43 protein-coding genes and 5 pseudogenes are annotated in these 41,977 nt (G+C 67.7%); 22 read left to right on the forward strand and 26 right to left on the reverse strand.

All coding sequences use genetic code 11. The annotated features are described in order from the left end of the window. Positions 1-54 precede the first annotated feature (54 nt). The 4 genes from ACZ7MX_RS34950 to ACZ7MX_RS34965 all read right to left on the reverse strand — a co-directional run bounded on the left by ACZ7MX_RS34950 (position 55) and on the right by ACZ7MX_RS34965 (position 3,572). Complete coding sequence (locus tag ACZ7MX_RS34950) at positions 55-798, reverse strand: FadR/GntR family transcriptional regulator (RefSeq protein WP_472138117.1); 744 nt, start codon at positions 796-798, stop codon at positions 55-57. Between the two features lie 305 nt (positions 799-1,103). Continuing rightward, a complete protein-coding gene (locus ACZ7MX_RS34955; protein ID WP_472138118.1) occupies positions 1,104-2,024 on the reverse strand; it encodes an NADP-dependent oxidoreductase in 921 nt (306 codons plus the stop codon). A gap of 48 nt (positions 2,025-2,072) precedes the next feature. Continuing rightward, entirely contained in the window at positions 2,073-2,432 is a 360-nt protein-coding gene (locus tag ACZ7MX_RS34960) for a hypothetical protein (RefSeq protein ID WP_472138120.1), read from the reverse strand. 240 nt (positions 2,433-2,672) lie between these two features. Then, on the reverse strand, positions 2,673-3,572 hold the full coding sequence (locus ACZ7MX_RS34965) for an aminoglycoside phosphotransferase family protein (RefSeq protein WP_472138122.1): 900 nt from the start codon (positions 3,570-3,572) through the stop codon (positions 2,673-2,675). Between the two features lie 258 nt (positions 3,573-3,830). Between ACZ7MX_RS34965 and ACZ7MX_RS34970 the strand changes: the two genes are divergently transcribed. Together ACZ7MX_RS34970 and ACZ7MX_RS34975 are read left to right on the forward strand one after the other, a co-directional pair. Further along, on the forward strand, positions 3,831-3,992 hold the full coding sequence (locus ACZ7MX_RS34970) for a hypothetical protein (protein ID WP_472138124.1): 162 nt from the start codon (positions 3,831-3,833) through the stop codon (positions 3,990-3,992). A 5-nt stretch (positions 3,993-3,997) separates the two neighbouring features. Then, positions 3,998-4,144 (forward strand): hypothetical protein, encoded by a 147-nt coding sequence (locus ACZ7MX_RS34975; RefSeq protein WP_472138126.1) that lies wholly within the window; start codon positions 3,998-4,000, stop codon positions 4,142-4,144. Between the two features lie 143 nt (positions 4,145-4,287). Here ACZ7MX_RS34975 and ACZ7MX_RS34980 read toward each other — a convergent pair whose 3' ends face one another. From ACZ7MX_RS34980 to ACZ7MX_RS34995, 4 genes are all read right to left on the reverse strand, one after another. Beyond that, positions 4,288-4,620 carry a hypothetical protein gene (locus ACZ7MX_RS34980; protein ID WP_472138128.1) on the reverse strand — a complete coding sequence of 111 codons (333 nt, stop codon included), beginning with the start codon at positions 4,618-4,620 and terminating at the stop codon, positions 4,288-4,290. Between the two features lie 21 nt (positions 4,621-4,641). Continuing rightward, on the reverse strand, positions 4,642-4,851 hold the full coding sequence (locus ACZ7MX_RS34985; RefSeq protein WP_472138130.1) for a hypothetical protein: 210 nt from the start codon (positions 4,849-4,851) through the stop codon (positions 4,642-4,644). 432 nt (positions 4,852-5,283) lie between these two features. Then, the gene (locus ACZ7MX_RS34990; RefSeq protein ID WP_472138132.1) at positions 5,284-5,814 is read right to left on the reverse strand and encodes a DinB family protein; all 531 of its coding nucleotides are present in this window, start codon (positions 5,812-5,814) and stop codon (positions 5,284-5,286) included. Positions 5,815-6,209: 395 nt separating this feature from the next. Then, complete coding sequence (locus ACZ7MX_RS34995; RefSeq protein ID WP_472138134.1) at positions 6,210-7,826, reverse strand: IPT/TIG domain-containing protein; 1,617 nt, start codon at positions 7,824-7,826, stop codon at positions 6,210-6,212. Between the two features lie 842 nt (positions 7,827-8,668). On the opposite strand from ACZ7MX_RS34995, the gene ACZ7MX_RS35000 reads away from it, so the two are divergent. Continuing rightward, on the forward strand, positions 8,669-8,851 hold the full coding sequence (locus ACZ7MX_RS35000; protein ID WP_472138136.1) for a hypothetical protein: 183 nt from the start codon (positions 8,669-8,671) through the stop codon (positions 8,849-8,851). 353 nt (positions 8,852-9,204) lie between these two features. On the opposite strand, the gene ACZ7MX_RS35005 is transcribed toward ACZ7MX_RS35000, so the two are convergent. After that, on the reverse strand, positions 9,205-10,350 hold the full coding sequence (locus ACZ7MX_RS35005) for a hypothetical protein (protein ID WP_472138138.1): 1,146 nt from the start codon (positions 10,348-10,350) through the stop codon (positions 9,205-9,207). A gap of 59 nt (positions 10,351-10,409) precedes the next feature. Continuing rightward, the gene (locus tag ACZ7MX_RS35010) at positions 10,410-12,056 is read right to left on the reverse strand and encodes a hypothetical protein (RefSeq protein ID WP_472138140.1); all 1,647 of its coding nucleotides are present in this window, start codon (positions 12,054-12,056) and stop codon (positions 10,410-10,412) included. 202 nt (positions 12,057-12,258) lie between these two features. On the opposite strand from ACZ7MX_RS35010, the gene ACZ7MX_RS35015 reads away from it, so the two are divergent. Beyond that, positions 12,259-12,945 (forward strand): hypothetical protein, encoded by a 687-nt coding sequence (locus ACZ7MX_RS35015; protein ID WP_472138142.1) that lies wholly within the window; start codon positions 12,259-12,261, stop codon positions 12,943-12,945. Between the two features lie 97 nt (positions 12,946-13,042). Here ACZ7MX_RS35015 and ACZ7MX_RS35020 read toward each other — a convergent pair whose 3' ends face one another. From ACZ7MX_RS35020 to ACZ7MX_RS35030, 3 genes are all read right to left on the reverse strand, one after another. Continuing rightward, complete coding sequence (locus ACZ7MX_RS35020; RefSeq protein ID WP_472138144.1) at positions 13,043-13,642, reverse strand: hypothetical protein; 600 nt, start codon at positions 13,640-13,642, stop codon at positions 13,043-13,045. A gap of 82 nt (positions 13,643-13,724) precedes the next feature. Further along, positions 13,725-14,123 carry a hypothetical protein gene (locus tag ACZ7MX_RS35025; protein ID WP_472138146.1) on the reverse strand — a complete coding sequence of 133 codons (399 nt, stop codon included), beginning with the start codon at positions 14,121-14,123 and terminating at the stop codon, positions 13,725-13,727. A gap of 211 nt (positions 14,124-14,334) precedes the next feature. Then, the gene (locus ACZ7MX_RS35030; RefSeq protein ID WP_472138148.1) at positions 14,335-15,087 is read right to left on the reverse strand and encodes a hypothetical protein; all 753 of its coding nucleotides are present in this window, start codon (positions 15,085-15,087) and stop codon (positions 14,335-14,337) included. Between the two features lie 43 nt (positions 15,088-15,130). On the opposite strand from ACZ7MX_RS35030, the pseudogene ACZ7MX_RS35035 reads away from it, so the two are divergent. From ACZ7MX_RS35035 to ACZ7MX_RS35045, 3 genes and pseudogenes are all read left to right on the forward strand, one after another. Continuing rightward, positions 15,131-15,481, forward strand: a pseudogene (locus tag ACZ7MX_RS35035) (3'-5' exonuclease); the annotation flags it as partial. Between the two features lie 1,061 nt (positions 15,482-16,542). Beyond that, positions 16,543-17,343 (forward strand): NHL domain-containing protein, encoded by an 801-nt coding sequence (locus ACZ7MX_RS35040; protein WP_472138150.1) that lies wholly within the window; start codon positions 16,543-16,545, stop codon positions 17,341-17,343. A 14-nt stretch (positions 17,344-17,357) separates the two neighbouring features. After that, entirely contained in the window at positions 17,358-18,074 is a 717-nt protein-coding gene (locus tag ACZ7MX_RS35045; protein ID WP_472138152.1) for an RICIN domain-containing protein, read from the forward strand. 55 nt (positions 18,075-18,129) lie between these two features. On the opposite strand, the gene ACZ7MX_RS35050 is transcribed toward ACZ7MX_RS35045, so the two are convergent. Together ACZ7MX_RS35050 and ACZ7MX_RS35055 are read right to left on the reverse strand one after the other, a co-directional pair. Then, the gene (locus ACZ7MX_RS35050; RefSeq protein ID WP_472138154.1) at positions 18,130-18,642 is read right to left on the reverse strand and encodes a hypothetical protein; all 513 of its coding nucleotides are present in this window, start codon (positions 18,640-18,642) and stop codon (positions 18,130-18,132) included. A 43-nt stretch (positions 18,643-18,685) separates the two neighbouring features. Beyond that, positions 18,686-19,783, reverse strand: coding sequence for a hypothetical protein (locus tag ACZ7MX_RS35055; protein ID WP_472138156.1), 1,098 nt, complete (start codon positions 19,781-19,783; stop codon positions 18,686-18,688). A gap of 411 nt (positions 19,784-20,194) precedes the next feature. On the opposite strand from ACZ7MX_RS35055, the gene ACZ7MX_RS35060 reads away from it, so the two are divergent. The 4 genes from ACZ7MX_RS35060 to ACZ7MX_RS35075 all read left to right on the forward strand — a co-directional run bounded on the left by ACZ7MX_RS35060 (position 20,195) and on the right by ACZ7MX_RS35075 (position 24,934). Beyond that, the gene (locus tag ACZ7MX_RS35060) at positions 20,195-20,974 is read left to right on the forward strand and encodes a hypothetical protein (protein WP_472138158.1); all 780 of its coding nucleotides are present in this window, start codon (positions 20,195-20,197) and stop codon (positions 20,972-20,974) included. Between the two features lie 58 nt (positions 20,975-21,032). Beyond that, positions 21,033-22,871, forward strand: coding sequence for an RICIN domain-containing protein (locus ACZ7MX_RS35065; protein ID WP_472138159.1), 1,839 nt, complete (start codon positions 21,033-21,035; stop codon positions 22,869-22,871). Between the two features lie 26 nt (positions 22,872-22,897). Next, positions 22,898-24,415, forward strand: a complete 1,518-nt coding sequence (locus ACZ7MX_RS35070; RefSeq protein WP_472138192.1) for an NHL domain-containing protein — start codon at positions 22,898-22,900, stop codon at positions 24,413-24,415. 198 nt (positions 24,416-24,613) lie between these two features. Further along, the gene (locus tag ACZ7MX_RS35075) at positions 24,614-24,934 is read left to right on the forward strand and encodes a hypothetical protein (RefSeq protein ID WP_472138161.1); all 321 of its coding nucleotides are present in this window, start codon (positions 24,614-24,616) and stop codon (positions 24,932-24,934) included. A 508-nt stretch (positions 24,935-25,442) separates the two neighbouring features. Here the strand turns inward: ACZ7MX_RS35075 and ACZ7MX_RS35080 are convergent. Beyond that, on the reverse strand, positions 25,443-26,741 hold the full coding sequence (locus ACZ7MX_RS35080; protein ID WP_472138163.1) for a serine/threonine-protein kinase: 1,299 nt from the start codon (positions 26,739-26,741) through the stop codon (positions 25,443-25,445). A 340-nt stretch (positions 26,742-27,081) separates the two neighbouring features. On the opposite strand from ACZ7MX_RS35080, the gene ACZ7MX_RS35085 reads away from it, so the two are divergent. After that, positions 27,082-27,267: a hypothetical protein gene (locus ACZ7MX_RS35085; protein WP_472138164.1), complete on the forward strand. Its 186-nt coding sequence runs from the start codon at positions 27,082-27,084 to the stop codon at positions 27,265-27,267. A 164-nt stretch (positions 27,268-27,431) separates the two neighbouring features. Continuing rightward, complete coding sequence (locus ACZ7MX_RS35090; RefSeq protein ID WP_472138166.1) at positions 27,432-27,809, forward strand: hypothetical protein; 378 nt, start codon at positions 27,432-27,434, stop codon at positions 27,807-27,809. Between the two features lie 21 nt (positions 27,810-27,830). Here ACZ7MX_RS35090 and ACZ7MX_RS35095 read toward each other — a convergent pair whose 3' ends face one another. The 3 genes from ACZ7MX_RS35095 to ACZ7MX_RS35105 all read right to left on the reverse strand — a co-directional run bounded on the left by ACZ7MX_RS35095 (position 27,831) and on the right by ACZ7MX_RS35105 (position 29,788). After that, positions 27,831-28,472 (reverse strand): TetR/AcrR family transcriptional regulator, encoded by a 642-nt coding sequence (locus ACZ7MX_RS35095; protein WP_472138168.1) that lies wholly within the window; start codon positions 28,470-28,472, stop codon positions 27,831-27,833. Between the two features lie 424 nt (positions 28,473-28,896). Next, positions 28,897-29,094 carry a response regulator transcription factor gene (locus tag ACZ7MX_RS35100; protein ID WP_472138194.1) on the reverse strand — a complete coding sequence of 66 codons (198 nt, stop codon included), beginning with the start codon at positions 29,092-29,094 and terminating at the stop codon, positions 28,897-28,899. 181 nt (positions 29,095-29,275) lie between these two features. After that, positions 29,276-29,788 carry a hypothetical protein gene (locus ACZ7MX_RS35105; RefSeq protein WP_472138169.1) on the reverse strand — a complete coding sequence of 171 codons (513 nt, stop codon included), beginning with the start codon at positions 29,786-29,788 and terminating at the stop codon, positions 29,276-29,278. Positions 29,789-30,804: 1,016 nt separating this feature from the next. Between ACZ7MX_RS35105 and ACZ7MX_RS35110 the strand changes: the two genes are divergently transcribed. The 3 genes from ACZ7MX_RS35110 to ACZ7MX_RS35120 are packed head-to-tail and all read left to right on the forward strand — an operon-like array spanning position 30,805 to position 33,455. Next, positions 30,805-30,996, forward strand: coding sequence for a ferredoxin (locus ACZ7MX_RS35110; RefSeq protein WP_361121489.1), 192 nt, complete (start codon positions 30,805-30,807; stop codon positions 30,994-30,996). Positions 30,997-31,012: 16 nt separating this feature from the next. After that, entirely contained in the window at positions 31,013-32,218 is a 1,206-nt protein-coding gene (locus ACZ7MX_RS35115) for an NAD(P)/FAD-dependent oxidoreductase (RefSeq protein ID WP_472138171.1), read from the forward strand. A gap of 1 nt (position 32,219) precedes the next feature. Further along, positions 32,220-33,455 (forward strand): cytochrome P450, encoded by a 1,236-nt coding sequence (locus tag ACZ7MX_RS35120; RefSeq protein ID WP_472138172.1) that lies wholly within the window; start codon positions 32,220-32,222, stop codon positions 33,453-33,455. A 455-nt stretch (positions 33,456-33,910) separates the two neighbouring features. Here ACZ7MX_RS35120 and ACZ7MX_RS35125 read toward each other — a convergent pair whose 3' ends face one another. The 4 genes and pseudogenes from ACZ7MX_RS35125 to ACZ7MX_RS35140 all read right to left on the reverse strand — a co-directional run. Next, on the reverse strand, positions 33,911-34,717 hold the full coding sequence (locus ACZ7MX_RS35125) for a pyridoxamine 5'-phosphate oxidase family protein (protein ID WP_472138173.1): 807 nt from the start codon (positions 34,715-34,717) through the stop codon (positions 33,911-33,913). Positions 34,718-35,448: 731 nt separating this feature from the next. Then, complete coding sequence (locus tag ACZ7MX_RS35130; RefSeq protein ID WP_472138175.1) at positions 35,449-36,222, reverse strand: DUF5707 domain-containing protein; 774 nt, start codon at positions 36,220-36,222, stop codon at positions 35,449-35,451. Positions 36,223-36,485: 263 nt separating this feature from the next. Then, complete coding sequence (locus ACZ7MX_RS35135) at positions 36,486-36,821, reverse strand: hypothetical protein (RefSeq protein ID WP_472138177.1); 336 nt, start codon at positions 36,819-36,821, stop codon at positions 36,486-36,488. Between the two features lie 501 nt (positions 36,822-37,322). Further along, positions 37,323-37,436, reverse strand: a pseudogene (locus ACZ7MX_RS35140) (LCP family protein); the annotation flags it as partial. Between the two features lie 52 nt (positions 37,437-37,488). Between ACZ7MX_RS35140 and ACZ7MX_RS35145 the strand changes: the two are divergent. Further along, on the forward strand, positions 37,489-37,908 hold the full coding sequence (locus tag ACZ7MX_RS35145; protein ID WP_472138178.1) for a hypothetical protein: 420 nt from the start codon (positions 37,489-37,491) through the stop codon (positions 37,906-37,908). A 197-nt stretch (positions 37,909-38,105) separates the two neighbouring features. Here ACZ7MX_RS35145 and ACZ7MX_RS35150 read toward each other — a convergent pair whose 3' ends face one another. After that, positions 38,106-38,750: a DUF1963 domain-containing protein gene (locus ACZ7MX_RS35150; RefSeq protein WP_472138179.1), complete on the reverse strand. Its 645-nt coding sequence runs from the start codon at positions 38,748-38,750 to the stop codon at positions 38,106-38,108. Between the two features lie 51 nt (positions 38,751-38,801). Beyond that, positions 38,802-39,050: a hypothetical protein gene (locus ACZ7MX_RS35155; protein WP_472138196.1), complete on the reverse strand. Its 249-nt coding sequence runs from the start codon at positions 39,048-39,050 to the stop codon at positions 38,802-38,804. Here ACZ7MX_RS35155 and ACZ7MX_RS35160 point away from each other — a divergent pair. Further along, positions 38,987-39,433 (forward strand): LysR substrate-binding domain-containing protein, encoded by a 447-nt coding sequence (locus ACZ7MX_RS35160; protein WP_472138181.1) that lies wholly within the window; start codon positions 38,987-38,989, stop codon positions 39,431-39,433. The genes ACZ7MX_RS35155 and ACZ7MX_RS35160 overlap by 64 nt on opposite strands. A gap of 159 nt (positions 39,434-39,592) precedes the next feature. After that, positions 39,593-39,831: pseudogene (locus tag ACZ7MX_RS35165) on the forward strand (transposase); the annotation flags it as partial. 312 nt (positions 39,832-40,143) lie between these two features. On the opposite strand, the pseudogene ACZ7MX_RS35170 reads toward ACZ7MX_RS35165, so the two are convergent. Then, positions 40,144-40,268 (reverse strand): annotated as a pseudogene (locus ACZ7MX_RS35170) (IS5/IS1182 family transposase); the annotation flags it as partial. Positions 40,269-40,532: 264 nt separating this feature from the next. Between ACZ7MX_RS35170 and ACZ7MX_RS35175 the strand changes: the two are divergent. The 3 genes and pseudogenes from ACZ7MX_RS35175 to ACZ7MX_RS35185 all read left to right on the forward strand — a co-directional run. Then, the gene (locus ACZ7MX_RS35175; RefSeq protein ID WP_472138183.1) at positions 40,533-40,964 is read left to right on the forward strand and encodes an ASCH domain-containing protein; all 432 of its coding nucleotides are present in this window, start codon (positions 40,533-40,535) and stop codon (positions 40,962-40,964) included. Between the two features lie 249 nt (positions 40,965-41,213). Further along, positions 41,214-41,474, forward strand: a complete 261-nt coding sequence (locus ACZ7MX_RS35180) for a MarR family transcriptional regulator (protein WP_472138184.1) — start codon at positions 41,214-41,216, stop codon at positions 41,472-41,474. Between the two features lie 225 nt (positions 41,475-41,699). Further along, positions 41,700-41,977 (forward strand): annotated as a pseudogene (locus ACZ7MX_RS35185) (RNA polymerase sigma factor SigF); the annotation flags it as partial.

The raw sequence follows: 41,977 nt of genomic DNA on the forward strand, positions 1-41,977 counted from the left end.
ACGCGCCGCTACCCTGCGTGTCCCTTCTGCGCGGCGGCAGTGCCTCCCACCGCGCTATTCCCCCTCGTGCTCCGGCTGGGTGTCGTCCACCAGCGTGCCGTGGAACCCGCGGATGTGCTCCTCCACCAGATCGGCAGCCTGCGCACCCTCGCCGACCCGGAGCAGCCGCAGCAGCTCCGCGTGCTGGTCATTCAGGGTGGCCGCTGCGGCCGGCCAGTCCTCGACCGTCTCCAGGGCCCGCAGGATCAGCGGACGCACGGACTCGCGCACGGCCGAGGTGAGGGTGGAGGTCAGCCGGTTGCCGGAGCTCCGGGCGATCAGCACGTGGAACCGGGTGTCGAGATCGTTGAACTCCACGACCTCGACGCCGGGCGCCCGCATCCTCCGCACGAGGGCCTCCGCCTCCTCCAGGTCCTCCGCCGAGGCGTGGCCGGCGGCGGTCTGGAAGCTGGACCGCTCCAGCGTGACCCGTGCCTCCAACACGTCCTCAAGGCGGTAGCTGCCCAGTGCGAAGTGCAGGCGGAGCAGCCGGCCGAGTGCGTCGTCGGGGTGCCGCACGATCCGCGCCCCGGCGTCAGGTCCTCGACCGGGCTGGGCGACCAGCACGCCGATCGTCTCCAGCACGCGCAGCGCCTCGCGCAGCGCGGACCGGCTGACGCCGAGCACCGGCGCCAGCTCCCGCTCGGGCGGCAACCGGTCACCGGCCTTGAGCTCACCGGCCAGCACCCGCGCCTCGATGCTCTCCAGCACCAATTCGTGGGTGCGGGACTGCCGGACGGGCTCCCACTCGACGGCCATGACGCCACTTCCCTCCCGAAATCCTTTGGGGCACGACTATGTCACACATGGCATGTGGTCCGACCAAAAGGGGCGCGCTGGCCGTGCGGCGGTACAGCGCCCGCGACGCCGATCGCCCCAGCACCCGTGCTCGAAGTCCTTCGGCTGACGAGCAGGCTGGCCTGCCGCTAGAGGATCCTGCTGTCCGAAAGCGGCAATCCGTACCGGACTCGTGACTACCGTGTCGGCGCCGAGCAGGTCGCCCGACGTCGCTACGCTGCTGATTCTGATCTACGTACGGAAGGACCGATCGCTGTCCCGAGTCATTACGGACGAACGCGGATGATCGGCTTCCCCTTGCGTCGCTCAGTCGGGTTGAGGGCCGAGACGGCATCGTCGAGGGTCGCGACGACGTTGTCGATGTTCGTGCGCAGCCGTCCGTCTCGCACCCGCTGGACGATCTCACCCAGTTGGGCACGATCGGACTCGAAGACGAAGTCGATCGCCTGGCCGTGGGCAGGCCGCGCCTCGGGCGGCCCAACGACGGTCACCAGTGTTCCTCCGGCCCGGATCAGGCGCGCGGATCGCTTCTGGATGTCTCCGCCGATGACGTCGAAAACCAGGTCGACTTCGCCGACGTCGTCGAGGGTGTCGTGGTCGAGGTCGACGAACTCCATTGCACCGAAGTCGAGCGCCTTGTGACGGTCAGCGGCACGTCCGGTGCCGATGACGTAGGCGCCGGCCTCTCGTGCGAGCTGGGTCACCATCGTCCCGACCGCGCCGGCCGCGCCGTGCGCGAGGACGCTCCGCCCCGCCTGGAGGTGGCCGTGCTGGAACAGTCCCTGCCACGCGGTGAGGCCTGAGATCGGAAGGCTCGCGCCCACGGTGAAGTCGACGTCGCCCGGCAGCGGCGCGAGGTTGCGTGCCTCGACGGCCGCGTACTCGGCCAGGGTACCGTCGCGATGCCAGTCGGTGAGGCCGAACACTCGCTGTCCCACCGACAGCCCGGTCGTGCCGTAGCCGAGGGCGGTGACCACTCCGGCCAGCTCATGTCCGGGGATCGACGGTGTTCGGTCACGGTCGAGGCGATCGGTCCAGGTAGAGGGCCACGCCAGCTCAGTCGGGACGAATCCCGACGCATGAACCTGAACGACGACATCGTTGATCGCTGGCGCCGGCTCGGGCCGCTCGGTCAGCGTCATTCCGGCCGTTCCTGCTGCCTGGTCCGTCACCACGATCGCCTTCATGGGAATTGTCTCCTTGGGCATGTGTCTCTTTGGTGGTTGCAGGGATGGTCACGTGTCGCTCACGGACGAACGCGGATGATCGTCTGCCCGCTGATCCGCTCGGTTTGAAGGCCGTGACGGCATCGTCGAGGTCGCGACGTTGCCAATGTTTGTGCGCAGCCGTCCGTCTCGCGCACGCTGGACGAATTCACCCTGTTGGGCGCGATCGGGCAGGGCGACGAAGTCGATCGCCTGGCCGTGGGCAGGCCGCGCCTCGGGCGGCTCGGCGATGGTCACCGGTGTTCCTCCGGCCCGGATCTTGACGAGACCGACGAACGCCTTCGCGCCGAAGCCGAGTGCTTTGTGACGGTCGGCAGCGCCTCCAGTGCCGATGACGTAGGCGCCGAACTCACGGGTGAGCTGAGTCACCGTCGACCCGACTGAGCCGGCCGCACCGTGCACTAGGACACTCTGCCCCGCCTGGAGGTGGCCTTGCTGGAACAGCACCTGCCATCTGAGGTGGAACTCGTGACGTTGCTCTTGACCGGGTTGAGCGAGCCATTCGTAGAGTTGGCTGGCTCAGTGGTGTCGAGTGTGGCTTTATCGGATCTGAGCCCGAAATGGGCTCAGGGCGTTCTCCACGAACCCAAATGTCCTGGGTTCAGTTGCTCAGCCGATCAGAGCCTCGGTGATCTGGCGGGTGGTCTGTGCGGCGACCCGGGGATTGGCGGCGGCGTAGGAGGTGTAGGCGTTCAGGCCCGTGGCCAGGGCCCAGCCACGGCCCCGGGTCCAGATGGCGGCGTCGGCGCCGAGCGTGGCGCGGAAGGCAGCCCGGCTCCCGGCAGACATCAGGGTGAAGGCGATGGTCAGGTCACAGGCCGGGTCGCCGAGGCCGAGCCCGCCGAAGTCGATGACCGCGCTGAGGCGGCCATCGACGGTCAGCAGGTTGCCGGTGTGGAAGTCACCGTGGAACCAGACCGGAGGGCGATCCCACTCGGGGGCGTTCAGCGCCGCGTCCCACAACTCGGTCATGGCTGCGGCGTCGAACGCACCATCGACCTCAGCGATAGCGGCCCGCGTCGCGCGGTCCCGGTCGGCCAGCGACCGACCGGTGAGGTTCTCGCGCGCGTCCCCGGCTGGGGAGTCCTTGGGCAGGAATGTCTGAAGGGCGGTGAGGAACTCCGCCAGTTGGACGGCAGCCCGGGACGAGTCGGCCAGGGCCTCGGCAGTCGCCACCTCGCCGTCCAGCCAGCGGGACACCGCCCACGGCCACGGATAGTCGAAGTCGGGCTCACCCACCGCCACCGGCACTGGGATGGCTAATGGCAGGTGCGGGGCGAGCCTGGGAAGCCACTCAGACTCCTTCCTCGCCTGCCCGCTGGCTCCCGCATGGCGCGGCAGCCGGACGGACAGGTCCTCGCCCAGCCGGTAGATCACATGGTCCGAACCGGCCGGGTCGAGCAGCTTGAGAGGTAGCTCGGCCCACTGCGGGAACTGCGTATCGACCAGACGCCTGACCAGTGGGGCATCGATCGCGGGGCGGGGGTCCGCGGCTCTGCCTATTGCCAAGAGCAACTCCTGCGGTGGGCCCCCTCCATGCAGCGGGCAGTTGGAGCCATCACAGTGCCTCGTGGACTCGTCTGTCGATCGGTTTTCTCGACTGGCCGCCCTCCGCTGCGCGGACTCCACGCGCCCGCCCGTCGAAACCGACTCAGCGTCGTCCCCATGAACCCGGGGGTCTATCGCTGCAATTGGCGGCACCGACCTTCAGGTTCCCGATGAACTACCTTCATCTACCCGCGCTACGTCGAGCCCCCGGAGCTGTTCGTGCTTCTCAGCGCCGACAAGGCCGCCGTCGGCTTCGTCGTCCTGCCCAAGCGGGCCGTGGCGGACCCGCAGGTCCAGAACAACACCGCCCCGATATCGGCCGTCATGCTGGGGTTGGGGGTCTTGCGGTCGCCGGGGCTTGGTGGCTCGTACGGCGGATGACGGCCATGCGGACCGTGACCGCGGTGCTTGCCGCCCTTGTCCTGCTGGCCGGTGGCGCTGTCCTGTACCGCGTCGGGCCGATGCTCCACTGCTGGGGCTCGGACCGGATCGCCCGCGAGCCCGAGGGCGCCCACGTCTGCTACGACTTCTGAGCGGACCACGGTCTCCGAACGGGCCCGGCGATCATCTCTCGGCGGCGACCCCCAGCCGCGCGGCGCCAGGGGCGGCTGCTGTCCGGCGGGCCGCGGCGTCGACGTCGCGCAGGCGGTAGGTGCCCAGCGTCAGCGTTTCGCGGTCACCGCCGGCCCGCCCGCACCGTGGCGGCCTGCATGGCCACCAGTTCCTCGACGACCACCGCAGCGTCCGCAACCGACAGCTCCGCGAGCTTCGCCAGCTCCCCCAGGGGCACCCAGCCTCCGTCCAGCAGGCGCCGCAGCAGCGGCGCGACAGCCGGGGCGAAGTCCGCCTCCTGGCCCGCGGCGGTGAAACGGCTCACCATCCCACCCTCGCCGTCGCCGGCCACCGTGATCCGTGCGCGTCCCGTCGTCACCCGCACCCACAGACCGGGTCCGGGGGGCACCGGTGAGGTGGGGAAGGGCCGGACGCAGTCGGCCGAGATTTTCAGCATCCTGGGCGGCAGCGAACCGCTTCAGCAGACCCGGCTCCTCAAGCGCAGCACCACCAGCTCGCGCAACGATTCCAGATAAGCGACCTGGCCTGCAGGGCCGACGTGGAGCGGCACATCGGCCCGCATCTGCTCCCTATCGCGGAGGATCTCGGAGAGCCAGCCGATCACGTACTGGAGGCGGATGCGGTCGGCGAAGCGTTCGGAGGGTTCAGCCGCCCGTGAACCGGCCATCGGGCGCGCCCGTCTGTCGGCCGAGCCGCTGGAACTGGCTGTGTTGCGCGGGGGAAGGGGAGCGCGACCTTCCGCAGCCTCACCCTCAGAGCCAGCGTCGGCGGGCCCAACTACGTGGTAGGCGCGTGCACGCTGCACTGAGCCCTGGACGGTCGTCTGCCCATCCGGCGCACCGTCCTGGTCTTCGCCGGCGAAGCCGACGGGCATACGGCTGAGCGCCTGTGGGCGGCGGCCGCCGACGCCGTCGGCCGCCTGGCCCCCGGCGCCCTACATTACGGCTCCGTCGGCGTACTGGATCTCGACCTCCACAGCTGCGGTGCCAAGGATGCTCACGGACGCCAAGCCGAACCCATCTACCACGGCGATGAGGAGCAGTGGCTCGGCTCGCGTCGTTGACCGGGTAGTCGAGAGCCGGTGGGACGCGGGCTCCGGCTACTCGCCAGTGACGCCGTCGGCAAGCTCCCGGGCGATGTCGAGGTGCCCGACATGCCGCGCGTACTCCTGGAGCAGATGGAACAGAACCCAGATCAGCGTTGGCCGCTCCTCCTCGGGCGGGATTCGGCCCCCGAGAGTGGCCATCCGGTCCTCCAGCCGCGCGCCGGCGACGATGGCCCGGGATCGCTCGCACTGGGCACGGAAGAACCCCGTTACCTCCTCGACGGTCTCACCGGCCTTGACACGCCACCTGCCGCCACGGGCTTCCATGTCGCCCCACGGCTGTTCGACCTGCTGGCCGGCGAAGCCCCACTCCAGCCAGCGCAGCTCCACATAGGCCAGATGCTTCAACAGCTCCAGCGGCGCCCAACCGGACGGCAGCCGGCTACCCCGCAGCTCCGCGTCCGTCAGGCCGTCCAGTTTGCGCAGCACGGCGTCACGGTAGAAATCGAGATAGCCCGCCAACAACTCGGCCGGGCTGGTGAGCGTGACCTCGGGCTCCGCCGGGGGCTCGACTTCAGCAGTCATGGCAGGTGATGTTAGACAGAGCCCCACAGGCACGCCACCCGCTCACAGCAGAGCACCCAGCCCGCCGATTACCCAATCAACGATGCGAGCCGAGCCACTATCAACGATGCGAGCCGAGCCACTGGCTTGAAGCATTGCCGCCTCACGTTGAGGCGTTGACGGCCCGGTGATGTGCAGAGAGCTTCTCCCAGCAGTCTCGGGAGGGCACGCGGACGGTGCCGTCGGCGCAGCCCTTGTCGCGCTCAGCAACGGATCCCAGCCTCGGCCAGGGCGTGGATGGCGCCGTGCGTCTTGAAGACCAGACCTCATTTTGGCAATCCACTTACCCGTATCGAGACGCAACGCCGCACGGCCGGGCGGCGGCCGCGGAGGATGCTCGGGCCCGGTGGCAGTGGTCAGACGGCGGGTCCATCAAGGTAGGTGTAGGTGCTCTGGGAGCTGCCGCCGAGGGTGCTGACGGTGATGTTGATTCCTCCGGCGGGGTGGGGCGGGGCGGCTGCGGTGACCGTGTGGTCGGAGATGACGACGAAGGCTGTGGGGGTGTTGTCGAAGGTGACTCCCTGGGTGGTGGCGAGGTTGGCGCCGGTGATGGTGACGTCGGTGCCGCCGCCGGTTGGTCCGGTGTCGGGGCTGACGGCAGTCAGGGAGGGTGGGAAGAGATAGGTGAAGGTCAGGCCGTTGGCGTTGCCGGCGGGGGTGATGACGGTGACGGGCACCGGGCCGGGGGAGGGAGCGCCGGGGACGGCGACGGTGACGGCGGTGTCGGTGACGGACTGGATGGTGGCCACTCTGGAGCCGAAGCGCACCGAGGTGGTTCCCGCCAGGTTGGCGCCGGTGATGACTGCAGTGCCTCCGCCGGTGACGGGGCCCATGGCGGTGGTGATCCCGGTCAGGAGCGGGGTGGGGCGGTAGAAGAAGGTGCCGAAGGCGCCGGTGCCGCCGGGGGTGGTGACGGTCACGGGGACCGTGCCCTGTCCGGCGGGGGTGCGGACGGTGACCGAGGTCGCGGTGTTGGTCAGGATGGTGGCGAGTCTGTCGCCGAAGCGCACGGCGGTTGCACCGGCCAGGTCGTGACCCCGGATGGTCACGATGGTGCCGCCGGCGGTGGTGCCCTGGCTGGGCACGAGCGTCAGGGCGATCACGCTGACGGCGTTGTCGGCGTTGTCCGTCACGTACAGCCGGTTCCCGGCAGGGGTGACCGCGACGCAGACGGGGCCGTTGCCGACCGGGATGCTGCCGGTGGCGGTGTTGGTGGCGGTGTCGATCACGCTCACGGCGTTGTCGGTGAAGTCGGTGGTGTAGACGGCGGTCCCGTCCGGACTCACGGCCACGAAACGCGGCAGGGTGCCGACGCCGATGGTGGCGATGGCGGTGTTGGTGGCGGTGTCGATCACACTGACGCTGTTGCTCCCCGCATTGCAGACATAGGCGCGGGTGCCGTCCGGGCTGAAGGCGACGATCACCGGCACGTCGCCGGCGGTGAAGCTGCCCGTGACGGTGTTGGTCGCGGTGTCGATCACGCTGACGGAACTGTCGCCGACGCAGCAGACGTAGGCGTGGGCGCCGTCGGGGGTGACGGCGACGCCGACCGGCATGGGGCCGGTGGTCACGGTAGCGGTGACGGTGTTCGTCGCGGTGTCGACCACACTAAGGGTGTCGGTGCCCTGGCTGGTGACGTACGCGCGGGCGCCGTCCGGGGAGAGCGCCACCGCGACGGCTGCGGCACCGACCGCGACGGTGGCTGTGAGGGTGTTGGTGGCAGTGTCGATCACCCCGAGGGTGCCGTCGTCGAACAGGGTCACGTAGACGCGCGTGCCGTCCGGCGAGACCGCCGTGAGGAACGGGCCACCGCCGGTGGTGATGGTCGCGGTGACGGTGTTGGTGGCGGTGTCGATCACGCTGATGGTGTTCGACGCCCGGTTCGCGACGTAGCCACGTCCCCCGTCCGGGGTCAATGCCACCCCCAGTGGGGAGCTGCCGACGGGGATGGTGGTGTCAGCCGATGACAGCATCGTAGAGAGTTGCTGTGGCGCTGCGACGGCGGCGAGCAGCGGATCAGGTCTGGTCAAGACGTTCACGGCGCAGCCTTTCTGAGCACGTATCGGGGAACCGCAGTAACTGCCCGGACGGAGACGCGGTCCCGGGGCAGGGACGTTGGTTGATACCGCTGCCGGGCTTCCGCCTGCGGCAGTGCGGCCCGCGCCGCAGGCGGCCGATGGTCCTCATGGCCGAACGACCAGGCGAGAGAACCGCGGCAACCACCTACAGCACGTTCCCCGGCAAAGGATGGGCGCCTACCGGGTCCAATACTCAAAGTGACCCACAATGTCAAACGGGTGACAAGAGTTAGCTATGCGATATCACCCAAACGGCCCAGCGGTGATGCCTCGGGCTGCCCGATCTGCCGCATCACGAGCGCCATGGCATAACCGGACCAGGAACAAGTACCTACTTACCCGAGATCGGACGTCGGTGTGGTCCGGCAGGTCGAAAGAGGTGGCCGCGCCTCCCACCCGTCACAGATCACCGATTCTGACACAGCTTCTCAGCGCCGCTTGGTCCGTCCCGGCCTGGGCGGTGCGGGATGACGGACGGGCGGGGAACAGGGGCTGAGCGGCGAGCAGGGTCTGAACGGAACCGGGGAATCGCTTCCCTTTCGGCCCGACCGCGCGGCGGCCGCGGCCGGGATCAAGCCGGCCGCCACCACTGCACCGGTCGCCACCGCCGCATCGCATCCCCCGGCCACCGATTCGCCCTCGCCGCCGGCCAGCCTGCCGTGGGACCCGTAGTGCTCAGCACAGCAGAGAGCAGATCCGCCGGGGTCGGCCGTCACGGGCGTTCGCACAACGGTCGGATGCGGCGTTTCCCGACGGTCCGTCGCCGGTCGACCTCGACCTTCGACCTCGTCGACATCACCCAGACCCTCGACCTCGTCGTCGGCATCCCGCCCGTCGCCGAACGCCCCGGCACGGCCCCGACGGCGGCCCGGGTGCCTCCTGGGCGACAAGGCGTACGACTCGAAGGCTGTGCACGGTGAGCCGCAACGCCGCCACGTCCAGGCGGTTATCTCCCGCAAGGGCTCCCCGAACATCAAGGGCTCCAGGCAAGCTCCTTCCCCAAGCCCTCGGCTTCGCTCGAGCGGGGGAGCCCCCATCCGTCGTCGAGCAGACCTTCGCCCTGCTCCACCGGTTCCAACGCCTCACGGTCCGCTGGGAACGATGTATCGAACTCCACGATTCCTTCCTCCTGTTGGCTCGCAGCTCATCTGTCACGCCAGCTCAGGCTGAGGATGGAAAAGGCTCACTGCTTGGCAATGACGGCGGGTTGTTGATGACGCTCGCGTACCGGCGAAGCCCCGTTCTGTAGCAGCGTGTGCAGTGCTTACCCGGCTCAGCGGCGGCGGGTCCAGGAAGTAGCGAGTGGAGCGGCGCGGTAGCCGGGGACCGATGCCGCGCTGAGGTTTCGTGCGACCGCGGCCGGCTCGGCGGGCGCGGGGGCCTCCTGCACGCAGGCGTTCTTGGGCTGCGTGGTGCTCTGTCCGAAACGGCAGGCCACGCCAGTCAGTTTGATGGTGATGAAGTCGGCGATCTGCGCGCCGAACTGGATGGGCTTCCCGTTGATCTCGATGTCACCGACGGTGAAGCCCTTGTCCTGGGGTACCTCGTAGACGAATCGCACGGGGTGGGTCGTGTCGCCGCGCTGCCTGATCCAGTAGTCCTTGGGATCGGAGCCGTCCGGGGTGGCCCAGCCGTCCGTGGCCAGTTTGTCGAAGTAGAGTCCGACCGGGTCGGCGAGGGAGACGTCCGCCTTCTGTCGGGCGAGGTCGTTCACGGCTCCGCCGATGTGCGGGTCGCTGTTGCGCTCGGGCTCGCCGTACTTGCTGCAGTGGATGAGTTCTTGCTCGGTGGTCAGCTCGTGACCGTCGATGACCCGCACGACGGTGGCCGCGGCCGCGAGTTCGATCTCGGCCCCCAGGGTGTTGCTGGGCTGGATCAGATGCATGGCGCCGTCCGTCGTGGAGTCGTTCCACCGGTTACGAGGGTTGTAGGTGCCGGTGGCTCCGAAAAGGTCGTTGTGCTGGACGTTCGGGTTGATGTGCGTCCGATAGAGCTCGAGAACCTTGGCGGGGTCCGACTGGGCGAGCAGCTGCCAGTACTCGGGGCCCTCGCAGGTGAACATGACCTTGGTGATCTTCCCGGCGGCGGTGCGGGTGACGCTCCACTCGCAGTACTCGTCCTGGACGTCCCGGCTGGCGTCGGCCCGCCGCCACCGCTGGGCGTCGGCCAGGGACTGGATCTTGACCAGACGGGGGAAGGCCGTCCAAGTGACGGTGGCCTGCTGGGCGTCGGCGGCTGTGTCGGTCTTGGTCAGGTTGTAGAACTGGTTGCGAGGGCTGTCGTTGAGCACCTTGTGGGGATCGGGGCCCGTGATCGAGTTGTCGACCCGGTCGCTGATGAACATGTTCCAGGCCTTCAGGCCGGTCTCGTCGAGATCGTCGAGGTATCCGGGCGGGCCGTAGGAGGCGAGCGGGCTCATGGGACGCTCCTTCGCAGAGAGGTCGTCGGGGACGGATGAGCCGCGGACGGCGGCGGCTGTCAGGAGGTGGGCGCGACCGTGCCGTCGTCGTTCATCCTGAGCCGCGGGGCGTTCGCGGGGATGTTGGTGGTCGGCAGCGTCAGCTCGAACTCGTTGAGCCGCATCGCCTTGAAGTCGCGGCGGCGGGACTCTGCCAGCCGGACGTAGTCGTCGAAGCCGGCGGACTCTCGGATCCGCTGGCCGATGTGACCGAGATAGTCGTCGATCCGCTGGGCGAAGGCCTTGGGCCAGGTGTCGTCGGCGAGGATCCAGTCGGCGGCGAAACGGCGTTCAGGGCTGCTGGGCGGCAGACTCGTGGCGGCTTCCAGGATCGTGTGTGCGATATGGTCCTGCAGCTCGGTCACGGCGGTCGGCGTGGTGGGGACATGGGCCATCAACTGTTCCCGGACCGGGCTGAAGACCGGGTTGGTGAAATCGACCATGAGCGCGCAAGCGGCGAACTTGTCCGTGATCAGGCCCTGTTCCACCATCTGCCGTACCACCTCATTGTCCTCGCATGCCGGCTCTGGTACGACGAAAGCGAAGAAGGTGTCGCCCGGCTGGGAGAAGCTGCTGCTCTTCTCCTCCAGCGCGAAGTTGAAGGTGGCAAGGCTCTCCACGTAGTGGGCGGCCGGGGCCATGGGAGGAACGGCGGCTGTGACGGGCAGTCCGAGATCGCTCAGCAGCGCGTCGCTGTTCAGCCAGAAGCCCGGGGGCAGCACCAAGTCTCCGCTGGAGGGGGTGACCGTCGAACTCTGGGTCGCCGTACTGGCCAGGTTCACGGCGGTCGTGGTGAACAGATGGCGCATCAGCTGCTCGGGATGCTCCACGGTGCCGTCCTGTGTGACGGCTGCCAGGCGGGCGGCGGTCCAGCGGCTGATCAGCGCACGGACGGTCAGCTCGAGATTCTCGGCGCCGGTGACCTGCTGATACAGCGGGTCGAGACGGAGGGGGTCGTCCGGGGCCAGGCGAATCGTCGCTGCCTGGGACTGCCAGTTGCTCCAGGGCGCTTTCAGCTCCTTCATCACGACGCTGCCGTTGATGTGGCTGTCGAAGCAGCCGTGGCCGCGGGAGCCGGGCGCGAGAGCGGACCAGGAGTTGCCCGCCCAGACCCACACGGGGCTGATCCGCATGTAGTAGTTGAACACCTTCGCGGCCGGATCCCAGGCGGCAACCTGTAGAAACGTCGTGGCCGGGTCCTCGTTCGCCTCCGTGCTCACCAGCAGGTCCACGTCCCGGCCGGTGGCTGCGCGCGCGATGGCGAACCGCATGGCACGTGGCAGCTTGGGGGCGGAGCCGAGCGGAATCTGCCCGGCCTCGCCGATCAGATACACCGACTGGTTCGCTTTCGTCGCCGGCTCGGGCAGCCCAGCGAGGAGATCCTGCACCGTCAACGGGAAGGTGCCCTTGCGGAAGAACAACGCGGCCATCGGATCCCCCAGCTCCGCCAGCTCCTGGGCGTCCAGTGGACGGGCCTGCTGGTCGACTCCCACCACGAAGCGGTGCACTCTCCGTGCTACCCGGTCGTCGGAGTCCGCGTCGCCCAGGGCGGCCTGGACCGCGCGGCTGGTGGGGCGTGTGATTCCAGGAGGGGAGCCGCGGGTCTCCGCGGTGCGAGCCTGCTGCAACCAGGCAGTTGCCCGCCGATGCTCTCGTATGCCGTCCACCGACTCGACCTTTCGTCGCCCGCCATCCTGTCCAGCGAGGTGGGAGCGGTGCGTCAGGAGGGGCTTGAGTGCCTGGCACTCCATGAACAGTCTGCCTCGTCGGAGGACATGCCGCATCCGTAGCCGTGACCGACTACGTACGTGGTTAGTGGTGGCCCTCCGGCCCGCCCGTGCACATGGAGACGTTCGCTCCTGAAATACGGTGGCGATCGGATTGCCGACCGTGTTCGACCCAGCGCCGGCGAAGAGTAGCCACCTGGCCGTCCGCGCGCTGCAGACCCGGCGGCCCGAGCGGTACCTGTGGATCGATGACGCCGCAATGGCCGACGGAGTGGGTGCGGAGGTTGGGGGCCCGGGGGATCAGCGCGCCCACAACCTCTGGATCCCGCCGTCCAGCGGGTGGATCACCCTGGATCCCATTGCTCAGCAACTGCTGTCGGACGTACTGCCGTTGGTGGTGCTCGGCGAGCGGGCATACCGGCCGAAGGACTTGTTCCGCGTCGTGGAATCCTGTTCCCAGGAGCGGACGCAGGTCCCCTCATGCGTGATCAGGGACCGCAACCGTCTGGACCCCGTACGGGGCGTAGAGCGCACCTTGCAGCCGGGTTCCAACTGCACGGACGAGTGCAGGTTGAGGATGTGGCCCTACCCGGCGAAGGTGGAGGACCTGCGGCTGGAATTCAGCGAGGTCCTCTGCCTGCAACAGCACGATCTGCTGCGGTGGTGGCGGCCCCGGTCGTGGCTCGGCCTGCAGTTCTGGCGGAAGGCTCCATGGCAGCGCACGGTACCGGTTGCCGGCATGCGCCGGTTCTGGGACGAGATGGGCCAGCGGGCGCGGGACGTTGAGCCGGACGAAGTGGATACAGCCCGGCAGAGAGTCCGCAGCTGATGAGCCGGAAGAGCGCGGGTTCCGCAACGGCTACCTCGTACGCCTCCCTCAAAGCTCGTAACACGATCTTGTGGCCTCAGGGAGGGAGCACCGATGCTCACTTCTCGGATTCGGACCAAGCCGCCACAAGTGCTCGCCGATCTGGAAAGCGGAGACCGGAGACCATCTCCCGGGTGGGCTCACCATTGAGCCAGCACACCTGCTCGGGGCCACCGTCGCCAGTGTCGAACAGGCAGCACACTCCTCCGCTGTCGGCGGTGAGGTCGGTGAACACCTTCCTGATGTTGGCCGACCGCGCAAACAAGCGGCTCATCCCCGACGTCGCCGCCCAGCACTCCACCAACGCGTAGTCGGGGTGCAGAAGGGACTCGAACCAGACCTTCGCGTAGATGTATCCGATCTGGATGCGCCCGTCCGCCTCGGGTTCGCGGCCGCTCATCTGCGCGTACTCACGCAGTGCATCATCGACTTCGAACATGAGGGACGTGTCGAGCTCGAGCGTGCTGCTCGTTGAACAGTCGACCGGCTCGCTCTTGAAATGGGACGTGAACGGGAGGACGAGCCGGTCCCCGCCGGGCAGGGTGATCTCAAGCGGCGGCACGGCACGTGCCCGTGGCGCCAGATCGGCCAGATTGGCCAACACCCTGGCGACGTTCCAAGGACGCACAAAGATGTCGTAGCTGTAGACCAGCCCCACTTTTTCCCCCTGCCCCAGATCGAACCGCAGCCTCTCACGACCCGCCCCTTGGGCGCTTGTCAGTTTAGAGCTCGCGACACATTCATGAGTGGTTCCTCTTGATGCGCCGCCAGCAGATCAGACTGCAAGCCAACGAGAGGAAGGCGTCGTGGAGTTCGAGGCGTCGTTCCCATCGGATGGCGAGGCGTTTGAACTGGTGGAGCAGAGCGAAGGTCTGCTCGACGACGTAGCGGAGCTTGCCTAGCCCTTGGATGTTCGGGGCGCCCTTGCGGGAGATCACCGGCACGATCCTGCGTTTGCGTAGTTCGCAACGCACGACCCGGGAGTCGTACGCCTTGTCGCCCAGCAGGGCGTCGGGGCGACGGCGGGGACGGCCCGGGCGCCCGACGACGGGCGGAATGCCCCGGTCGGCGTAAAGACGCCGGGGCCTGCGGCGGGGCGTCCCCCGCTGGCTACGGCGGTTGCCATGGCGGATACGCATTGCCGCACGGGTGGCTACGGCCGTGGCGACGATGCGCCCCGCCCCGACAGCTGCGTGTCGGGGCGGGGCGCAGTACCTTCCGGTGCCCAAAGCGGGCTCGGGCGACAGCCGGAGATGCCTACCACCGCGTGTTCAACCCACAGGGCTTCCTCGAAAAGACCGACGGCGGGGGCGGAGGCCGGAGGTGTTCCCGGATGTTCGGCTGCGGGTTTCAGCCGCCGGGAAGGGGCTCGGGGTAGCGCTTGAGGACCTGGGCGGGGTGGTCTTCGTCCGTGGGCCAGAGCACCACGTGGTAGCGGTCTTCGCCGTCCAGCCCGTCCTCGGAGATGGTTTGCAGGCCGTGGGAGTAAATGCGCACGGTGTAGGTGCCTGGGGTGAGGGGGATGCGTGGCAGCGCGTCGTCGAAGTCCTGCATGGAGATCAGCAGGCGTCCGGAGGGGATCGCGAGGCTGGCCTGGGTGACGTGCTCGGCCTGCTGCAGTTCTGTGTCGTCATCGGCCGGCGGCGTGCGGCGCACGTCTACGGTGACGGGAACGTCGAAGGGGCGGGCGGCTCCGATACCGATGATGCCGGGGGCGGTGTTGATCCAATTCTCAACCAGTGTTTCGAACCAGGCAGGTTCGGGTTCGCCCAGGCGCGCGTCGTCGTCCTGGATCAGCAGGGTGGAGTAGTCGGCGAAGACTTCGAGTTCGTGGTGGGAGAGCAGGTCGGGGTCGCTGGGGGGTGGGGTGGACGTCATCTGGAAGTGGGCTCCGTCAGGTAGTGAGTACAGGGTCTGGGCGAGGGGGCCGCGGATGCGCATGCACTGTGCGGCTTCCTTGACGGCGAGGTTGTCGTCCTCGTTAGTACCACCGAGGGCGAAGAAGCGCAGTGGGATCAGGCGTTGGTCGTGTGCGAGGGCGCCGTGGCGGTCGTGCCAGCTGGTGGCGAAGGCGTGGGCGCCGTGCACGTCGAGGTCAACCAAGAGCCACTGTGCCCAGTTTTCCAGGCTGTTACCGAGGACGGTGCATTCGGCGGATTGCCGCGATCTCCAGCCCCTGGTCGACCTCGTCGACACCCACGGCACCGATTCCCTTCTAGCCGCCATCGCCCGCATCCTGCCCGGGGACCAGGCGGAGGTGACCGTCTCCACCGCCCACAAGGCCAAAGGCCGCGAATGGCCCCGAGTGCGCATCGCTGACGACTTCACCCCACCCGAAGACAGCGAAGAGCACGACGAGACCGGCCGCCCAATCCCCGGCCCCATCGACGATGGCGAGGCCTGCCTGGCATACGTCGCCATCACCCGTGCCCGCGAACACTTGGACCTGGGCGGCCTGTCCTGGATCAACGACCACCCCGACGGACGCCCATCATGAGTCTGCGGAGCCTCCCCAAGAAGATGGGCCCGCCAACTCCCGGACGAGTGTGAGCCGTACGGGCGGCGACCGTGGGGAACGCGATGAGGACGGGGACGTCGTCGGCGAGGGTGCGCTCAGAACACCCCACCAAATCAAGATTCGCGCCCGGCACGAGCGGAGCGAGCAGCATCAGCGACACCATCGCGGAGAACCCTTCACCGCCCAGGTCGAAGCCCGGATCCACCCCCAAAGCCTTGATGAGCCTGCGACCGGTCGAAGCTCTGCGCAAAACCGGGATGCAGGGACACTTCCACCGGCGGCGCACCCTCAGGCCCGACCCCCCGGTGCACGTACTCCAGGGCCCGCCCAGCAGCCTGCGCAAACAGTGCCACAGCCGGCACCGACGGGATGGACTTCGGTAAGGAACCCGTCACAAATTGGACTTCCCCCGCGGCTTAGTCTCGAAAGCATCAAACACAGGCTTCCTTTCGCCGCAACCGTGTGTTCGCCGCCAAGACCGGCCTACCGCCCTAACAGGCGTACCGCTGCGGTCGCGCCGGATCAGGTGACGACAGACGTTGGCGGCTCGCCGTCGTGGACAGCGACCGAGTCGTTTGAAGCGAGCCGGCCATGGACTGACTGACGCACTGGTGAAGGGGTCTTCGCCCGATCCCCCGGTGAAGTCGTGGCCTGTGGCTTGGTCAACGTCCCGACGAGACAGCGCAGTTCATAAGCTGCTTGCCGCGCAGCGCCCTGGTGTGTGCGCCGGGGCACTGGCGCATACTGGCCGCCGGTCGCGTGCCCGGGCGTGCCAGTACTGGAGCGCAGTGCTGCTGGATCACTTGATGGACGGGTTTGCCTGCGGCGGGCCCGGACGAGGGCCTGCTGACCTCCAGCATGGGAGCAGCGCACCCTCCGGCGGCGTGGTCGTTTCGTGTGTGAATGCCGCAGACGTTCTGTGTTCGGCAAGGAAGACCCGTGCCGACGATGGCCGGTGCGGGCAGTACGGCACCTGGTCAGGACTGGCTGGCCTCCGCCAGTCGCCTACAGCGGGTGGTCGCAACGGTGAAGGGATAACGATGAGCACTGCCAGTGCGAGTGCGGCAGCCACAAGTGTCGACAGCTTTGCCCCGTCGATCAGAACGGTCGCAGGAATCGGGGTGGCGGGATCCAGCGGGGACAAGGGTTCTGCCGTCGCGGCGCAGTTGAATGACCCGTACGGGGTCGCGGTGGACAGCACCGGCACGCTCTTCTTCTCCGATAGCGGCAATCACCGGGTCCGGAAGATCGCGACTGACGGAAAGATCAGAACGGTCGCGGGGACCGGAGTGGGGGAATTCGGCGGGGACACGGGTCCCGCCGACTCAGCCCGGTTGAACCGCCCGCGTGGTGTGGCGGTGGACAGCTCAGGTGCCCTCTACATCGCTGATGGCGGCAATCACCGGGTCCGTAAGGTCACGCCTGATGGGAAGATCACCACGCTCGCCGGTACGGGCACCGCGGGCTTCGGCGGTGACGAGGGCCCGGCGGACTTGGCTCAGCTGGACACCCCGTTGGGGGTGGCAGTGGACAGCACCGGCACCGTTTACATTGCCGATTACCGCAACCACCGGGTTCGGAAGGTCACGCCGGACGGCCAGATCACCACGTACGCGGGAAACGGAACCGAAGGGTTCGAGGGAGACGGCGGTCCAGCGGGTTCAGCCCGGCTGAAACACCCGCACGGAGTGGCGGTGGACAGCTCAGGCGCTGTCTACATCGCCGATTCCGAGAACCACCGGGTCCTTAGGTTACGCTGGACGGGAAGATCGACACAGTCGCCGGCACGGGCACCGCGGGCTTCGGCGGTGACGAGGGCCTGGCGATCTCCGCCCAGTTGAACCTTCCTGTGGCGATGGTGGTGGACAGCACAGGCACCCTCTACATCGCCGACTACCGCAACAGCCGGGTTCGGAAGTTGACGGCGGACGGCAAGATCAGCACAGTCGCCGGCACGGGCACCGCAGACTTCGGCGGTGACGGCGGACCAGCTGCTTCCGCCCAGCTGAATTACCCGTTCGGCCTGGCTTTGAACTGCGTCGACGCCCTCTACATCGCCGACCGCGCCAACAACCGGGTTCGTAAGATCGCGTCGTCGGGAATGGCTGGGCTGCCTTCTTCGGGCACGGTGGTGTGCTGGGCCAACGTGCACAGCAGGCTGCGGATGGCGGTCGCGCGTGAGTCGACCAACGACGGGGCCGAGATTCACCAGGCCCTCGTGGCTGCCAGGGGCTGCCAGCGGTGGCGGCTGGTCGTGACGGGTGAGGAAGACGGCGAGGTCCTGTACCGGATCGAGAACGTGCGCAGTGGCAAGGTGCTGGAGGTTGTCGGCGGTCAGGAGTGGGCCGGCGCGGTGGTCGCGCAGCGCGCCTACGAAGGCGACGACGCGCACCACCAGCAGTGGAGGCTGATCCCGGTGGGCTCGGTGAACGGCAGCCCCCGGGTATACGAGATCGCGAACCGCAACAGCGGTCTGCTCCTGCAAGTCGACACCAATGCCCGCGCGGCGATCAGGCAGGACGGGGCGGAGGGCGACCATCGGGGCCGGCAGTGGCAGCTGCTCCCCGTGTGATGCTCGAAGGGGGCAGGGGCGGGGCCGCCCCTGCCCCCTCATGTGGAGTGGGTCGCTACTCGGAGTTGGACGGCTTGTCGGGCTTGTCCGCCGTCGCCTTGGGGGCATTGCCGGCCGCCGGCGCCTCAGGCTTCGCCGGCGTCTTGGGCATGCCGCTGTACTTGCCCTTGTCCGGGTTGTTCTGCAGGTCCTCGTTCTTCTGCAGGCCCGGGTCGTCCGCGATCGTCGTCCTGGACTGCGTCATGCCGTCGGACGCTGCCGTGGAGACCGAGCTGAGGTCCTGGGCGTATCCCTGGGAACCGGCTGCCGTCCGGGTCTGCTGGATGAAGGAGCTGAGGAAGCCCATGATGATGCGGGCTTCGGGCGATTGTTCCTGCACGGTCTTCGCGCGGGAGGTGGCTCCGTGGATGGCATCGGCGGACAGGCTGGTGCTCCTGTCGTCGAATGCGCCCTCCGTGGCTTCTTCGAAGGTGTCGGGGTCGGCGCCCGGCTGGGCCCTGGCGCCGTTGGTCACGGAGAAGAGCCCCGCGCTGTCGCCGGCGAAGTCGAAGATCTTGTTGAAGACCATGGTGGTCACCTCTGTTCGTCGTCATGGTGGTGCCGGCGCGGGCTCAGGGCTGCTTGTGCTGGGTTCGGTCGCTGTCGGTCAGGCTCTGGCTGTCGAACATGGTGTGCAGGACGTCCAGGACGGAGATGACCTCGGCCAGTCCGTGCAGGTGGAACCCGCCGGCGCTCAGGTCGAGGATGCTGATGGGCCGGGCGACCGTCTGGGCGAGGCCGGGATAGGTGCCGGGCTGCGGGGGAGTGAGGACCGCCACGGGCACGGCGTAGTGCACCGCGATGAACCCGGAGAAGGTCACCGGGATCTCGTAGTGGTAGTGCTTGTGGCAGCGCCGCTGGGTGACGAGGGTCTCCACGCGGCCGCCCGGGGGGACTTCGCCGGAGATCTGCGATTTCGAGGTCCAGCTGGTGGACAGCGAGCCGCTCACGGAGCCCTGGATGCCCAGCGCCAGGGAAGCGTTGAGCCCGGCGGTGCCGGTGGCGCTGCCGGTGGTGGTGAAGCCCACCGACTCCGTCATCGCGTTCGACATGGAGTTCGTCGCCGCGTTCCGTACCGCGTTCTCGGTGGTGTTTGCGTTGTCCGCTCCGACGCTGTCCTTGCTGTTCTTGTTGGTCAGCGTGTTCGCGTTCTTGTTCGCCACCTCGTTTTGGCACTGGGCCTGCATCTGCTGCTGCAGGTCCATCCGCAGCTGGTTCTGCAGTTGCAGTTGCAGCTGTGCGCTGATGCTGCCGCCGAAGGTGAGCTTGGCATCCGCCTGAAGCGACCACTTGATGTCGTTTGACACGGTGAAATCGACCGAGTCGGTGAAGGTCATCTTCGATGTCTGGCTGCGGTTGACGTACGTGCGAGAGGAGCACATGTCGGGCGGGGGCGGGCCGATGTCGCAGCGCTCCTCGATCAGCGGCGCCCCGAGGCCCATGTAAGCGATCCAGCCCAGCTTGAACGCGGTCAGAGAAGCCGGGAAGGTGCCGTACTGCTGCTTGTTCACGGAGAACCCGATGGGTTGGTGCCGTGCACCGTTGTTGTCGACGTAGATCAGGCTGGGGTGGTTCAGCAGGGAGGGCCAGTCGATGTTGAGTTCCTTCTGGTTTTTCAACGTCAGCGGCTGGCGCTTGGTCCGTCCTAGGTTGTACGCGTTGAAAGACATTCCCCGTCCTCGACTGATGTGGCCGAATATCGCTCGATAAATATGAACGGAATGTGCACGCGTTCCGGGAATCGAAGCTAGCACGGCCTGGAATTCCCTGGAAGACGTCACAGTCCAACACCCTCAATCGAGTGACGAAGAATCCTTTTACCTCCTCAACTCCCCTTAACCAACGCTAAGTTCCGGAAGTGTCGATCGCGTGGTCGGCACCTCGGATGCCTCTTTCTGAGGTGCCGGTCTTGAACGTAGCCGTGAATAACGGTGCCGTCTCCAGTCGCGCACGCGCTTTACAGTCTTCTGGTCGAGCGTATTGATGAGCAGTAAACCTCCAGCGGCGATCGCAGTGATTTATCAGCCAGTCGCTGAGTGCCCGACGCGTTGTTCCACAACCAGAACAGGTGAGGTTTTCGCATGTACACCCAAGAACGCACCACGATGTCGAATCTGGTGGTCGGCGGCCCGGTAGCGGTGAACAGCTACGACAACGCGATCGTGGCGGCGCTGGTGGAGAACCGGCCGGTCATGCTCGTCCACGCCTTCAACGGCGGCTACCTGCGCCCGGCCGACCTGGCGGATTCGGTCCACGACAAGGGCGTCGAGCTGGCCACCTCACTGGACTCGGCCACCAAGGAAGCGAAGGGCCACCTGTGGTACATCACCCCCGCCGGCTTCTTCGGGCAGCGCCCCCTGTACTTCCTGGAGAGCGCCGCGGGCCAGGCAGCACCAACCCCCGCCCCCGCCGGAGCTGGCCAGGCATCGCCCGCCCCGGCCGGACAGATGCCCTACGCACCCGCCGCCGCGAGCCAGCCCGACCCCGGACGCGGTGACGACGGCATCCCGAAGCCGCTGCGCCGGCGTGTCACCGTGCACCAGGACGCCCCCGCCAGCACGGCCGACACCGTCCAGGTGGGCCTGCCCGACAAGGTTGACGACGCGTGGCGCGGGAAGAACGGTGCACCCGAGGACACCCAGCTGTGGGTGGTCACGGTGACGCCGTGGGGCGGGCTCACGTTCGTGCCGATCACCCACCCCGACACCATCCTTGGGTTCAAGGACCACGCGGTCGCGGCCGACAGCGAGGTGCGCGTCACCTACAACTGGGGCGGCGACTTCACCGGGACGGTCATCAACACCTTCTACCCGCGGCTGGCCAACGAGTGGAGCGTCCCCTACCACCACGTCTTCACGTGACCGCCGGCCACCGCCGCAGCCCGACCCCACGCCCGCACCGCCTGGAAGGGGCAGCACGATGCCCGTGCCCACGCAAGAGCTGAAGCTTCACATCGTCAACGCCGCCACCGGACACATCCTCGGCGTCAAGGACATGCCGGGCGCGGACGGGACGCTGGTCGTCCGCAGATCCCCCGACGGCCCTCCGGAGCAGTGGCAGCTCACCCCCGTGCAAGCTCCACAAGGCTCACCGGCGCAGGACGAGCAGGCGTACGTGATCCGTAACGCGGCCAGCGGCAAGGTGTTCGACAACCCCGCTGCCGCGGACGGCGGCGTGCGCCAGTGGAAAGCCGCCAGCAACAAGAAGACCCAGCGGTGGCACCTCGTCCCCGTCGAGGGCGAAGCGGGCTGCTACTTCATCGAGACCGTGACCGACGGCACCGTCCTGGACCTCGCCGACCCCGGCACGGACGACACCCCGGTCGTCCTGCGCGAGCACGACGAGAACGCCAAGAGCCAGCGCTGGCGCTTCGTCACCGCCGAGCCCGAACGCACCAGCGACCCCGTTCTGCGCTGGGCACCGCTGAGCCACTGGAACAGTCGCCAGTCCTGGCGGCTGACCCGCTCACCGGCACTGCGACCGGCACCCGGCGCCACACCCTGCTTCAGCGACATGCTGCTCGTCCTCGAGGAGTTCGGGAGCGACCAGGACGCCGGCGGGTGGCACAGCGACACAGCCAACCCCCCGCCCGACGGGCGACCCACCTGGTGGGCCGGACTCGGCGCGCGGTTCCTCGCCGACACCACCGGAGCAGGAGGGGCGGACATCGTCGGCCTCCAGCCCGCCAAGGGCGCGGTGACGGCTGCCGGCCGCGGCGACGGCACCTTCGACGACACACGGGTCCTGCACCCGCCAGCGCCCTCCGCGAGCCCCGCAGACCTGTGGACTCTCGCGGACACGACAGGCGACGGGAAACCCGACATCGTCACCCTCGCCGCCGACGGCCTGCACGTCTCCCGCCAGGATGACGACGGGACGTATCCGCCCGCGGGCGGGCAGCCGGTCCTCCAGGCCTTCGGACACGGCGCCCAGGCCGGCGGCTGGCTCGCCGACAAGCACCCCCGCTTCCTCGTCGACACCACCGGCAGCGGAAGGCTGGACATCGTCGGCTTCCACGACGATGGCCTGTGGGTCTCCCTCCAGGACGAGGACGGCACCTTCGCGCCACCGGCCGACGAACCCGCTCTCACGGCGTTCGGCCACAGCGAGGAAGCGGGCGGCTGGCTCGCCGACAAGCACCCCCGCTTCCTCGTCGACACCACCGGCGACGGAAGGCTGGACATCGTCGGCTTCTACGACGATGGCCTGTGGGTCTCCCTTCAGGACGAGGGCGGCTCCTTCGCCGAACCCCTGTACCTCCTCGATGACTTCGGGGTCGACCAGGGCTGGACCACGGCCGAGGAACACCCCCGGTTCCTGCTCGCGACCACCGTCGGCGCAGCCGTGGACATCGTTGGGTTCGGCCCCCAGGGCGTCGTCGTCGCACGCGGCCGAGGCGACGGCACCTTCGAGCCCGCCAAGCTCGTCCTGAACGACTTCGGCCTCGCCCAGGGCTGGACGGGCACCAAGCACCTGCGGCTCCTGGCCGACGTCACCGGCGACGGCACCCCCGACATCATCGGCTTCGGCGACGAAGGCGTCTGGGTGGCGCACAATCGCGGCGACGGCCAGTTCGACCAGGCCCAGCTGGTGTGCCGCGGCTTCGGATACAACGACGACGCCGGCGCCTGGCGCGTCGACCGCCACCCCCGCTTCCTCACCGACATCACCGGCGACGGCCGCGCCGACATCGTCGGCTTCGGCGGCCCCGGCGTGTACGTGGCCCGCAACCTCTATCGCCGATTCAGGACTCGATGACCTCCTCGTCGGGGAAAGGGATGACGATGAGCACTGCTCAGACGGCAGCTGCAGGTGACGAGGGCTCCGCCCTCCCGATCAGCACGGTAGCGGGGACCGGGGATGCGGGTTCCAGCGGGGATGAAGGCATGGCCGTATCAGCTCGGTTGGACCATCCGTACGGGGTCGCGGTGGACGGCGCCGGCGCCTTGTACATCTCCGACCACAACAATCACCGGGTCCGGAAGGTCGCGCGGGACGGAAAGATCAGCACCTTCGCGGGGACCGGGGAGGCGAACTACGGGGGTGACGGGGAACTCGCCGTCTCGGCCAAGCTGAACGGCCCGCGCGGGGTGGCGGTGGACAGCGCAGGCACTGTCTATATCGCCGACTCCGGCAGCCACCGGGTCCGGAAGGTGACAGCTGACGGGAAGATCACCACGTTCGCGGGTACGGGCGCTGCGGGCTTTGCCGGCGACGGGGACCTCGCCACCGCAGCCAAGCTGAACCGCCCGTACGGGGTTGCGGTGGACAGCACCGGCGCGGTCTACATCGCCGACTGCGACAATCACCGGGTTCGCAAGGTCACGCCTGACGGGAAGATCAGCACCTTCGCGGGGACCGCGTCGGCGGGGTCCGCGGGCGACGGTGGTCCGGCTGCTTCAGCTGAGCTGAACCGCCCGTATGCAGTGGCGGTGGACGGCGCGGACAACGTCTACATCGCCGACTACAACAACCACCGGGTCTGCAAGGTCACAGCGGACAAGAAGCTCCGCACTCTCGCTGGCGCGGGCATCCCGGGCTTCAGCGGTGACGACGGCCTTGCAGTCTCCGCCCGGCTGCACGGCCCGGTAGGAGTGGCGGTCGACAGCACGAATACCGTCTACATCGCGGACCACAACAACCACCGAGTGCGCAAGGTCACAGCTGACAAGAAAATCAGCACTTGCGTCGGCACCAACAACCCCGGCTCCGGTGGCGGCGGCAGCCTGGCCGCTTCGGCCCAGCTGAACTACCCGATGGGGCTCGCGGTGGACAGCACCGACGCCCTCTACATCGCCGACTACGCCAACAACCAAATCCGGAAGGTCGCGTCGGCAAGGCTGCCCAAGTCGGGCACGGTGGCTTGCTGGACCAATGCCCGCAGCAGGCTGCGGATGGCCGTCGTGCGAGAGTCCACCAAGGACGGGGCAGAGATTCACCAGAATCTCGCCGTCACCAGAGACTGCCAGCGGTGGCGGCTGATCGTGGTGGGCCAGGAGGGCGGCGACGTCCTCTACCGGATCGAGAACGTGCGCAGCGGCAAGGTCCTGGAAGTCGTTGGCGGACAGAAGTGGGCCGGGGCGGTAATCGCCCAGCGCACCTACGAGGGTACTGACGCACGCCACCAGCAGTGGAGGCTGATCCCGGTGCGCTCGGCAGCGGATGGTCCGCAGATGTACGAGATCGCGAACCACAACAGCGGTCTGCTCCTGCAAGTCGACACCAACGCCCGCGCGACGATCAGACAAGACGGAGCGGACGGCGACCACCAGGGCCGGCAGTGGCAGCTTCTCCCCGTGTGACGCGCACGAAGAAGGTAGGGCGCTCTCGAGCTAGCGGCACGCGACCACCGACTGGACAGGCACGCCGATTCGCTTGATAGATGGGTTTGAACCCACAGGCCCCGAACGACGGACTGTCGCCCTGTTGCATGGAGCAGCGCACCTCTCTTGCGGCACAGGCGCTTGGAGCCGCAAGAAGTTCTGTCTACAAGGAGGACCATGCCCACCATCACCGGCGCAGGCAGCACCGCACCCGGCCAGAACTGGCAGACCTACAACGACGGCCCGGGCATTTACCTGGACGTCAGCACCACCAGCGCTGGCTTCAGCACAGCCCTGGGCACCCCCGTCTACACCGTCTCCCTCGGCGGCAACGAGAGGATGTGGTACCTGGCTGGCTCGTCGTCCGTCTACGCACCGACCGTGACGGGATTCCGCGTCCACCTGCGGAAAATTTCGTTGGAGGAGCCAGCGCTCACCGTCAGCGACGCCCAGCAGTGGAAACTCCACGTCAACTGGATCGGGGCACAAACCCTTTAGGCCAAGACCGGGACCAGTAGCTGCGACTCCACCGTCGAGCGGAGCGTCTGGCTGACCATCCCTGCCTTCCGTCGGGGCATGCTCGGTTGGCTGCGTGGTGGCCGGGCTGCCGCGCCTGTGCCACCCGTCAACGCGTGGACGAGCGCGCTACGCGTAGTGCGCTCGGGGTCGGTCGTGCGGTCGGAAGGACGCCGGCCACGATCAGGCGGGGGATTTCCGTCGTGCTCCGGGCGTACCGAATGATCCAGATGCTGTCTTCAACGTCGCGGTATCCAGCGGAGTGATCGCTGGCGTCGCCGACGATGAGCAGGGCGAAGGGCGGCCCGGTGGCGGTGTAGTTGGCGGCCTGAGCTAGGTAGTCCCGCTCGACAGTCTCGTGGGTCTTCCACCGTGTGGTGCGCCATTTGATTTCGGCGACGAAGCGGCTCGCAGGGTCGGGCGTGTAGAGGACATCTGCACGCCCGCCTGCGACGTCAGACCGTGTGAGGAGTCCGGCCCCGCTTCCGCGTCAGTGCTTGCGCTTGCCGGGCTCGTTGGCCTCCTTGGCCTTCTTGGGGCCTGGTTTGGCGTCGATCGCCCTCTCCGGCTCCTGCTTGGCAGGCTGTGCCGGGGGTGGGGAAGCGGTCTCGTATGGCGTCGAGGGAGGCGGCGTGGCGGGGCTCGTGCTCGTGGACACGCTGGTCTGCGGACCCTGCGCTGAGCCGGTGCCGGGCGAGAACCACACCATGCCCACCACCAACGCCAGGGTGAAGACGCCAGCGCCGGCCAGCACGACCACCAGCCGGGAACGGCGGAGGAACGGCAGGCGTGAGCGGCGGGTCGCGGCCCGGTGCACGCTCGTTTGCCACTCGGTGCCCGCCACCGGGGCGAAGACGCCGTTGGAGTGGCCAATGGGAGCGGGGGCGGAGTCTGCAGGGGCGGCGGCCCTCGAACCGGTGATGTGCGGCCGGTCCGGGCGGCCGTGAGCCTGGTGTTCGCTGGGCAGCGGCTCCGGCGCGCCGCGCCAGGCTCCGCGCCCGAACCAGTCCGCCACCTCCTCAGCCGTGGGTCGGCTCTCAGGGGCCTTAGCCAGCAGACCGAGCAGATAGCTCTCGAAGGCGGGCGGTAGATCGGCGCCGAGTTGCCGGGGTGGGGCCGGGGCGGCATCGAGGTGTTGATGAAGCACCGCGAGCGCGGTGTCCGCCTGGAACGGCGGCCGACCGGTGAGGAGTTGGTAGAGGACGCAGCCCAGGGAGTACACGTCGGATGCCGGGCTGGCGGTGCGGCCCAGAGCCCTCTCGGGCGCGAGGAAAAGGCTCGTGCCGACGATTTGCCCGGTGGCGGTGAGCGCGGTCCCAGGGTCGTCGAGGAAGCGGGCGATGCCGAAATCGCCGATCTTCAGGGTGCCGTCAGCGTCCAGCAGGAGGTTGGCCGGTTTGATGTCCCGGTGCACGATGCCTTGCCGGTGCGCGGTGGCCAGCCCAACGGCGGCCTGTGCGGCGATACGGGCCACGTGCTCGGCGGGCAGCGGTCCGGAGACGGGGAGAAGGTCGGCGAGGCTGCCCCCGTCGACGAGCTCCATCACCAGGAACAGTCGGTCTTCGTGCTCGCCGAAGTCGAGAACGCCGACCACATGCGGGTGGCTGAGGCGACCGGCGGTCTGTGCCTCCAGCCGGAAGCGGGAGGGCGCGGTGGGGTCGGAGGCGTGGGGGAGCAGGAGTTTCACGGCAACCGGTCTGCCGAGCGTCTCGTCGAAGGCCCGCCAGACCTCCCCCATCGCGCCCCGTCCGACGGTGTCTCGCAGCCGGTATCGGCCCGCTATCAGCACTTGCTCTTTATCCTCATGCCCAAAGACGTCTTGATCGCCGCAAGCCATGGCTCACCGTGGAGCGTGGATCAAGGTGCGGGGGGCCAGCGTACCGGCCCTGCAACCTTGTTTTTCCCGGCGGTGCAGAGCCCGGCTCCTCTGGGCAACCCCGCCAGAGGACGAGGGTGCGTGCATGGTTCTCGGCTGAGTCGTGACGGCTTCGAAATGCTCCATTCGCAAGCGCTGGGTTCGTGGCCATCTCCCGCCACCAGTGACATTTCAGGGACGCGGCGCGCAGGAAGGAGTGACTTGATCACGAGGGTCGAGGCGCACGCCCGCATGGAGAGGTACGCGGTGGATCGTGCTCTACCTGCTCGAAGCGAACCAAGCCAACGTCTTCGTTCCATTCGTGCAGGGCGTGGCCAGCTCACTCGCCTGGTGGGCGCGCGACCTCTTCACCACGGACACCGAAGAGCTGCGTGTCGCCCTCAATTACGCTCTGCCTGCCGCGATCAGGAACGGGCGAGGCGGCCTCCCTGAGCCGTAGCCGCACCACGTCGCCGTCGTGGACAAGTCGTCGACACTGAGCCGGACGATGCGGCTCACGGCCTGCGCGTAGAGGAACACGATCACTCCGGCGATTGAGACGCATCGGAAGCTCCGCTTCGGTCAGCAGTCGGCCAAGGGCATCGAGGCATTCGTACTCAGCGAGTGATCGAACTGACCGAGTGGGAGCCGTTCGGGCTCTCCGGTGACTGGGCGGCGACCGAGGGGGAGCTGCGGGTTCCGTTGCCGGCGGACTGCAAGGAGCTTTCCGAGGTGTTCGGCGGCGGTGTCTTCAGTGATTCCGTCTATTGTCTGGGGCGCGACGAGTGCGTCTCGGTCGACTTCCTGACACAGGGGCGGGTCTCCCTGTCGGTCGACCAGGATAGCAAATTCGGAGGCGTCTCCGCCGTCGACCCCTATCCCGCGGCGAGCACCATAAACGCGTACAGCTGTTCTCCGGAGTCGCAGCCGATCTCATCCCTCGGCCGTCGCAGGTGCTCCAAGCGGTCGGTGCTGGCGCGTATGAGGAAGCGGTCCGAGTGAGAGAGGTGGGCGGCGCAGCGGTTACCTGTCTTCGGTGGCTGTGCTGGGCGGGTGGTGGGCGGCGCCGGCGAGGACGAAGTCCACGAGTCGTGTTGCGTTGTCGTCGTAGGCTGCCTCGAAGTCGGCCTGTTCGTCGACGGGCGTGACCAGAAAGCGTTGTATCAGGGTGCTGATCACGGTTTCCATGATGAGCGGCGTGGTGGCGTCGTCGGCGACTTCGCCGCGCTGGACAGCGCGGCGAAGGACCTCGGCAACTGCCTTGCTGTGCAGGTGTCTCAGCTCGGCCACGGCCTGTCCGAACAGCTGGGGGTAGATCTTGGCCTCGACTGCTGCGCGGAGTCGCACCAGGCCGGACGGGCCGAAGAACGACTGGCGCAGAACGTCGGTGGTGGCGATGAGGTCACCGCGCAGTGAGCCGGTGTCAGGGAGTTCGTCGGTGAAACGCTGCGAGGCAAGTGCGCTGACGATCAGCTTCTCTTTGCTGTCCCAGCGTCGGTACAGCGCCGCCTTACCGACGCCGGCCCGTCGTGCCACCAGGTCCAGGGTCAGCCCGGACCAGCCGACCTCTCGGTAGACGTCGAGGGTGGCGGCCAGGATCCGCGGCTCGATGTCCGGATCGGCAGGGCGGCCGGGTCCTTTTCTGCTGGGGCTGTCGTGAGGCACGACGACGAGTCTGCCATGTCAGGACAGCGTTGGTGCAGGTGGCGGGTGGGGGATGCGTCTCGGCGGGAACTTCGCCGGCCCCACTGTCGCCGGTGGACGAGGCCGCCCTTGCCGAGGCTCGGCCGCGACCGATGTCTTGGGTGCAGCAGCGGGGAGGGGTCCAGCGGTGGGATCCACGGTCGTCCCTCTCCCAGTGCGATGTGCCGGTCTCGGTCGACGGGCTGGACGGCCGGCTGTAAGCCAACCGCATTGCGCTGATCAAGCAGTGGCCGAAGCTGCTCCGAGTGGCTCTGCCGACATCGTCTCGGACGTCGTCGAGCTCCATGCCGGCGGGGGGAGAGCCACGACTCTCCGCCCGCCGGACCCGTCCGGTCAGCGGGAACGCCCGCTCCGACGAGCTTGTGGCCACCTGCACGCGAAGTCGTCAGACACTCTTCTCCGGCAGGTGGCTGTGGTCTCGACTGTGGCGGCGGATGGCTTCGGCGGCCAGCTCGACCCGGGAGTTCATGTCGAGTTTCTTGAGGATGTTGGAGACGTGGGTGCTGACGGTGCGGCGCGAGATGTACATACGGGTGGCGATCTCCGGGTTGGATCGGCCCTCGGCGACGTGGTCCGCCACGATGCGTTCGGGGGTGGCGAGTGCCTCTCAGCCGTAGCGGGTGCTGGTGTGCGGTCGGCGTACGCCGCGATGAACGCCGAGGCTACGCAGGCGGGAGATGGCACGGTCCGCGTCCCAGCGCGCGTCCAGGCTTCGGTAGATCGTCAGTGCTTGGTCAAGCAGCGTGCGGGCCTCAGCGGGTTGGTCACGCCGGGCCGTCAGCTCGGCCGCGTCGGTGTAGGCATGCGCCTCGCTCAAAGGTCTGGGCGCTTGGTGGTAGCAGTGGCGCTTCCAGAAGCAGGTCCGGGTCCTTTGCCAGGAGTCCCTGGCATCGGAAGTCATCGCCAAGGTGGTACGGCGCGCCGCTGTCTCCGGCGCGGGTTTGTGCGGCGTGTGCGTAGCGCTGCGCACTGTTGGTGTCGCCGTTGACCAGGGCGAGTCGGACGAGGTCGGGGGAGAGGAAGCCGAGGATCAGCTGACTGGGCAGGTTTCCGACTCCGTGGTCGAAGGCAGCTGCGAGCCGGACGTAGGCGCTGTCGGGATTGCCCTGGGTCTCGTCGGCGAGAGCGGTGGCGCGCAGGGGCAGGTACTCGTAGAACCAGGCGACCGTTCCGACGTCGATTGCCGCGGCCAGGGCGTCGAAGTGGGCCGCGGCGACGGACCGCCTACCGCGGTGCAGTGCGATGAGCGCGGCGAGTGCGCGCAGCGCTCGGCTCATGGCGAAGTGTTCGCCGGGATCGAGGCCCGCCTCGATTTCCGTCAGGGCGTCGTCCCAACGACCGGTCGGACGACCCGCAGTGTGGTTCCGGCCTGGTTCCCGGGGAGTAGTCGCGTGGCGTCCAGGCATCCCAGAAGGTGACGTGGCGGTCCCAACTCGTCGGCATTACCGCTGGGTTCCGCGGAACCGACGCGACACCTGTGCTGGCCCAGATTTCTCTCGGCTACTTGCACACCTGGGGCGGAAGCGTCACCGAAGCCGAGATGTCGGGCAGTGGCGTCGCCATCGCGGTGCCTCCTGGATACAAGGGCTGGCTGGCGCGGAAAATGCCCTCAAGTCGACGACCGGCGACTGGACGATCACCAACGACCTCGGGAAAACCTGGAAGGGCACAGGCACGGTCAACCAAGCCGTGAACGGCGTCGACGGCTATTACCCCGAACTCGTCAAGTGCACGGGCCAAACCACCGACGAGGCATGCACGTCGACGCGTAACGGGCAGTGAAGCGGGGCGCGGCCCTGGAGACACGGCAGCCTTGGCGCGGCGGCCGCATGCGCACCGCAGGATGGCGTCTCGCTCCGGCGAGCGCCATCAGGGGCCGATGCAAGTGGGCGATGGCGAGCATTTGGTGAGCGTCGGAGTTCCGGGGTGGGGCACGGTCCGCTCGCGGTCAGCCGCCCGAGCGGCAAGGTCGGGCCAGCGAGGCCGCCGCCTAGAGCCATGGAGTCTCTGACTCAGTCGCTGGTCAAAGGCCTGCTCTTTCCTCACTTGACAGCCTGAAGGCCAGAGCCATAGCGTCGCACCATCAATAACAGACGGAGATCGTCTGAAATTGCTGGGCGTGACTCACCGCCTGGCGTACCCCTCAGGCGACCCGGGCAAGGCGCGGCGCGAGCACCACCCTCGGGGAACCGACACCTCGCACCGCAGATCGCGCCACACCAGCTGCTCGACCGATCCCTTACAACCCATCGGCGCCGCGCGACCGCGCGGCGCCGACCGAAGGAGGCTCTTGATGCGAGTACGAATAGAAGCAGAGCGCTGCGTTGCGTCCGGGCAGTGCGTCCTGGTCGCCCCCACCCTGTTCGACCAGGACGACGACGGCGTCGTGGTGCTGTTGAAGGAACAGCCCGACGAAGCCGAGCGGGGCGCGGCGCAGGAGTCGATTCAGCTCTGCCCGGCAGCCGCGATCATGGCCGAGGCGTGAGGTGAACACGCCCGCCGTGTCTCCGCCGGAACGCCTGGAACACATCGCTGTCGTCGGCGCGGGAGCCGCAGGGCTCACCGGCGTCGAAACCCTGCGCCGAGAAGGGTTCACCGGGCGGCTCACCCTCCTGGGCGATGAGCCGAGCCCGCCCTACGACCGTCCACCGTTGTCCAAACAAGTCCTCGCCGGTACATGGGACTTCCCGCAGACGCTGCTACGCACCGCGGACCACTACTCCGGGCTGGACGTGGAACTGCGCACCGGGTGCCGCGCGATCGGACTCGACCTGCAAGGGCGCAGACTCCACCTCGACCAGGGTGGGCACCTGGCCTTCGACGGCCTGCTCCTCGCGACGGGGGTCGCGCCGCGTCGACTGCCGTTCGCAGACGGCCTGGACGGCGTCCACGTACTGCGCGGTGAACACGATGCTGCCGCGCTCCGTGACCACCTGCGGCAGGAACCCCGCGTGGTCGTGATCGGCGCCGGCTTCCTGGGCCTTGAGGCCGCGGCCGTCGTCCGCGACCTTGGTCTCGACGTCAGCGTCGTGGACCCGCAACCGACACCCATGGAACGCCAACTCGGCAGACAATCAGGCGCGTTGGTCGCCGAGCTGCACCGCGCACGCGGTGTGCGGCTGCACACCGGACGAGGCGTCACCGGCCTGGTCAGCAACGGCGGACGGGTGACGGGTGTACGAACCAGCGACGGCGACGTGCTGGACGCCGACTGTGTGCTGGTCGCCATCGGTGCCACGCCGCAGGTGGAGTGGCTGCGTTCTTCCGCCGTGCCGCTGATGGACGGGGTCGCGTGCGATGCGTATTGCCAGGCAGCGCCGGGTGTCTACGCCGCCGGGGACGTGGCCTCGTGGCCCAGTGCCCGCTACGGGCAGCGGATGCGTCTGGAGCACCGGATGAACGCCACCGAGCAAGGCATCGTGGCGGCTCGCAACCTGCTCCACGGCAATGTGGAGGCGTACGACCCGCTCCCGTACTTCTGGACGGACCAGTACGAGGCCAAGATCCAGGTGTACGGCGTGATCCCGGCCGGCGCCGAGATGACCGTCGTCGAGGACGACCCCGCCGAAGGGGCCTTCGTGGCCCTCTTCCATGCAGCCGGCCGTCCCGTCGCGGTGCTCGGCTGGAACAGCCCCAAACACCTCCGGCGGTACCGACAGCAACTGATGGAAACCACTTCGTTCGAGCTCTGTGAGACAGGCGTCTGAGATGAACCCGGAAACCGCACAAGCCACCCTTGCCACGCCCTTCCCCTGGCCCCGCCTCCCCTTCGACCCGCCGGAGATCTACGCCTGGCTCCGAGAGGAGCGCCCGGTCACCAAGGTGACCACCAGGGCGGGCGAGCCGGCCTGGCTGGTCACCCGCTACGACGACGTCCGCGCCGTACTGGCCGACCCGAGGGTCAGCGCCGACATTCGCCACCCGGGATTCCCCCTGATCTTCTCCAAGCACGAGGAATCGGCACCCGACAGCACCCGCTCCTTCCTGCGGATGGACCCACCGGAACACACCCTCTATCGGCGCCTGCTGTCCAAGAACTTCCAGGTCAAGCGGGTGGAGGCGATGCGCCCCGCGGTCCAGTCGCTGGTCGACGACGCCATCGACGCGATGCTCACCAACCCGCACCTCCCCATCGACCTGGTCCAGGCGCTGGCGCTGCCGGTGCCCTCCACGGTACTGAGCTGGATCCTGGGCGTACCGGTGGAGGACCAGGCCTTCTTCAACAAGATCGCCGAGCAGCTGGGACACCGGGGCGATGGCTCCGACCTCACCGTCATGGACCAGGCCCGGGACGCGCACGCGGAACTCCACGCGTACGTGTCCCGGCTGGGCGCTGCGCGGGAAGCCGCCGAGGACCCCGGCGACGACATCCTGGGGCAGCTGGTCAAGGCGGCTCGGGAGGGCGTCATCCCGCCCGAGCAGGTGGCCAACATCGCGCTGGTGCTGACCATCGCGGGCCACGACACCACCGCCAGCATGACCGCACTGGGAACCCTGACCCTGCTGCAACACCCCGACCAGCTCGCCGAACTGCAGAAGAACCCCGCACTCATCCCCAACGCCATCGAAGAGCTGCTGCGCTACCTCACCGTCGTCCACCTGGTGGTGACACGCGTGGCGACCGAAGACATCGAAGTCGGCGGCGTGGTCATCCCCGCAGGGCAAGGAATCATCCCCCTCAACTTCGCCGCCAACCGCGACGACACCCACTACCCCGATGCCGGACGGTTCGACATCCACCGCCAGGCCCGCGACCACATGGCCTTCGGCTACGGAGTGCACCAGTGCATGGGCCAGCCGCTCGCCCGCATGGAACTACACGTGATCTTCGAGACACTGCTGCGCCGCATTCCCACGCTGCGACTGGCCGTGCCCGTCGAAGACGTCCCGTTCAAGTCGTGGGCGAACATCAACGGCGTGTTCGAACTCCCGGTGACCTGGTGAATGACTCGGTGACCGGGTGACCGGGTGACCGGGCGACCGGGCGACCGGGTGGCCGGGTGGCCGGGTGACCTGAGAGACGCACCGTCGCGGCCAGGCGGCCGCGACGGTGCCGTCGCTGCCGACGCCAGCTGACCGGGCCCTGCGCGGCGCCGCACAGAAACCGGTAGTCAATACTTCAGCAATTCAGGTCACAACCTCTGGACGCGCTGCACCGGTGGACCTCTGAAAAAACGGAGCGACTGGGTAAGCTCAATAGATCATTCTCACGTGGTGGGCTAAATCACGACCACAGAGTCATCCGTGGCGCTCCAGGCCTCGCCCATGCCGCCTCTGCCGAATCGCTCATTCAGCTGGTACCGATCCGCCAGCAGCATGCTCGTACACCACCCAGATTCCAGCGACACGCGGGGCGAACCGTAACACTCGCTTCACCAGCGTTTAGCCACAGGCTTGGGCTAGCAGAACCACCCTCGAAAGGACTCCTCGGCTCCCTCCTCCGCGTCGGAGTTCCGCCGCGTCACCACCGCCAGCAACCGCTCGACCGAGCGCTGCCATACAGCGGCACGCGTCGGCTCTCCCGCCTGTGCCCAAGACGGAACGTAACGCTTGCGCCGCCGCGGCTGGTACGGAGGGCGATCCGGGGCGTCGGCCGCCGCGCCGAAGAAATCCCCGCCCTTGCGCTTGAAGCCGTCCGGGCCACACTCCTGCCTCTGGCGCTGCTCGGCCGATGCCTTCTGCAGGTGCGGAATGTGCTTGGCGCAGTGGATGTACGCCTCGTCAACCGTGATCTCGACCCATAGCTGGGCTCGCCGTCCGGGCACGGGGTCGACCGGCAGCTCGGGCCGGGCGCGGTGCATCTCCTCGTCGGAAACTATCCGGGCCCGCCCGTTGACGTGCAGGCCGATCCGGTCCTTCAGGAAGTCGATCATCAGGATGCCGACGTGGGGGTTCTCCTCGATGTTGCCGAGGCTGGCGAGCACGCCGTTGCCCCGGTACTCGGGGTAGACCAGCGTCCTGTCGTCGAGGACTTGAAGGAAGCCGGGCGGACCGGCCCGGAAGGTGCTGTCGCACTCACCGTGCCGGTCGGAGGTGGCCAGGAAGCACATTTCCTGGCGTGCCACGAAGTCCCGCATCCTGGTGTTGAGCCGATCCAGGACCTGCTCGTCGTAGAACTTGTCGGCGCGTGCGGTGGTGCCCATGCGCTCCTGGAGTTCGTGCTCGCCCTCGCTGCCGGGTCGGACATGGCGGTCTGCAGTGGGCATGGGATCCGCCGTGGGCGTCCGGCCTGTCGTGGACATCTGGTCCGCCACCTGGTCCTCCCTGAGCACCGCCTGAACGCCGCCTCTCCACGTACCGGTCGTGGCCGACCGGAAGGCTTCAACCGCCGGGCTCCGGCTTCGGCGTGAAGCGGACGGCGCACCGATATCAAGAAGTAGATGCCGGACGCGGGCGGGGCTGGGCGGGGGGCTCCATCCCCGCCCGCGTCGGGCACGGATCCTGCAGCCGGGGGGGGACCTTGGATCCGTCGTGTGCCGACTATCAAATCGGCACACTCAGTTCTGCGCCGTCGGCTCATCAACTGTCACACCCGCACCGCGAGCGAATGACGGAATTGCGATAGGCGCTAATATCGAGGGAAGACGAACTTCTTCGTCGAGTTCGTGGAAGGCGTGACGGATGCGCCGACCTGGCGGTCACAGGATATTTTCGTCATGGACACAGAGGGTGCTCGCGTCCTCCTCAATTACGTCGGGCCAGCCGTGATCTTCCTGCTCGTCGGACACGGAACAGCCGCACGGCTACGGGCCTTTGACCCTGCTGCGTCAATCCAGATCTGTGAAGAAACTAAGGTGGTTCAGCCACAGGCCTGAAAGCGGCTGCGTTCATTCCAGAAGAATGTGGTTGGGTATTCGGTCTCGACGGCGACCGGCCAGTGCCGCAAGAGGCAAGGCGCCGGAACCTCCACGGCACCCGGCGCCACGACTGCTGGGCGCTACTGCACGTCGACGTAGTCGCCGGTCGCCTTGGCGGCCGGAGTGGTCGAGGTGCCGGCGAAGTTCCAGCGCCAGTAGCCGTCCACGGACGCGGTGACCGTGGCCTTGAGGTCACCGGTGCTGGAAGTGTTCACCGTCTGGAGGGTGTTGTAGGTGCTGGTGCCCGCCTTGCGGAACTGGAGCTTGACCGGCTGGGCGGTGTAGCCCGCGTAGGTGTCGGTGTCCCAGTTGGCCCGGGTCAGCCTCCCGGTGACCGTAAGGGGCTTGCCGGCGGCTATCGGCTCCGGGCCCGCGTTGACGGTCAGCTTGGAAAAGCGCTGGAGTCGGACGGTGGTGTAGGCGTCCCGCACCGCCCGGCTGTTGTCGTTCGCCCACACCTCGATGCCGACCTTCCAGGTTCCGGCGTCGGCGTTGGTCAGCCACCGGTCAGGTTCGAAGGTGAAGGTCTTCGAGCAGGTGGACGTGGTCGCTGAGGACGCGACGCAGTCCGCCGGAGTGGTGTCCTCGTTCGGCTTGAGGTAGCCGTCCGGGTTGTCCGGGTCGGTGCCGCGCCAGAGATGGAAGTCGGCGTCCCAGATGCCCGAGGGATCGGTGGCGGTCACCGACACCGTGACCGTCTTGTCGGCGAGGCCAATCGCGATGTCCTTGCCGCCACTGACGGCGGCAGTGGTGATCTGGACGTCACCGAGAGTCTCGTCCCCGTACGCGACGGCGGTGGACCCGCCCAACGCGACGGCAGCGCCCAGTGCAGCGAAGATTGCGCGCTTGCGCATGAATCTCCCCAGTGTGCAGAAGAGGCCCGCCGGTTGCACGGCGGGCGAAGAATGAGGCGCCAACTGTAAGCAGACGGCCACACCCTCCCAACGGCTGGTCGATCACACGCGGCCCCGGGGAAACCTGGCCGCACCCGGGGGCGGCCAGGTTCCGCGAACGCCAACCATCACTGCGCGCCGTCCAGGCTGGGCCCACAACCGCCGCTCTCGCCTGACGGGGCACCCGGCCTGCCGGAACGAGTCGCCTCCCGACGCGTCGCTGGTCAGAGGCGGCGCACCCGCCCGGCGATCAGGTGTCCGACCAGCAGATAGATCGCGGCAGGCAGACCGTAGTTGAGGGCGACCCGCAGCCCTTCGGTGTCCATGGTGAAGATGTCCCGCGCCCACCAGGCGAGCGAGTCGGCCACGCTCTTCACGAACTGGACGAAGACGTTGCCCTGGTTCGCTTCCAACAGGTAGAGCAGGATCCACAGCCCCAGGAACGCGGCAGCTATGTCGGCAAGCGTGTGGATGCTCAGGGCCGTCCGCTTTGCGGGGGAGCCGCCCCCGCTGCGGGAGTACCGATCATCTACGGGCACGGATTCGAAGCTGTGGCTCATGGGAGTCGCAATCTGACGCAGGCAGCATCTCGGCGGCGGGACCAATCACGGCCAGGGTGGCCACCCCCCACAGGAGACGCCCTGACCGTGATCGCATACGGGGACGACCATGCGCACCCGTATGCCGTTCTGCGTCGCAGGGCGCTGTCACGTTACTCGGTCGTACGATACGTCCGATACGCGAGGACATATGCACCCTTTCGGGCGCTGGTCGTGCTGGTGAAACGAGGAATCAACCGGTGACGCAGCAGGAGTAGCCGATTGGTCATCGGCCCATGCAGATCCTGCGGTTCCCCCCCCGTGCCGGCGGATCCGCCGCCCGGCGCGGGCGGCGCACTCCCCTCTGGAGCCCCCGCCCGCGCCGGCCTCATCCCTCGTGAGCAGTTGCCAGTGCCTGTTGCGGGAGCCACCGCCTGCCGGTGTGCTGCCGACACGAAGACAAGCGGTCCGTACGGATGCGCTCCGCACGGACCACTCACGGCCCGACCCGTGTCGAGTCGGTCAGCGGTCGCTGGTGACGGTGACCGGCTCGTCGTTCTTGAGCTCGTTCACCAGCTGCTTCACCTTCGGCCGGTCCCACTGGAGGTTGCCGCCGATGCTGCCGGAGACCGGCAAAAGCCGCCTCGTAACGGTATGACGTGCCCATCGGCGCCCGCCACGAGTACGGGTGCCGGTGTGGCTGCTGCCGGTGGATGCGATGGGGCTCGCCGAGGCTCTCGTGCGGCAACCGGGGTCTGGTCCCGTTTCGGGGGCCTTCTGGAATAGTCCCGTTGCCCAGAGCGAGCTGGCTGCGCTGACCCGGCGCTTCGAGGAGAACGCTCAGACCACCGACCGCGAGTTCGGCATCGTCAAGAGTGACCTGACCGCGTTGCGTCTGCAGGTCGGCAACCTTGACCAGAAAGTCGACCGCCTGGACGAGAAGCTCGATGGCTTCATCGCCGAGCAGCGACGCGTCAACGCCACCCTCGTGAGCTACTGTCCTGCCTCGCAGGCAAGGACCCCAACGCGGGTTGAGACGCCCAAGCCGACCCGTTCCAGGGGCGTGCCCGGGAAGGAGACGTCGGTCAGGGTGGCGCCGGTCGTATAGTTGCCCCTCGCGGCTGAGGCTCAACCACTCAACGTGCGAGGCGGAACAGGACGCCCGCCAACACTGGGGCTACAGCGCGAGGAGATCCCGAAGGCGTAGGGAACCGCCTGGCCATGAGTGGGCTCGCTAAAGCGTGTTGCAGAGGGGATCGGCACATGCAGCTGAGCGGGGTCAGCTCAGTGGTCGCCGAGCGCGACTCAGCACTGCCACATGAGCGACGCGCGGCCGCACGGCTCACAGGCGAACGCGTATGCACGACCCCCGCCGCCGAAATTCATGGCGGTGCTGTGATCAGGGCCTTCCTCAAGCTGAACGACGAACGGCATGGTGCCAGCACACGAAGGGCAGGAGGGAGTCTCATCACCTTGGATCCAGGCGGGATCCCCTCCAAGCTGGCCAAGCACGGACGATTTGAGACGTTCGCTCCTCGCCGCCCAGGCTTCGCGGGCCAGCTCGTAGTTGTCATCAGGCTCTTGCGCGAGGTCGGCAGCCCGGACATCGCCGAGCACGAGCAGAGTTTGCTCGGCACCTTCCGGACGGGGCAACGGATCAAGGTCAGCCATCGGGAAGAGCAGGGCACGGTTCCCTCCCGAGGCCGGCTCCCAGTCGTTGCACATGCCCGGGTCGTTTTGACAGGCGAACAACGCAAGGATTCCGCGCTTGCCTTCCGCTGCCCCTGCATCAAGGTTGTTCAGGATGACCTGGGCAAGGAACTGCATCGGGCCCTCGCATGATGCGCAGCACGGCCATTCAGTGCCTGCGGGAGCCAGGGGCACTCCACCCGTCCGGGTCACCAGGGATTCCGGCGCGGTTGAGCCGGCGTCGATCATCAAAGTCGTCATGGCCCAGGACTCTAGGTCAGACCGATGACATCCCTTTCAGCGAGCACGTGATCAACATGTATCACGGTCCCGCATGCATCTGACTGCGAGAAACGTGGAGGATAGTGATCCACACTGGTTTCGCCGGGATGCAACACGACGGGTCAACTGCAGCCCGGCCATCGAGCCACGACCTCCCAGGCCCTCCAGGCCTCGGTAGGCGACGTAGGCCATGCGCGCGACGAACGGGAGCTCCCATGGCCCGAAGCCGTCCCCGCTCAGTTGGGTGGCCTGCTCCCCCCACCGGACATCAGCAGGCAGTAGCTGATGCCGACGATCGCCGGCGACACAGCGCCGAAATTGGAGGAGAGCTGTGGATTCGAGCAGGGGACCCACATGACCAACATCAACTGCTCCTGACGGCCTGCGCTGCTGCAGGTTTCACCCCGCGGGTAAGCCACGAGGCCATCGACTGGTTCGCCATCGTCGCTCTGGTCTCACACGGTTTTGGGATCTGCCTGATCCCGCGTCTCGCCCCCGTTCCGCACCAGTTCGATGCCGCACGTATCTCCTTGCGTGGCGAATCCGCCCCTACCCGGCGGCTTATCACCTGCATCCGACGCGGCAGCGACCAACACACCCCGATTGCCCTTGGGCTTGAGGCACTCCAAGAAGTGGCCGCTGAGTTGGCATCAAACGGCTGAGGCAGTGCGCTGGCACGAACACTCGGCTACTGAGCAAACGCATGGGGGCTCATCCTGTCCTCGTGACGTCAGTCCCTCATCGTGAGGTGGAGGATGGCCCGCTGGTCCCGGAGGAACCGCGCCCGGGTCTGAACGGACCATAGCCAGCATCGGATAGTGATGTTCAGGCCGTTGATGTCGCAGCCGCACTTGCCGCGGACATTCGGCGGATGGGCGGCGGCAGGGTCACCGCCAGACGATCAACGGGATCCTGCTTGGGCAACGGGTCGGCATCCCATTGCGGGATCTGCCGACGCACGTTCGGAAGACGGTGTACGACGGGCATCGCAGGTGGTCGGCGGATGGGACGTGGGGGCAGGATGGCGCGAACCGTCCAGGCCGACGTTGGCGCGTTGGGGCCGCATCGACCGGCCCGAAGCGGGGCCGCGAGAGCATGTGGCCAAAGGCGCCACGTCACGTGGCTGACGGCTGCGGCAGTCCAGGGTGCGGGGGTGCCGTTGAGGTGTTCGGCGCGTTGTGCGATGAGGGGGTGAGGTGGGAGCGTACGCCTCTGCACGAGGACAACCAGTGCGGCGGGGGTGACGTTCGCCCAGTGCAGGCCGGCGTGCCCGGGGGCCAGTCGTGGAGCTGGAGGGGGGCGATGCCGAGGAAACGGCGGAAGCTCCGGTCGATCCACTGCTGGCGTACGACGGCCGACAGCGACTGTCTGCCGCCAGGTGGATCTCCGTTGTCAGTCCGCCGCGGGACCGTCTGAGGGCATGTTCGGCTGGTTCGCCGGCCGGGGCCCCTTTTGATGGGCCCCGGCGGCGTGCCGATGCGCCCGCACGATGGTGGAAACGACAGCGACGACCCAGTCGACGTCACCCTCGGTGTCGACCTGGGCGAGGAAGGCGGTGAAGCCTTTCGCCCAGGTTTCGTCGGCCGCCCACATGTGCAGTCGGTTTCGGGCACCCTTCCATGAGCCGAAGTGTCCGGGCAGGTACATCCACGGAGTGTCGGTGCGGTACTGGGGCGTGTTGTGAAAGTGCTTGCTGTGGATTCGGGGGCGAGCGGAGCGGTGGCCCTTGATCAACGCGGCCGGGCTTCATAACCTCGCTCGATGGGACATGACGACCTTCCGACCCTTGAACTCGCCTTTCCGGGCCCGGAACGTGACCGTGGGGTGGCGGCGATCCTGAGCGGTCAGAAGACCGCGCTCACGGGTCTCCTGGAGATCTACGAACACGCCGGCGAGGCAGTACCGGTGACCGGAAAGCGATTCTGGGTGCTTGATTCCGAGGGTCGTCCGGCCGTCACGATCGAGCTCGTCGACGTGCGCGTCGTTCCCATGAAGGAGATCGACGACGACTTCGCGCGAGCCGAGGGACGCGGCTACTCCGACGTGGCGGAGTGGCGGGTAGCGCACGAAGAGTTCTTCCGGAGCGAGGGCGTGAGCGAGTACCTGGGACGCACCCCGGTCATTGATGACGACACTCTTGTCGTTGCAGAACGCTTCCGAGTGGTCGAGCCCGACGACTCGGGTGGTCCGTGACCCGGGTCCGACTCGATGGGAGCCCGAGAAGATCAACCGGACAGGCCCTGTGGGTGACGTGAACTGAGCCAGCCCTGGCACCCGCGGACGCGCATCAACAGCCGTGGATGGCCCCGGCAGTCCTGTCGCCGTAGGTGAAAAGGGTTTTTGGTATTCCTCAACACGTATTCGCCAAGCCTAGCCGAGGGGCTGTTGATCGCGATGACTCACCAAAACCGACGGTGAAACTTCCTGACCAACCACGCCAGGGTGCTACTGGCCGTCGCACGAGACCCGACCGCACGGCTAAGCACCATCGCCGCTGCCTGCCAGATCACCGAACGAACGGTCCAGGTCATCGTCACCGATCTTGAACAGGCCGGCTACATCCTCCGACAACGGACCGGACGCCGCACCCTCGAACTCGACCAACCGCTACGGCACCCCGTCGAAGTCGGCCTTTGTGTCCGCGGCCTCGTTGAACTCGCTGTCGAGGATGCACCTCAGCCGCCGAGGACGGCTTCTGCGTAGGTGGCCGTGTCACAAACTCGCACAATCTGATCTGTCCCGGTCGGCGTGGCCAGTGCTCGGCAAGGGCACCAGGCTTTTTCGTCGTGTGCTTCGGGCCTGGGGCGACTCTGTTCTCCCCGGGCTGGGCCTCGATGGGTGCGCTGGGCATCTCTTCGGATCTTCCGGGTAGGGGCGCGTCGAGGGGGATTGCAGAGGCGGACCGAGTCAACAGCGAGGAGCCCGAGCATGACCAGCACCGGCACCACCGCAGGGACTGCGATAGCGACACCGGCCACCACGCCCAAGCGGAATGCCGTTTCGGCCCCGCTGGCGCCTCTGCCCTCAATCGAGGAGCCTCAGCGCCTCGCCCCGAAAGATGCCCGGCAAATGTCGAAAGTCTTCTTCGGGCGACTCGCCGTCCTTGAGGAGGGCACCGCCGAGTACCAGTACGTGCGCAACACGCTGATCGAGATGAATCTGTCCCTCGTGCGCTACGTCGCCCGGCGCTTTCGCAGTCGTAGCGA

The organism is Streptomyces sp. NPDC107765, assembly GCF_055657085.1.

What these genes read in the sequence shown, in the direction of transcription:
- ACZ7MX_RS34950 (WP_472138117.1), bottom strand. Translation starts at nt 798, where the DNA reads ATGGCCGTCGAGTGGGAGCCCGTCCGGCAGTCCCGCACCCACGAATTG.
- ACZ7MX_RS34955 (WP_472138118.1), bottom strand. Translation starts at nt 2,024, where the DNA reads ATGAAGGCGATCGTGGTGACGGACCAGGCAGCAGGAACGGCCGGAATG.
- ACZ7MX_RS34975 (WP_472138126.1), top strand. Translation starts at nt 3,998, where the DNA reads ATGCGGACCGTGACCGCGGTGCTTGCCGCCCTTGTCCTGCTGGCCGGT.
- ACZ7MX_RS34980 (WP_472138128.1), bottom strand. Translation starts at nt 4,620, where the DNA reads ATGCTGAAAATCTCGGCCGACTGCGTCCGGCCCTTCCCCACCTCACCG.
- ACZ7MX_RS34985 (WP_472138130.1), bottom strand. Translation starts at nt 4,851, where the DNA reads ATGGCCGGTTCACGGGCGGCTGAACCCTCCGAACGCTTCGCCGACCGC.
- ACZ7MX_RS34990 (WP_472138132.1), bottom strand. Translation starts at nt 5,814, where the DNA reads ATGACTGCTGAAGTCGAGCCCCCGGCGGAGCCCGAGGTCACGCTCACC.
- ACZ7MX_RS34995 (WP_472138134.1), bottom strand. Translation starts at nt 7,826, where the DNA reads ATGCTGTCATCGGCTGACACCACCATCCCCGTCGGCAGCTCCCCACTG.
- ACZ7MX_RS35000 (WP_472138136.1), top strand. Translation starts at nt 8,669, where the DNA reads ATGCGGCGTTTCCCGACGGTCCGTCGCCGGTCGACCTCGACCTTCGAC.
- ACZ7MX_RS35005 (WP_472138138.1), bottom strand. Translation starts at nt 10,350, where the DNA reads ATGAGCCCGCTCGCCTCCTACGGCCCGCCCGGATACCTCGACGATCTC.
- ACZ7MX_RS35025 (WP_472138146.1), bottom strand. Translation starts at nt 14,123, where the DNA reads ATGCGTATCCGCCATGGCAACCGCCGTAGCCAGCGGGGGACGCCCCGC.
- ACZ7MX_RS35040 (WP_472138150.1), top strand. Translation starts at nt 16,543, where the DNA reads ATGAGCACTGCCAGTGCGAGTGCGGCAGCCACAAGTGTCGACAGCTTT.
- ACZ7MX_RS35045 (WP_472138152.1), top strand. Translation starts at nt 17,358, where the DNA reads ATGGTGGTGGACAGCACAGGCACCCTCTACATCGCCGACTACCGCAAC.
- ACZ7MX_RS35050 (WP_472138154.1), bottom strand. Translation starts at nt 18,642, where the DNA reads ATGGTCTTCAACAAGATCTTCGACTTCGCCGGCGACAGCGCGGGGCTC.
- ACZ7MX_RS35055 (WP_472138156.1), bottom strand. Translation starts at nt 19,783, where the DNA reads ATGTCTTTCAACGCGTACAACCTAGGACGGACCAAGCGCCAGCCGCTG.
- ACZ7MX_RS35060 (WP_472138158.1), top strand. Translation starts at nt 20,195, where the DNA reads ATGTACACCCAAGAACGCACCACGATGTCGAATCTGGTGGTCGGCGGC.
- ACZ7MX_RS35065 (WP_472138159.1), top strand. Translation starts at nt 21,033, where the DNA reads ATGCCCGTGCCCACGCAAGAGCTGAAGCTTCACATCGTCAACGCCGCC.
- ACZ7MX_RS35070 (WP_472138192.1), top strand. Translation starts at nt 22,898, where the DNA reads ATGAGCACTGCTCAGACGGCAGCTGCAGGTGACGAGGGCTCCGCCCTC.
- ACZ7MX_RS35075 (WP_472138161.1), top strand. Translation starts at nt 24,614, where the DNA reads ATGCCCACCATCACCGGCGCAGGCAGCACCGCACCCGGCCAGAACTGG.
- ACZ7MX_RS35105 (WP_472138169.1), bottom strand. Translation starts at nt 29,788, where the DNA reads ATGAGCCGAGCGCTGCGCGCACTCGCCGCGCTCATCGCACTGCACCGC.
- ACZ7MX_RS35110 (WP_361121489.1), top strand. Translation starts at nt 30,805, where the DNA reads ATGCGAGTACGAATAGAAGCAGAGCGCTGCGTTGCGTCCGGGCAGTGC.
- ACZ7MX_RS35120 (WP_472138172.1), top strand. Translation starts at nt 32,220, where the DNA reads ATGAACCCGGAAACCGCACAAGCCACCCTTGCCACGCCCTTCCCCTGG.
- ACZ7MX_RS35125 (WP_472138173.1), bottom strand. Translation starts at nt 34,717, where the DNA reads ATGCCCACTGCAGACCGCCATGTCCGACCCGGCAGCGAGGGCGAGCAC.
- ACZ7MX_RS35130 (WP_472138175.1), bottom strand. Translation starts at nt 36,222, where the DNA reads ATGCGCAAGCGCGCAATCTTCGCTGCACTGGGCGCTGCCGTCGCGTTG.
- ACZ7MX_RS35135 (WP_472138177.1), bottom strand. Translation starts at nt 36,821, where the DNA reads ATGAGCCACAGCTTCGAATCCGTGCCCGTAGATGATCGGTACTCCCGC.
- ACZ7MX_RS35150 (WP_472138179.1), bottom strand. Translation starts at nt 38,750, where the DNA reads ATGACGACTTTGATGATCGACGCCGGCTCAACCGCGCCGGAATCCCTG.
- ACZ7MX_RS35160 (WP_472138181.1), top strand. Translation starts at nt 38,987, where the DNA reads ATGGCCCGAAGCCGTCCCCGCTCAGTTGGGTGGCCTGCTCCCCCCACC.
- ACZ7MX_RS35175 (WP_472138183.1), top strand. Translation starts at nt 40,533, where the DNA reads ATGGGACATGACGACCTTCCGACCCTTGAACTCGCCTTTCCGGGCCCG.